Annotated in this window: 51 protein-coding genes (1 of these 51 cut by a window edge); 39 read left to right on the forward strand and 12 right to left on the reverse strand. The window is 68.4% G+C overall.

Going from position 1 to position 51940, the window contains the following annotated elements:
• Positions 1–1185, forward strand: partial view of an MFS transporter gene (locus ACZYY4_RS14070; RefSeq protein WP_463810600.1) — the 3' portion only. Its footprint begins 309 nt before the window's first position; only the last 1185 of its 1494 coding nucleotides appear in the window; its start codon lies off the left edge, out of view; it ends in the stop codon at positions 1183–1185.
• A gap of 60 nt (positions 1186–1245) precedes the next feature.
• The gene (locus tag ACZYY4_RS14075; protein ID WP_463810601.1) at positions 1246–3000 is read left to right on the forward strand and encodes a proline--tRNA ligase; all 1755 of its coding nucleotides are present in this window, start codon (positions 1246–1248) and stop codon (positions 2998–3000) included.
• On the opposite strand, the gene ACZYY4_RS14080 is transcribed toward ACZYY4_RS14075, so the two are convergent.
• Genes ACZYY4_RS14080 through ACZYY4_RS14090 form a run of 3 tightly spaced genes read right to left on the reverse strand, consistent with a single transcriptional unit; the run spans position 2997 to position 4327 of the window.
• Positions 2997–3317: a DUF732 domain-containing protein gene (locus tag ACZYY4_RS14080; RefSeq protein ID WP_463810602.1), complete on the reverse strand. Its 321-nt coding sequence runs from the start codon at positions 3315–3317 to the stop codon at positions 2997–2999. The genes ACZYY4_RS14075 and ACZYY4_RS14080 overlap by 4 nt on opposite strands.
• Before the next feature lie 27 nt (positions 3318–3344).
• Entirely contained in the window at positions 3345–3803 is a 459-nt protein-coding gene (locus tag ACZYY4_RS14085; RefSeq protein WP_463810603.1) for a ferritin-like domain-containing protein, read from the reverse strand.
• Complete coding sequence (locus ACZYY4_RS14090) at positions 3800–4327, reverse strand: hypothetical protein (protein WP_463810604.1); 528 nt, start codon at positions 4325–4327, stop codon at positions 3800–3802. The genes ACZYY4_RS14085 and ACZYY4_RS14090 overlap by 4 nt, the downstream gene beginning before the upstream one ends.
• A gap of 193 nt (positions 4328–4520) precedes the next feature.
• Between ACZYY4_RS14090 and rimP the strand changes: the two genes are divergently transcribed.
• The 6 genes from rimP to ACZYY4_RS14120 all read left to right on the forward strand — a co-directional run bounded on the left by rimP (position 4521) and on the right by ACZYY4_RS14120 (position 10861).
• Positions 4521–5051 (forward strand): ribosome maturation factor RimP, encoded by a 531-nt coding sequence (rimP, locus tag ACZYY4_RS14095; protein ID WP_463810605.1) that lies wholly within the window; start codon positions 4521–4523, stop codon positions 5049–5051.
• Positions 5048–6091, forward strand: coding sequence for a transcription termination factor NusA (nusA, locus tag ACZYY4_RS14100; RefSeq protein WP_463810606.1), 1044 nt, complete (start codon positions 5048–5050; stop codon positions 6089–6091). The genes rimP and nusA overlap by 4 nt, the downstream gene beginning before the upstream one ends.
• Before the next feature lie 214 nt (positions 6092–6305).
• Positions 6306–6548: a YlxR family protein gene (locus ACZYY4_RS14105; RefSeq protein ID WP_463810661.1), complete on the forward strand. Its 243-nt coding sequence runs from the start codon at positions 6306–6308 to the stop codon at positions 6546–6548.
• 77 nt (positions 6549–6625) lie between these two features.
• Complete coding sequence (infB, locus tag ACZYY4_RS14110; RefSeq protein ID WP_463810607.1) at positions 6626–9394, forward strand: translation initiation factor IF-2; 2769 nt, start codon at positions 6626–6628, stop codon at positions 9392–9394.
• Positions 9395–9396: 2 nt separating this feature from the next.
• Entirely contained in the window at positions 9397–9876 is a 480-nt protein-coding gene (rbfA, locus tag ACZYY4_RS14115) for a 30S ribosome-binding factor RbfA (RefSeq protein WP_463810608.1), read from the forward strand.
• Complete coding sequence (locus ACZYY4_RS14120; protein WP_463810609.1) at positions 9857–10861, forward strand: DHH family phosphoesterase; 1005 nt, start codon at positions 9857–9859, stop codon at positions 10859–10861. The genes rbfA and ACZYY4_RS14120 overlap by 20 nt, the downstream gene beginning before the upstream one ends.
• Here the strand turns inward: ACZYY4_RS14120 and ACZYY4_RS14125 are convergent.
• Both ACZYY4_RS14125 and gjpA read right to left on the reverse strand, forming a co-directional pair.
• Complete coding sequence (locus ACZYY4_RS14125; protein WP_463810610.1) at positions 10858–12699, reverse strand: fatty acyl-AMP ligase; 1842 nt, start codon at positions 12697–12699, stop codon at positions 10858–10860. The genes ACZYY4_RS14120 and ACZYY4_RS14125 overlap by 4 nt on opposite strands.
• Positions 12700–12768: 69 nt before the next feature.
• Positions 12769–13923, reverse strand: coding sequence for an outer membrane porin GjpA (gjpA, locus tag ACZYY4_RS14130; protein ID WP_463810611.1), 1155 nt, complete (start codon positions 13921–13923; stop codon positions 12769–12771).
• Between the two features lie 327 nt (positions 13924–14250).
• Between gjpA and ACZYY4_RS14135 the strand changes: the two genes are divergently transcribed.
• The 4 genes from ACZYY4_RS14135 (at position 14251) to ACZYY4_RS14150 (ending at position 21617) form a co-directional block, all read left to right on the forward strand.
• Positions 14251–17688 (forward strand): PGRS repeat-containing protein, encoded by a 3438-nt coding sequence (locus tag ACZYY4_RS14135; protein WP_463810612.1) that lies wholly within the window; start codon positions 14251–14253, stop codon positions 17686–17688.
• Positions 17689–17777: 89 nt separating this feature from the next.
• On the forward strand, positions 17778–19097 hold the full coding sequence (locus ACZYY4_RS14140; RefSeq protein ID WP_463810613.1) for an MATE family efflux transporter: 1320 nt from the start codon (positions 17778–17780) through the stop codon (positions 19095–19097).
• 11 nt (positions 19098–19108) lie between these two features.
• On the forward strand, positions 19109–19684 hold the full coding sequence (locus ACZYY4_RS14145; RefSeq protein WP_463810614.1) for a sugar O-acetyltransferase: 576 nt from the start codon (positions 19109–19111) through the stop codon (positions 19682–19684).
• Between the two features lie 217 nt (positions 19685–19901).
• On the forward strand, positions 19902–21617 hold the full coding sequence (locus ACZYY4_RS14150; protein ID WP_463810615.1) for a hypothetical protein: 1716 nt from the start codon (positions 19902–19904) through the stop codon (positions 21615–21617).
• 60 nt (positions 21618–21677) lie between these two features.
• Here the strand turns inward: ACZYY4_RS14150 and ACZYY4_RS14155 are convergent, their stop codons facing one another.
• Positions 21678–22439, reverse strand: coding sequence for an enoyl-CoA hydratase (locus tag ACZYY4_RS14155; RefSeq protein ID WP_463810616.1), 762 nt, complete (start codon positions 22437–22439; stop codon positions 21678–21680).
• 33 nt (positions 22440–22472) lie between these two features.
• On the opposite strand from ACZYY4_RS14155, the gene ACZYY4_RS14160 reads away from it, so the two are divergent.
• The gene (locus ACZYY4_RS14160; RefSeq protein WP_463810617.1) at positions 22473–23024 is read left to right on the forward strand and encodes a DUF1802 family protein; all 552 of its coding nucleotides are present in this window, start codon (positions 22473–22475) and stop codon (positions 23022–23024) included.
• Positions 23025–23080: 56 nt separating this feature from the next.
• On the opposite strand, the gene ACZYY4_RS14165 is transcribed toward ACZYY4_RS14160, so the two are convergent.
• Both ACZYY4_RS14165 and ACZYY4_RS14170 read right to left on the reverse strand, forming a co-directional pair.
• On the reverse strand, positions 23081–24730 hold the full coding sequence (locus ACZYY4_RS14165; RefSeq protein ID WP_463810618.1) for a CocE/NonD family hydrolase: 1650 nt from the start codon (positions 24728–24730) through the stop codon (positions 23081–23083).
• A gap of 6 nt (positions 24731–24736) precedes the next feature.
• Positions 24737–25327, reverse strand: coding sequence for a DUF3558 domain-containing protein (locus ACZYY4_RS14170; protein ID WP_463810619.1), 591 nt, complete (start codon positions 25325–25327; stop codon positions 24737–24739).
• Between the two features lie 134 nt (positions 25328–25461).
• On the opposite strand from ACZYY4_RS14170, the gene ACZYY4_RS14175 reads away from it, so the two are divergent.
• The 9 genes from ACZYY4_RS14175 to ACZYY4_RS14215 all read left to right on the forward strand — a co-directional run bounded on the left by ACZYY4_RS14175 (position 25462) and on the right by ACZYY4_RS14215 (position 33608).
• A complete protein-coding gene (locus tag ACZYY4_RS14175; protein WP_463810620.1) occupies positions 25462–26427 on the forward strand; it encodes a metallophosphoesterase family protein in 966 nt (321 codons plus the stop codon).
• Positions 26424–27077, forward strand: a complete 654-nt coding sequence (gene pptT, locus ACZYY4_RS14180; protein ID WP_463810621.1) for a 4'-phosphopantetheinyl transferase PptT — start codon at positions 26424–26426, stop codon at positions 27075–27077. Before ACZYY4_RS14175 ends, pptT begins: the two co-directional genes overlap by 4 nt.
• A complete protein-coding gene (gene truB / locus ACZYY4_RS14185) occupies positions 27074–27967 on the forward strand; it encodes a tRNA pseudouridine(55) synthase TruB (RefSeq protein ID WP_463810622.1) in 894 nt (297 codons plus the stop codon). The genes pptT and truB overlap by 4 nt, the downstream gene beginning before the upstream one ends.
• Positions 27968–28118: 151 nt before the next feature.
• A complete protein-coding gene (locus ACZYY4_RS14190) occupies positions 28119–28754 on the forward strand; it encodes a TetR/AcrR family transcriptional regulator (RefSeq protein WP_463810623.1) in 636 nt (211 codons plus the stop codon).
• Positions 28755–28886: 132 nt separating this feature from the next.
• The gene (locus ACZYY4_RS14195) at positions 28887–30092 is read left to right on the forward strand and encodes a lipid-transfer protein (protein WP_463810624.1); all 1206 of its coding nucleotides are present in this window, start codon (positions 28887–28889) and stop codon (positions 30090–30092) included.
• 36 nt (positions 30093–30128) lie between these two features.
• Positions 30129–30581, forward strand: coding sequence for a type II toxin-antitoxin system Rv0910 family toxin (locus ACZYY4_RS14200; protein WP_463810625.1), 453 nt, complete (start codon positions 30129–30131; stop codon positions 30579–30581).
• Between the two features lies 1 nt (position 30582).
• The gene (locus tag ACZYY4_RS14205) at positions 30583–31455 is read left to right on the forward strand and encodes a MaoC/PaaZ C-terminal domain-containing protein (RefSeq protein WP_463810626.1); all 873 of its coding nucleotides are present in this window, start codon (positions 30583–30585) and stop codon (positions 31453–31455) included.
• Entirely contained in the window at positions 31455–32324 is an 870-nt protein-coding gene (locus tag ACZYY4_RS14210) for an SDR family oxidoreductase (RefSeq protein ID WP_463810627.1), read from the forward strand. Before ACZYY4_RS14205 ends, ACZYY4_RS14210 begins: the two co-directional genes overlap by 1 nt.
• Before the next feature lie 15 nt (positions 32325–32339).
• A complete protein-coding gene (locus ACZYY4_RS14215) occupies positions 32340–33608 on the forward strand; it encodes an acyl-CoA dehydrogenase family protein (RefSeq protein ID WP_463810628.1) in 1269 nt (422 codons plus the stop codon).
• Positions 33609–33611: 3 nt separating this feature from the next.
• Here the strand turns inward: ACZYY4_RS14215 and ACZYY4_RS14220 are convergent, their stop codons facing one another.
• Positions 33612–34043 (reverse strand): type II toxin-antitoxin system Rv0910 family toxin, encoded by a 432-nt coding sequence (locus ACZYY4_RS14220; protein ID WP_463810629.1) that lies wholly within the window; start codon positions 34041–34043, stop codon positions 33612–33614.
• A gap of 56 nt (positions 34044–34099) precedes the next feature.
• Between ACZYY4_RS14220 and ACZYY4_RS14225 the strand changes: the two genes are divergently transcribed.
• Both ACZYY4_RS14225 and ACZYY4_RS14230 read left to right on the forward strand, forming a co-directional pair.
• Positions 34100–35176, forward strand: coding sequence for an AraC family transcriptional regulator (locus ACZYY4_RS14225; protein ID WP_463810630.1), 1077 nt, complete (start codon positions 34100–34102; stop codon positions 35174–35176).
• A 29-nt stretch (positions 35177–35205) separates the two neighbouring features.
• Positions 35206–36090 carry a metal-dependent hydrolase gene (locus ACZYY4_RS14230; RefSeq protein ID WP_463810631.1) on the forward strand — a complete coding sequence of 295 codons (885 nt, stop codon included), beginning with the start codon at positions 35206–35208 and terminating at the stop codon, positions 36088–36090.
• A 9-nt stretch (positions 36091–36099) separates the two neighbouring features.
• On the opposite strand, the gene mntR is transcribed toward ACZYY4_RS14230, so the two are convergent.
• The gene (mntR, locus tag ACZYY4_RS14235; RefSeq protein ID WP_463810632.1) at positions 36100–36789 is read right to left on the reverse strand and encodes a manganese-binding transcriptional regulator MntR; all 690 of its coding nucleotides are present in this window, start codon (positions 36787–36789) and stop codon (positions 36100–36102) included.
• A 24-nt stretch (positions 36790–36813) separates the two neighbouring features.
• Here mntR and ACZYY4_RS14240 point away from each other — a divergent pair, with 24 nt between their 5' ends.
• The 13 genes from ACZYY4_RS14240 (at position 36814) to ACZYY4_RS14300 (ending at position 49454) form a co-directional block, all read left to right on the forward strand.
• Positions 36814–37797: a bifunctional riboflavin kinase/FAD synthetase gene (locus ACZYY4_RS14240; protein WP_463810633.1), complete on the forward strand. Its 984-nt coding sequence runs from the start codon at positions 36814–36816 to the stop codon at positions 37795–37797.
• Positions 37798–37926: 129 nt separating this feature from the next.
• Positions 37927–38196: a 30S ribosomal protein S15 gene (gene rpsO, locus ACZYY4_RS14245; RefSeq protein WP_463810634.1), complete on the forward strand. Its 270-nt coding sequence runs from the start codon at positions 37927–37929 to the stop codon at positions 38194–38196.
• Positions 38197–38501: 305 nt separating this feature from the next.
• On the forward strand, positions 38502–40760 hold the full coding sequence (locus tag ACZYY4_RS14250; protein ID WP_463810635.1) for a polyribonucleotide nucleotidyltransferase: 2259 nt from the start codon (positions 38502–38504) through the stop codon (positions 40758–40760).
• Positions 40738–42060 (forward strand): M16 family metallopeptidase, encoded by a 1323-nt coding sequence (locus ACZYY4_RS14255; protein ID WP_463810636.1) that lies wholly within the window; start codon positions 40738–40740, stop codon positions 42058–42060. The genes ACZYY4_RS14250 and ACZYY4_RS14255 overlap by 23 nt, the downstream gene beginning before the upstream one ends.
• Before the next feature lie 15 nt (positions 42061–42075).
• Positions 42076–43098: a nitronate monooxygenase gene (locus ACZYY4_RS14260; protein ID WP_463810637.1), complete on the forward strand. Its 1023-nt coding sequence runs from the start codon at positions 42076–42078 to the stop codon at positions 43096–43098.
• Positions 43099–43131: 33 nt separating this feature from the next.
• On the forward strand, positions 43132–43620 hold the full coding sequence (locus ACZYY4_RS14265; RefSeq protein WP_463810638.1) for an SRPBCC family protein: 489 nt from the start codon (positions 43132–43134) through the stop codon (positions 43618–43620).
• 73 nt (positions 43621–43693) lie between these two features.
• A complete protein-coding gene (locus ACZYY4_RS14270; protein WP_463810639.1) occupies positions 43694–44602 on the forward strand; it encodes a metal-dependent hydrolase in 909 nt (302 codons plus the stop codon).
• Between the two features lie 35 nt (positions 44603–44637).
• Positions 44638–45585, forward strand: coding sequence for an alpha/beta fold hydrolase (locus ACZYY4_RS14275; RefSeq protein ID WP_463810640.1), 948 nt, complete (start codon positions 44638–44640; stop codon positions 45583–45585).
• Positions 45569–46663 (forward strand): PDR/VanB family oxidoreductase, encoded by a 1095-nt coding sequence (locus tag ACZYY4_RS14280; RefSeq protein WP_463810641.1) that lies wholly within the window; start codon positions 45569–45571, stop codon positions 46661–46663. Before ACZYY4_RS14275 ends, ACZYY4_RS14280 begins: the two co-directional genes overlap by 17 nt.
• 91 nt (positions 46664–46754) lie before the next feature.
• On the forward strand, positions 46755–47771 hold the full coding sequence (locus tag ACZYY4_RS14285; protein WP_463810642.1) for an alpha/beta hydrolase: 1017 nt from the start codon (positions 46755–46757) through the stop codon (positions 47769–47771).
• 26 nt (positions 47772–47797) lie between these two features.
• Positions 47798–48535, forward strand: coding sequence for a 4-hydroxy-tetrahydrodipicolinate reductase (dapB, locus tag ACZYY4_RS14290; protein WP_463810643.1), 738 nt, complete (start codon positions 47798–47800; stop codon positions 48533–48535).
• A 29-nt stretch (positions 48536–48564) separates the two neighbouring features.
• On the forward strand, positions 48565–49002 hold the full coding sequence (locus ACZYY4_RS14295) for a tetratricopeptide repeat protein (RefSeq protein ID WP_463810662.1): 438 nt from the start codon (positions 48565–48567) through the stop codon (positions 49000–49002).
• Positions 48999–49454: a flavodoxin family protein gene (locus tag ACZYY4_RS14300; RefSeq protein WP_463810644.1), complete on the forward strand. Its 456-nt coding sequence runs from the start codon at positions 48999–49001 to the stop codon at positions 49452–49454. Before ACZYY4_RS14295 ends, ACZYY4_RS14300 begins: the two co-directional genes overlap by 4 nt.
• Positions 49455–49460: 6 nt before the next feature.
• Here ACZYY4_RS14300 and ACZYY4_RS14305 read toward each other — a convergent pair whose 3' ends face one another.
• On the reverse strand, positions 49461–49766 hold the full coding sequence (locus ACZYY4_RS14305) for a CDGP domain-containing protein (RefSeq protein WP_463810645.1): 306 nt from the start codon (positions 49764–49766) through the stop codon (positions 49461–49463).
• Positions 49767–49888: 122 nt separating this feature from the next.
• On the opposite strand from ACZYY4_RS14305, the gene ACZYY4_RS14310 reads away from it, so the two are divergent.
• A complete protein-coding gene (locus ACZYY4_RS14310; protein WP_463810646.1) occupies positions 49889–50098 on the forward strand; it encodes a hypothetical protein in 210 nt (69 codons plus the stop codon).
• Between the two features lie 18 nt (positions 50099–50116).
• Here ACZYY4_RS14310 and ACZYY4_RS14315 read toward each other — a convergent pair whose 3' ends face one another.
• Entirely contained in the window at positions 50117–51625 is a 1509-nt protein-coding gene (locus ACZYY4_RS14315) for an HNH endonuclease signature motif containing protein (protein WP_463810647.1), read from the reverse strand.
• Between the two features lie 88 nt (positions 51626–51713).
• Between ACZYY4_RS14315 and ACZYY4_RS14320 the strand changes: the two genes are divergently transcribed.
• On the forward strand, positions 51714–51940 hold a 227-nt coding region (locus tag ACZYY4_RS14320), incomplete at its 3' end, for a transposase (protein ID WP_463810648.1).

Here is a 51940-nt window from a genome sequence, read left to right on the forward strand (position 1 = left end):
GGGGTGGCCACCGACTCGGCGACCCTGATCGCCGCCCGCGCCGTGCAGGGCACCGGGGCAGCGGTGGCCGCACCGACCGGGCTGGCGCTGATCGCCACCACCTACGCCGTCGGCCAAGCCCGCAACCGGGCGATGGCGGTGTCGGCGGCCATGCAGGGCATGGGCTCGGTGCTGGGCCTGGTGCTCGGCGGTGCGCTGACCGTCATCTCCTGGCGGCTGGCGTTTTTGATCAACATCCCGATCGGCGTCGTCATCGTCGCGATCGCGGTGACCCGGTTGACGGAAACTCACACCGAGCGGCTCCGACTCGACCTGCCCGGGGCGCTGCTGGCCACCGCCGGCTGCACCGCGGCGGTCCTGGTGTTCACCCAGGGCCCGCCGTACGGCTGGGCCAGCCCGTGGGTGATCGGCGCCGGAGCGGCCGCGGCGGTGTTCCTGCTGGCGTTCCTGTTGGTGGAGCGAGGCGCGGCCAACCCGCTGGTGCCGCAGGCGGCGTTCGACAACCCCAGCCGGGTCGCCACTTTCGTGGCGTACTTCATGGCCGGTGGGGTGATGCTCACCGTCAGTGTGATGATCGGTCTGCTGGTGCAGGACGTGCTGGGTTACTCGGCGTTGCGTGCCGGGGTGTGCTTCATTCCGTTCGCCCTGGCGATGGGTGCGGGCAATGTGCTGACCACCTGGGTGTCCGCGCTGGTCGCGCCGCGCTGGTTGATCATCGGCGCCGGCAGTCTGGTGTGGGCCGCCATGCTGTTCGGTTCCACCCTGGACCGCGACGTGCCGTATCTGCCCGACCTGGTGATGCTGTTCATGGTGGGCGGTTTCGGCATCGGAGTGATCTCGGTGGTGCTGCCGCTGTGCGCACTGGCAGATGTCGGCCCGCGTGAGATCGGACCGGTGTCGGCGATCACGTTGATGGTGTACAACCTGGGCGGACCGGTGGTGCTGGTGATCGTCCAGGCCGTGCAGACCTCCCGGACGCTGTATCTGGGCGGCACCACCGGGCCGGTCAAGAACATGACGCCCGCCCAATTGGATGCGCTCGGGCACGGCTACACCTATTCGCTGCTGTGGGTGGCCGCGATCGCGGTGCTGGTGGGTGCGGCCGCGCTGTTCATCCGGTTCTCCGCAGCCCAGATCGCCCGCGCCCAGCACACCCTGGAGGCCGTGGAGGCCGGGGAGTTGTAGCACCGGTCTCCAAGAGTGCGAGTCCGTGTCTGCCCGCGCCTGAAGATAGGCTCTCCCGCTGTGATCACCCGGATGTCCCAACTTTTCCTGCGTACCCTGCGTGACGACCCCGCCGATGCCGAGGTGCCCAGTCACAAGCTGCTGATCCGGGCCGGCTACATCCGGCCGATCGCGCCGGGGCTGTACAGCTGGCTGCCGCTGGGCCTGCGGGTGCTGCGCAACATCGAACGGGTGGTGCGCGAGGAGATGAACGCGATCGGCGGCCAGGAGATCCTGTTCCCGGCGCTGCTACCGCGCGCCCCGTACGAGACCACCAACCGCTGGACCGAGTACGGCGATGGGCTGTTCCGACTGCAGGATCGGCGGGACAACGATTATCTGCTGGCCCCCACCCACGAAGAGATGTTCACCCTGACGGTCAAGGGGGAGTACAGCTCCTACAAGGACTTCCCGGTGGTGCTGTACCAGATTCAGACCAAGTACCGCGACGAGGCGCGGCCGCGGGCCGGGATCCTGCGCGGCCGCGAGTTCGTGATGAAGGACTCCTACTCCTTCGACGTCGACGAGACCGGGCTGGGTGCGGCCTATGACGCCCATCGGGAGGCCTACCAGAAGATCTTCGACCGGCTGGCGCTGCGCTACGTGATCGTTTCGGCGACGTCTGGGGCGATGGGCGGCTCGGCCTCCGAGGAGTTCCTGGCCGAAAGCGAGGTCGGCGAGGACACCTTCGTGCGATGCCCGGAATCCGGGTATGCCGCCAATGTCGAAGCGGTCATCACCGCCCGCCCGGAACCGCAGCCGATCGAGGGCCTGCCCGAGGCGAAAGTGCACGACACCGGCGACACCCCGACGATCGCCACCTTGGTGGAGTGGGCCAACGGTGCCTTGGACCGCACCGTCACCGCCGCCGACACCCTCAAGAACGTGCTGCTCAAGGTCCGCCGGCCTGCCGGCGAGTGGGAATTGCTGGGTATCGGGGTGCCCGGCGACCGCGAGGTCGACGAGAAGCGGCTGGGCGCGGCGCTGGAACCCGCCGAGTACGCGCTGCTCAGCGACAGTGATTTCGTCAAGCACCCGTTCTTGGTCAAAGGCTATATCGGTCCGAAGGCGCTGGCGGACAACGGGGTTCGCTATCTGGTCGACCCGCGGGTGGTGGACGGCACCAGCTGGATCACCGGCGCCGACCAACCCGGGAAGCATGTCGTCGGGCTCGTGGCCGGACGTGATTTCACCGCCGACGGCACCATCGAGGCCGCCGAGGTACGCGACGGTGACCTGTCACCGGACGGCGCCGGCACGCTGGTCAGCGCCCGCGGGATCGAGATCGGCCACATCTTCTCGCTGGGCCGCAAATACACCGATGCGTTCACCGCCGACGTGCTCGGCGAGGACGGGCGTCCGGTGCGGCTCACAATGGGTTCATACGGCATCGGGGTGTCGCGACTGGTGGCCGTGATCGCCGAGCAGCATCACGACGAGCTGGGGCTGCGCTGGCCGGCGCAGGTTGCGCCGTTCGACGTGCACCTGGTGATCGCCAACAAGGACGACGCCGCCCGCGCCGGTGCGACCGAACTGGCCGCCGAGCTGGACCGGCTCGGTCTGGAAGTGCTGTTCGACGATCGGCACGCCTCGCCGGGGGTGAAGTTCAAGGACGCCGAACTGCTCGGGGTGCCATGGATCGTGGTGCTGGGACGCGGCTGGGCGCAGGGGATCGTCGAACTGCGGGACCGCTTCACCGGTCAGACCCGCGAGCTGGCCGTCGGCGACGGATTGGCCGGGCAGATCCTCGCCGCGGTCCGCGCTGAGGTGCCTTAGCCCGGCGCCTGGGTGCACATCGTGCTGCGGGCCGCGCGCACCACGACGGCGGCCTGCTCGGGACTGGCGCCGTACTGCGCGGCCACCTGGTCGGCCACCGCGGCCGAAGACTGACCGGTGTAGAGCCCCCGGCACACCTGCTTGCCGGCCAGCATCAGCTGATCGTCGTCACCGGGGAAGTTACCGCGGGTCGCGTCGAGGTACCTGACGTCCTCGGCGGTGTAGGGGATCGGCCACGCGGCGGCCGGGCCGGTGCCCAGCATCACTGCGGCCCCCACCGTGGTCGCGATCAGGACAGCACGCTTGTACACCGACATCATCTTGCTCCCTTGGCTCGGTCTCACTCAGTCCTGGCCACCCGGGAACGCCGCGGTGATCGGCCAATTTCCCAGTGCCTGGTTCCAGTGCGCGGCCAGCACCGCACTTTGGCCGAGCGCGGTCGCGGCGAATTCCCGGTCTGCGGGCTCGCGGGCCTGCTCGATGACCGCACGCCAGGCCGTCGCCGTGTCGTTCTCCATTCGGACCGCCAGCCGCAGCGCGTCGTCAGATGTGCTCAGCGGCATGGGCAGCCGATAACCTGCGGCGGCTTGCGGGATCGGAACCGAGCGGGCGGTCAGCATCGCGATGGTTCGATCCCGGCGCTCGCGGTGCTGGCGGATGGTGGGCACCACCAGGTCGTTGAGTTCCGGCAGGGAGTACGCCGACACCAGCCCGTAGCCGTAGACGACCCCGTATTCGGTGGCCAGGGCATCGCACAGGGCCGCATCCGGGCCGCTGAGCGGACTGGGTTCGACCGACGTCACGACGGCGTCACCAATGCGACCGCGTACGAAGCCGTGCAGGCCGCTGCGATGGAGGCCAGCAGCCCGGCCCGGTAGCCCGAGGAGGCGATGGCCAGCTCCCCAGCGCTGTCTGCCGCGGCACGCAATGCGTTGACCACCTGGGACACCGTCGGAACGGGCCCATCCGGCACGCTGGTCGAGGTGGTGGTTTCCGGGGCGTCCGGCGCAGGCTTCCCGGCGGCCCGGGCGATCTCGGCGGCCAGCGCCCTGGCGTGTTCGGCCCGTTCCAGCGACACCTGATCCAGCGCTGCGGCCAGCGCCTTGGAATCGTCGGCATCCGGGGCATCTGCGGCGGCCAGTGCGGCCCCGGCCGCGGCGGCCAGCTCACTGTCGCGGTGCGCCAGTTGCCGTTGCGCTTCCAGGTCGTCGACGGCCGGCGGCCTCGGGGCCGAGCCGCACGCCGGTGCCGCCAGGGCGAGCAGGGCGAGCACCCCGGCTCCGGTCAGCACGCGCCGCCGGTCAATGGTGGTCAGGGGGCCGGGCACCTAAGACATCCTGCCATTGCGGCGCCGCCGGATTGACGCGGCGTGGCCGGTCACGGGGTGAGGCGTGCGTGGCCGGTGCTTTTGCCGCTTTGCTGTGGCTGTGCAGCCCACGGCGTATCGTTAGTGGCTGATTCCCGCCGCGCGTGGCGCGCGGGAACGCGACGACCGGACAACTCAAGATGAGGAGCTCGCCGTGGCCACCGGGCTACCTTCGCAGACACAGGTGATCGAGCTGCTCGATGCTGAGTTCACCCGCGCCGGCTACGAGATCGAAGACGTCGTCGTCGACGAACGTGCGCCGCTGCCGCGAATCACCGTGGTCGCAGATGGTGACACCCCGCTGGACCTCGATGCCGCCGCGGCGCTGGCGCGCTCGGCGTCGGATCTGCTCGACGGTCTCGAATACGACGGTCAATACGTGCTGGAGGTCAGCTCACCCGGCGTGCAACGGCCGCTGAGCACGCCTAAGCATTTTCGCCGCGCTCATGGCCGCAAGGTCGAGTTGACCCTGTCCGACGGGACCAGCGTGACCGGTCGGGTGGGCGCCGTCGACGACGACGTTCTGACGCTGGTGGTGCGCGCCGGGCGGGACTGGAACCGGCGCCGGCTGCCGCTGAGCGAGATCAGCCGAGCGGTGGTGCAAGTCGAATTCTCACCGCCGACCGAACGTGAGTTGGAGTTGACGGGCCGGCAGCGCAGCGACGAGAAGGAGTGGCGCCAATGAACATCGACATGGCCGCGCTGCACGCGATCGAGGCTGACAAGGGCATCCCGGTCGACGTGGTGGTAGACACCATCAAATCGGCATTGCTCACCGCTTATCGGCACACCGAAGGGCACCAGGCCGACGCGGCCATCGACATCGACCGCAAGACCGGCATGGTGCGCGTGCTGGCCCGCGAGACCGACGTTGACGGCAACGTCATCAGCGAATACGACGACACGCCCGAAGGCTTCGGCCGTATCGCTGCGACCACCGCCCGCCAGGTGATCCTGCAGCGGTTGCGGGATGCCGAGAACGAGAAGGCCTACGGCGAGTTCTCGGCGCGGGAAGGCGACATCGTGGCCGGCGTCGTCCAGCGCGACGCCCGGGAAAACGCCCGCGGTGTCGTCGTGGTGCGGTTGGGTACCGAAGCCAAGGGCTTCGACGGCGTCATCCGGCCCGCCGAGCAGGCGCCCGGCGAAGGTTACGAGCACGGCGACCGGCTGCGCTGCTACGTGATCGGGGTGACCCGCGGGTTGCGCGAACCGCGCATCGAACTGTCGCGCACCCACCCGAACCTGGTGCGCAAACTGTTCGCCTTGGAGGTGCCCGAGATCGCCGACGGGTCGGTGGAGATCGTCGCGGTCGCCCGCGAAGCCGGTCACCGGTCCAAGATCGCGGTGGCCTCGCAGGTCCCCGGGCTCAACGCCAAGGGCGCCTGCATCGGTCCGATGGGCCAGCGGGTGCGCAACGTGATGAGTGAGCTGGCCGGCGAGAAGATCGACATCATCGACTACGACGAGGACCCGGCCCGTTTCGTCGGCAACGCGTTGTCGCCGGCAAAGGTGATGTCGGTGACGGTGATCGACCAGACGACACGTGCCGCGCGGGTGGTGGTTCCGGATTTTCAGCTGTCACTGGCCATCGGCAAGGAGGGCCAGAACGCCCGATTGGCGGCCCGGCTCACCGGCTGGCGCATCGATATCCGCAGCGATATCCCGGAGCCCGCGGCGAACGGCGCCGAGCATGAGGCCGGCCGCGGTGTGGCCCACGAGCACTGAGCGGAACGCGGCCAGGGCGCACTGAGCGGGACGTGAGCGGGCTCGAATTCGGGTGGTTCGGGCGATCGCCGGCGTATGGGTAGACTGAGCCGTGATCCAGCGCGAGACTTCGACAGCCGACTCGCGGACGCACCGCTCCCCGAAGGGACCGGTGCGCACGTGTGTCGGATGCCGGAAACGCGAGTTGGCCGTCGAATTGCTTCGGGTGGTCGCTGTGTCAGGGAACGGCAACGAGGCCGTGACCATTGACCGGGCGGGCAACCAGCCGGGACGGGGTGCGTGGTTGCATCCCGCATCGGAGTGCCTGCAAGCGGCGATCCGGCGACGAGCTTTCGCGCACGCGTTGCGGATCAGCGGTTCCCCGGATGTGTCCGGGGTGGAGGAGTACTTCGATCAACAGATCGGCTCACCGCCCCGGCCAACAGAACAGGTAGCGAAGAACATGAGCACACCGTGAAGTCCCGATGACCATGCGTCATAGCTAAACCCGAGGCGCGGCCCACCACCGCTGTCGCCTCATAGACAGGAGATGTAGTGGCAAAGGCCCGCGTACACGAGTTGGCCAAGGAACTCGGTGTCACCAGCAAGGAAGTCCTCGCTCGTCTGAGCGAGCAGGGCGAATTCGTCAAGTCGGCGTCCTCGACCGTGGAAGCCCCCGTCGCGCGCCGGTTACGCGAGGCGTTCGGCGGCGGCAAACCAGCCCCGAAGAGCGAAGAGCCCGCCGCCAAGGCGCCCGCCAAGGCCCCGGCTCCGGCCCCGGCGGCGACTCCCGCCCCGGTCCCGCCGGCGCCTGCCGCGGTCGCCGACAGCGAGGTCGTCAAGGCCGCCGCGCCCGCCGCGGCGAAGCCGTCGGCTCCGGCTGCGCCCGCCGCCGAGGCCCCCGCGCCCGCGGCGCCGCCACCCGCCTCGACGCAACCCGGCCCTCCGCCTGCTGCTCCCGGCCCGCGGCCCGCAGCGCCGGGTCCCAAGCCCGGCGCCCGCACACCGCGCGTCGGCAACAACCCCTTCTCGTCGGCGCAGCCGGTGGAGCGCGCCATCCCGCGTCCGCACCCGCAGGCCCCCCGGCCGGGCGCACCCCGGCCCGGCATGCCGCGTCCCGGCGGCGCATCTCCGGGCAACATGCCCGCGCGGCCCAGTAATTTCGGGGCACAGGGCCGTCCGGCGCGCCCCGGCGGCCCACCCCGCCCCGGCGGCGGTGGCCCGGGTGGTCGTCCCGGTGGCCCGGGTGGCCGTCCCGGCGGTCCCGGCGGCGGTCCCGGCGGTAACTACCGCGGCGGCGGTGCCGGCGGTCCCGGCGGTGGAGGTGCCCCCGCAGGCGCCGGCGCCGGAGGTTTTCGGGGCCGCCCCGGTGGTGGGGGTGGTGGCCGTCCCGGCCAGCGCGGCGGCGCGGCCGGCGCATTCGGCCGTCCGGGCGGCGCACCCAAGCGGGGACGCAAGTCGAAGCGGGCGAAACGCGCCGAATACGAGAACATGCAGGCTCCGGTCGTCGGCGGCGTGCGGTTGCCGCACGGCAACGGCGAGACCATCCGGCTGGCCCGCGGCGCATCGCTGTCCGACTTCGCCGAGAAGATCGACGCCAACCCGGCCGCGCTGGTGCAGGCACTGTTCAACCTCGGTGAGATGGTCACCGCCACGCAGTCGGTCGGCGACGAGACGCTGGAGCTGCTCGGCGGCGAGATGAACTTCGTCGTGCAGGTCGTCTCGCCCGAGGACGAGGACCGTGAGCTGCTGGAGTCGTTCGACCTGACTTACGGCGAGGATGAAGGCGGCGAGGAAGATCTGCAGAGCCGCCCGCCGGTGGTGACCGTGATGGGCCACGTCGACCACGGTAAGACCCGCCTGCTGGACACCATCCGCAAGGCCAACGTTCGCGAGGGCGAAGCCGGTGGCATCACCCAGCACATCGGCGCCTACCAGGTGGGCGTCGACTTCGACGGCTCCGAGCGGCTGATCACCTTCATCGACACCCCGGGTCACGAGGCGTTCACCGCCATGCGTGCCCGCGGCGCCAAGGCCACCGACATCGCGATCCTGGTGGTCGCCGCCGATGACGGCGTGATGCCGCAGACGGTGGAGGCGATCAACCACGCCCAGGCCGCCGATGTGCCGATCGTGGTGGCGGTCAACAAGATCGACAAGGAGGGCGCCGACCCGGCCAAGATCCGGGCGCAGCTCACCGAGTACGGGCTTGTCGCCGAGGACTTCGGTGGCGACACCATGTTCGTCGACATCTCGGCCAAACAGGGCACCAACATCGCGGCCCTGGAAGAGGCGGTGCTGCTGACCGCCGACGCTGCCCTGGACCTGCGGGCCAATCCCGACATGGAGGCCCAGGGTGTGGCGATCGAGGCGCACTTGGACCGCGGTCGCGGACCGGTGGCCACCGTGCTGATCCAGCGCGGCACGCTGCGGGTCGGCGACTCGATCGTCGCCGGCGACGCCTACGGCCGGGTGCGGCGCATGGTCGACGAGCACGGCGACGACATCGATGAGGCGCTGCCGTCGCGGCCCGTTCAGGTCATCGGCTTCACGTCGGTGCCCGGTGCCGGTGACAACCTGCTGGTCGTCGACGAGGACCGGATCGCCCGTCAGATCGCCGACAAGCGCAATGCCCGCAAGCGCAACGCGCTGGCCGCACGGTCGCGCAAGCGGATCTCGCTGGAGGACCTGGACTCGGCACTGAAGGAGACCAGCCAGCTCAACCTGATCCTCAAGGGCGACAACGCCGGTACCGTCGAGGCGCTGGAGGAGGCCCTGATGGGCATCCAGATCGACGACGAGGTGCAGTTGCGGGTGATCGACCGCGGTGTCGGTGGCATCACCGAGACCAACGTCAACCTGGCGTCGGCGTCGGACGCGATCATCATCGGGTTCAACGTGCGTGCCGAGGGCAAGGCCACCGAGCTGGCCAACCGTGACGGTGTGGAGATCCGCTACTACTCGGTGATCTACCAGGCCATCGACGAGATCGAGAAGGCCCTCAAGGGCATGCTCAAGCCCATCTTCGAGGAGAAGGAGCTGGGGCGCGCCGAGATCCGTGCGCTGTTCCGGTCCTCGAAGGTCGGCAACATCGCGGGCTGCCTGGTCACCTCGGGCATCATGCGCCGCAACGCCAAGGCACGACTGCTGCGCGATTCGGTGGTGGTTGCCGAGAACATCACGGTCTCCTCGCTGCGCCGCGAGAAGGAGGATGTCACCGAGGTCCGTGACGGCTACGAATGTGGTCTGACGCTGACTTACAACGACATCAAGGAAGGCGACGTCGTCGAGACCTACGAACTCGTAGAGAAGGCGCGGACGTAGTCGTGGTCGACGTGGGCCGAGCTCGCCGGCTTTCCAAGCGCATCGGGACCATCGTCGCGTCGGCGATCGAGTTCGAGATCAAGGATCCTCCGTTGGCCTTCGTGACCGTTACGGACACGAAGGTGACGGGCGACCTGCACGACGCGACCGTCTACTACACGGTGCGGGGGCAGACCCTGCAGGACGCGCCCGACTATGCCGGCGCTGCCGCGGCACTGGAACGTGCGAAGGGAACCCTGCGGACCAAGGTGGGCGCCGGCACCGGCGTGCGGTTCACTCCCACGTTGTCATTTGTTCTGGATCAGGTGCCGGACACCGCTGCCCACATGGAGGAGCTGCTGGCTGCCGCGCGGGCCGCCGATGCCGACCTGGCCCGGATTCGGGAGGGTAAGCAGCCGGTGGGGGAGGCCAACCCGTACCGGGAGGTCCCCGGGGTACCGGGCGCCGAAGACAGCGGTGACGGTGAGCGATCTGGCGACTGATCCGCTGCCTCCGGGTCGGTGCGTCGATGCCGCCGGAGCCGTGGAGCTGCTGGCGGGCGCAGACACGCTGGCGGTGATCTGCCATGTGCATCCCGACGCCGACACGATCGGCGCCGGGCTGGCGCTCGCGATGGTGCTGCGACGGCGCGGCAAGGCTGTCCAGGTCAGTTTCGCCCGCCCGGCTTGTCCTGCCGAGCTACCGCGGTCCCTGCGATCGCTGCCGGGCGGCGAGTTGCTGGTCAGCCCGGATGCGGTACGTCGCGACGCCGATCTGGTGGTGACGGTGGACGCCTCGAGTGCAGATCGGCTCGGTGCCCTCCGGGAGCTGGCAGCCGCCGGTCCCGAGCTGCTGGTGATCGACCACCATGCCTCGAATCAGCTGTTCGGGACGGCGAATTTCGTTGACTCGTCTGCGGATTCGACGACGATGATGGTGGCTGAGCTGATCGACGCCTGGGGCGAACCGATGGACGTCGATGTGGCGCATTGCCTGTATGCGGGACTGGCGGCCGATACCGGCTCGTTTCGGTGGGCCAGTGCCCGCGCCTTCCGGCTGGCTGCACGGCTGGTGGACGTCGGAGTGGACAACGCGGCGGTCACCCGCACCGTGATGGACACCCATGCGTTCGACTGGCTGACGATGCTGTCGCGGGTGCTGAGCCAGGCGCGACTGCTGCCCGACGCGGTGTGCGGGCGCGGGCTGGTCTACGCCGTGGTCAATCACGCCGAGTGGAGCGCTGCGCGCCCCGAGGAGGTGGAGAGCATCGTCGACATCGTGCGCACCACCGAACAGGCCGAGGTGGCGGCGGTGTTCAAGGAGGTTGAGCCGGGCTGTTGGGCGGTGTCGATGCGTGCCAAGTCGGCGGTGGACCTGAGCGCCGTGGCCGTCTCGTTCGGCGGCGGGGGACATCGGCTGGCCGCCGGCTACACCGCCGCCGGCGAGGCGCAGGACGTGGTCGGCGCGCTGGTTGCCGCGCTGAATTAGTCTGCGCGCGAGCCGGAACCCCGGCGGCGCATCGCCATCGACGTCTGCAATTGCGCGACCACCTCGGCGACCGCTGCCGTGTTGTCCATGGACGGGGGCTCGGGCAGTGGGCCCTGCCATTGGGCGATCACCGGCAGCTCGGCGTCGATGAACAGTTGCCGGCAATGGCCGCGCTGGATCTTGCCGCTGGAGGTGGTGGGAATCGACAGGTGCTTGACCAGCACCACGGCGTGCGTCTGGAGGCCGTGCTGTCGCGCGATCGACGTTCGGATTGCGTCGATGATGCCGCCCAGCTCGACCTCACCGGCGTGATCGGGGTCGAGTTCCTGAACGACCGCGAGTTGCTCGACGGCGCCCGGCACCGGGGTTGTAGCGAACACCGCGCCGCGGCCCGACACCAAGGCCGGGTGGGTGTCCTGCACGGTGACCTCAATGTTGTTGGGGTAGTAGTGGTGTCCGTCGATCACGACGAGATCTTTCACCCGTCCGGTGATGAATAGCTCGTCGGCGCACAGGAATCCGAGGTCGCCGGTGCGCATATACGGGCCGTCACCGGTGTCGGCGACCATGCCGGCGAAGGCCTGCTCGGTCTCCTCCGGCCGCTGCCAGTAGCCCTGGGCGATGCTGGGTCCGGCGAGCCAGATCTCGCCGACCTCGTCGGCGCCGCGCAACCGGCGGGTCACCGGATCGACGACGACTAGGTCCTGGCCGCCCCGGGGCTGTCCGCAGCCGACGATCGGCACCGCGCCGGGATGCTCGGGCGCGATGTCGCGGACCCGGTCGGTGCTCAGCACCTCGCGGTCGATATAGCGCACCCCGGGCATGCCGGAGTCTGATCCGCCCGAGACCAACAGGGTGGCCTCGGCCAGCCCGTAGACCGGCATGAACGACTCCAGCCGGAACCCGGCTGGGGCGAAGGCGTCGGCGAATGCCGCCAGGGTGGAGGCACGGACCGGTTCGGCGCCGTTCATGGTGGCGGTCAGGCTGGACAGGTCCAGGGCGGCCCGCTCTTCTGGAGTACTGCGCTCGACACATCGTTGGTAGGCGAAGTTCGGAGCAGCCGTGATCACACCGCGGTAGCGGGAAATGGCTTCCAACCAGCGCATCGGGCGCTTGATGAATGCGGCCGGCGACATCAGCGCGGTACTGAATCCGAGGTAGAGCGTCTCCAGGAGTGCCCCGAGGCCCATGTCGTGCTGCGGAGGCAGCCAGTACACCCCGACCGCGTCGGCGTCGCCGTTCCAGGCCTGACGGGTGGCCTCTGCATTGTGCAGCAGATTGCGATGGCTCAGCAGCACTCCTTTGGGCGTGCGGGTGGAGCCGGAGGTGTACTGGATCATGGCGGTCGAACCGGCGTCGATGTCCGGTGCCACCCACCGGTCGGCGTCGAGCGCGGCCGCATCCTCGATCAGCAACCACCGCAGGTCTCGTCCGTCGGCGAGATCGTCGACCGAGGCCTTGGTGTTGGCTTGGGTATCGGCGGTGGCCAGCGCGAAGCCGGCCTGTGCGTCGGGGACGACTGCCACCAGGCGCGGTGCCAGCCGTTGATGGACCGGCACCGCAACGGCACCGGCGTAGAGGCAGCCGAAGAAGCCGGCGATGAACTCCAGGCCGGGACGGGCCACCACCAGTACCCGGTCACCGGCGGCACCCTGTTGCTGCAGGGTCGCCGCGATTGCCCGGGCCTGGTGGTCGAGTTGGCGATAGGTCAGCTCGCTGACGCCGTCGTCGTCGCCGTTGTAGGAGAATCGAAACGCCAGTTTGTCCGAATGCTGTTCGGCGCGTCGCCGCAGCATGTCCACCAGGGTGGCGTTACCGGGCAGGCTGCTGTCCGGCATGTCGTTCGCCGCCTAACCTGTCGTGCTGATCATCCTCGCTGCGCACCTTAGCGGAGACTTGGCCAGCCGTCAGAAGACGTCGCTCCATTGGAAGTTGGTGATCGCGTCGGAAAGCTCGGTCCACAGGTCCGCACCGGCGGCGCCGCTGCCCGCGTCGTCGCTGCCGAAGATGTCGTCGGGGATGGTGGGGAACTGGATGCCGGTCCCGGGCGGGAAAGCCGGGAACGTTGGTGCGTTTTTGCCATCGGAGGTCGCCTCGTTCCACTGCGAACCGAGTTGCAGGCCGATCAGCTCCGAGAGGCTCTGCCAGGCGGCCAGCGGGCCGACGCCGTGGCCGTCGAAGGCGATGCTGCCCAGCACGGGCACCCCGCCGATGTTGATGCCCAGGCTGTTGAAGATGGACCCGCCGACCGCAGGGATATCGGCGGTCGGGTCGCCCGCGGAGTCGTACAGGTGCCATGGTCCGGTGTTGACAACCCCGGGACTGAGCAGCCCACCGAACGCGAATTCCAGGTGATCGACGCTCATGCCTGCGGGTAGCAGTCCCGCGCCGTTGATCGCCGGCAGCAGCGCGTCGAGGTCGAGCGTGGCTCCGTTGAAGTACGCGCCGGTCATGTTGGCCAGGATCTCGTTGATGCCGTCACCGTCGGTCATGCTGTTCATCAGCGCGATCCACGGGCTGATCGAGGGACCCAGCGCGCCGAGCCAGATGGCGCTCATCGGTGAGCCCAGGAAGTGGATGATCGGGTCCAGCAGGGGGGCCTGGTCGGCCGGCAGGAAGCCGGGGAGCTGCCCCCAGAGCAGGCCGTGGTCGCCGGCGATGGTGAACTTCTCCACAGCGGTCGCGGTGTCGGCGTCCGCGTTGGTCAGCGTGAGCCCGGAGAATACGTCCTTATAGTGGTCGCGCATCTCCTCGGTCACCGCGGTGAGGTTCGACGGGTCCGTGAAGATCTGCTGGGCGTAGCCGGACAGGTTGCTCCAGAGCTGCTGCATCGCCACGCCGGGGGCGAGGTAGTAATTGTTGGCCAATACCGACGCGTTGGTGGCGGCGATGTTGTACTGCTCGATCCACGGCGCCATCGCATCGCCGAGCGCGTTGGTGAGCGTGACCTCCGGCATCGGGCGCAGCCTGGGCGCCGGCGCCGCTGTCGGGGTGATGGCGATCAGGGCCGCCCCAACGATCGCGACACCGGCGGTGGCGTAGGGCCGAAGTACTTGCTGCATCGGTATCACCTCGTACTCGTTGGGCAGACGAAACAACCGCGTACGCGATTGAAACTACTTAACTAATGCCTGAGAAGCAAGCAATATGAACGCGCGTATTTCATGGCCGTAGCACACGCTCGACGCGGCCGGAGGAGTTACGCGCAATAGTTACCGGGAAAATCACTGCAGCGTGTGGGCCTATCCAGGCGTCAGTCGGCGGAACTCGACAGAGAATGAGGCGATACCAAGCATTGCGGTACCCCAGCAAGTACATTACGGTCTACTGAGAAACATCGATTTGTCTGACAGGCTTGGCAGGCCGGTTCACAGGAGAGGTGTTCGCACATGACTCATCGTCACCCCAGCAGCCACCGGGACCGTCACGGCAAGGGCGCTGCGCGGCGTCGTCATCGGGTCATCGGCACGGGCAGCGCGGCGGCCGCCTTCCTGGCCTTCGGTATGACACCGCTGACCGCGGCGCCCAATGCCCACGCCGACATCGATGATCTGTTCAACCTCGACTGGCTGTCCGAGATCTTCGGCCAGGCAGACGTGGCGTCGCCTGCCGACTTCGGTGACATCGGCTCGGCCGCGGCCCTGGACCCGACGCAGTTCATCGACCAGTTCTTCTACACCCCGCTGCATGACATGTCGCAGCTCTGGATCACCAGCTCGTTCGGTGAGATGGTCGACAACGCCATCAACGACATGGCCGGCATCCACCTGATCGGCAATGGTCTGGATGGAACCGCACTCGACGTGAACGGCGGTGACGGCGGACTGTGGTTCGGCGACGGCGGCGCCGGCTGGGACAGTGACGCGGCCGGCGTGGCCGGCGGTAACGGTGGCGACGCCCTCGGATTCGGTGACGGCGGCGCCGGTGGCGACGGCGGCGCGGGCGCGATCGGCGGCAACGGTGGTGCCGGTGGCAGCCTGATGGGCAATGGCGGTGACGGCGGCGCCGGTGGTTCCGGCATCGCGACCGCCGGTGGCAACGGCGGTAACGCCGGCGACGCGATCGGCTGGCTGTTCGGCAACGGCGGCAACGGTGGCGCCGGTGGCAACGGCGTCAACGGCAACTGGGTCAACGGCAACGGCAACGGGACCAACGGCGGCAACGGCGGCAACGGCGGCGCGGGCGGCACCCAATGGGGCAACGGCGGCAATGCCGGCCAGGCCGGAACCGGCGGTAACGGCGCCGACGGCGACGCCACGAATGTCAACGGCGGGAACGGCGGTAACGGCGGTGTGGGCGGTGCGGCCGGCGCCAATTTCTGGCAGAGCGGTCAGACCGGAACCGGTGCCGCCGGCGGCGCGGGCGGTGACGGTGGTACCGCAGCCAAAGACGCCAACGGCGTCTTCCTCGGCAACGGCGGCAAGGGCGGCACCGGCGGCGCCGGCGGCCCATCCGGGGCAGCTAACACCACCAGCACCGGCGGAACACCCGGCGACGGCGGTGCCGGCGGCAATGGTGGCGCAGGCTTGACCGGCGGTAACGGCGGTACCGGTGGTGCGGGCGCTAAGGCCGGTGACGGTGTGGGCGGCGCCGGCGGCCAGGGCGGTCTCGGCGGCGACGGGGTCGGCAACGGCGGCTCCGGTGGTGTCGGCGGTGCCGGCGGCGACTCCACCGGAGCCAACCAGGGCGCCGCGGGTGGGGCCGGCGGCAAGGGTGGCGGCGCCAGTGGTGGCGCCGGTATCCAGGGTGTTGCCGGTAACGGGGGTGTCGGCGGTAAGGGCGGTGCCAGCGTCGGCGGCCTGGGCGGTAACGGTGGCGCCGGCGGCAGCGGTGGCGACGGTGCCACCGCTGACAACACCGTGCAGACCTTCGGCGGCAGCGGCGGTAACGGCGGTGCCGGTGGCGGCACCACCGGTGGGATCGGTGGCACCGGCGGCGACGGCGGCGACGGCGGCACAGGCACGGTCGGCGCCGGCGGCGGAATCCTCGCGGGCTCGCACGCCGCGGGCGGCAACGGCGGGGCTGCTGGCGGTCCATCGCTGCTCGGCAGCGGCTCCGGTGGCGCCGGCGGCAACGGCGGTGACGGCGGAGCCGGCACCGGCTGGAAAGACGACGGTTCGGTCACCGGCGATGCGGGCACCCTCTACAGCGCCGGGGGCAACGGCGGTAACGGCGGCGCCCCGGGCGGCGGCAGTCTCGCCGGCGGCCTGCCCGGAACGGTTGGCGGCGCGGGCGGCGCCGGCGGCAGCGGCGCGGCCACCGGCATCAGCCTGGGCGGCAACGGCGGCAACAGCGGCGCCGGCGCCGCTGGCGGCAACGGCGGCTCCGGCAGCTACACCGGTGGCAACGGCGGCAATGGTGGTGTCGGGGCCAACGGTGGCAACGGTGGCGACAGCACCGGCGCTACATCCACCGGGCTCATCGACGCGCACGGCGGTAACGGCGGCAATGGCGGTTCCGGCGGCGGCAACGGCGGCAGCGGCGGCAACGGCACTAACGGCGCCGACGGCGGCAACGGCGGAAACGGCGGCGTCGGCACTGCCGGATCGGCCGGGACGGCAGGCACCCACAGCGCTTCGGCCGCCGGCGGTGACGGCGGCGACGGTAGTGCCGGGTCTGCCGCGGGCAACGGCGGGGCCGGCGGCACCTCCGACTCCGGCGCCGGCGGTAAGGGCGGCAACGGCGGAACCGGTGGAACCGGTGGCGCCGGCGGTGCCGGCGGTGCGGGCGGCACCGACGCGTCCGGCAAGGGCCTGGCCGGTGGAGACGGCGGTAGCGGCGCTGCGGGCGGCGCCGGTGGTAGTGCCGGCGCGGGCGGTGCCAGCACCACTGGTACCGACGGTGCGGCCGGCACGGGCGGCCTCGATGGCAATGGCGGCGCCGGCGGGGCCGGTGGCGCAGGTGGTGCCGGCGTCGCAGGCACGGCCGGTTCGAACTCCGCGACCGCGGCCGGTGGTGACGGCACCGACGGCGGCAACGGCGGGGCCGGTGGCACCGGCGGCAATGGCGGCACCTCGGGAACCGGCACCGGCGGCGTGGGCGGCACGGCCGGCACCGGCGGGGCCGGTGGCGGTGGTGGCGTCGGCGGAAACGGCGGCGTGTCCAGCGCCGGTGTGGGCCAAGACGCCGGCAGCGGCGGTGACGGCGGAGTCGGGGGTGCGGCCGGGAGTGCCGGCACCGGCGGCACCAGCACCAGTGGAACCGCGGGAGCAGCCGGTGCCAACGCCAACGGCGGCGTCGGCGGCGCGGGCGGTGCCGGTGGTACCGGCGGCGATGGCACCGACGGCACCAGCCCGCCCAACGCGGCCGGTGGCAACGGAAACGTCGGCGGCAACGGCGGTAACGGCGGCCTCGGCGGGGCCGGTGGCACCTCAACCGACGGTGATGGCGGTACCGGCGGAGCCGGCGGTGTCGGTGGCGCGGCCGGTAGCGGCGGTGACGGCGGTAGTGGTGGCACGAACGCCACCGGCATCGGATTCGGCGGCGGCGACGGCGCAGTCGGCGGCAACGGTGGCGCTGGCGGCGCGGCCGGAGCGGGCGGAACCAGCACCAACGGCAGCGCAGGCAACGCAGGGTCGGACGGTGCCGGCGGCGCAGGCGGTGCCGGTGGCTCGGGCGGCACCGGCGGAACGACGCAGGGCATCGACAAGGTCGGCGGTGCCGGCGGCGACGGCGCGAACGGTGGCAACGGTGGTGACGGCGCAGGCGCGGCCGCCGGCGGCAGCGGCGGTACTGGTGGCGGGGCCGGCGCGGGCGGCGGCGGCATCGGCGGCGCCACGGCCGGCGCGCCCGGTACTGCGGGCATCGACGGTCAGCCCGGCACCTAGGAGCGCTCTTCTAGCGCGAGCGTGCGTGTCTCCGGCCGACACACCGGGCCGGGAACCGTTTCTTCGCACGCTCGCCGAAGATGGTCTCTATGACCGACAGCGCCGCGGCGGCCGGCGGACGCCAGATCGCGGCGCTGGCGTTCCCGGCGCTGGTGGTGCTGGCCGCCGAACCGCTGTATCTGCTCTTCGACACCGCGGTCATCGGCCGGCTCGGCGCCCTGGGGCTGGCGGGGCTGGCCGTCGGTGGCCTGATCCTGGGACTGGTGGCCTCGCAGGGCACCTTCTTGTCCTACGGAACCACGACGCGGTCAGCGCGCCATTTCGGCGCCGGCGACCGCCCGGCAGCGGTCGCTGAGGGGGTGCAGGCGACCTGGCTGGCGCTGGGCTTGGGTGTGCTGATCGTGGTCGTGGTGCAGGTCGCGGCGGTACCGCTGGTGTCGGCCGTCGCCGGCCGTGGCGATATCGCCCAGGAGGCGCTGGGGTGGTTGCGGATCGCCATCTTCGGCGCTCCGGCGATCCTGGTGTCGCTGGCCGGCAACGGATGGCTTCGCGGAGTGCAGGACACCTCGCGGCCTCCGCGCTATGTCGTTGCGGGGTTTGCGCTTTCGACGTTGCTGTGTCCACTGCTGGTGTTCGGGATGCTGGGCATGCCGCGCTGGGGACTGCCCGGGTCGGCGGTGGCCAACTGTGTCGGCCAATGGCTTGCCGCGCTGCTGTTTCTGCGGGCACTTCGCTGCGAGGGGGCCCCGCTGCGTTTCGACGTCGCGGTACTGCGTGCGCAACTGGCGATGGGGCGTGATCTGATCGTGCGCTCGCTGGCCTTCCAAGCGTGCTTCGTGTCGGCGGCGGCGGTCGCGGCGCGATTCGGGGCCGCAGCTCTGGGCGCCCACCAGATCGTGCTGCAGCTGTGGACATTTTTGGCGTTGGTGCTCGATTCGCTGGCGATCGCTGCTCAGGCACTGGTCGGGGCGGCCCTGGGTGCCGGTGATGTCGGCCATGCCAAATCGGTGGCCGCCCGGGTGACGCTGTTCTCAGCGGCCGCCGCCGCGGTGCTGGCCGCGTTGCTCGCCGCCGGGTCCATGGTTCTCCCGGGACTGTTCACCGGTGATGCGGCGGTGCTGGCGGCGGCCGTGGTGCCGTGGTGGTTCCTGGTCGCCCAGTTGCCTATCGCCGGAATCGTTTTCGCCCTTGACGGGGTGCTGCTGGGAGCCGGCGACGCGGCGTTCATGCGCACGGCCACCGTGATCAGCGCCCTGGCCGGCTTCCTGCCGTTGACCTGGCTGTCGCTGATGCTGGACTGGGGGTTGGCCGGGATCTGGTCGGGACTGACCACGTTCATCGTGCTGCGATTGGTGTTCGTCGGGTGGCGGGCGCTTTCCGGGCGCTGGGTGCAGGCCGGTCGGCCGTAGGATCGGCTGGCATGAGCACCCAGCGGGATCTGATGCTCAGCGGGGCGCTGTATCGCCCCGACGACCCCGGCCTGGTCGCCGACCGACAGGCATGTCAGCGCCTGGTGGCTGCGTTCAACGACACCGGCCCCGACGAGGAAGACCGCCGCCGAGGCCTGCTGCGCGAACTGCTCGGATCATTCGGGGACGATTCGGAGATTCTGCCCCGATTCTGTTGCGACTACGGCAAATACATCCACATCGGTGCTCGATGCTTCGTCAACTATGACGTGATCCTGCTGGACGCGGCGCCCATCACCGTCGGCGACGACGTGTTGATCGGCCCTCGCGCCCAGTTGGTCACGGCACTGCATCCGGTCGATGACATCGCCGCCCGGCGCGGCGGTTGGGAGTCGGCGGCACCGATAACTATCGGCGACAACGTCTGGCTGGCGGCTGGCGTGATCGTCTGTCCGGGCGTGTCGATCGGGGCCGACACGGTCGTCGGGGCCGGCAGCGTGGTGACCGGGGATATACCGGCGGGTGTGCTTGCTGCCGGGAACCCCTGCCGGATCATCCGCCCGATCAGCCAGGCCAACGCCTACTGACGCGGATTGCGCTCCGGACTGGGAGACCGTTTTCTACCCCGACATTACAGTCGGCGCTGCGACTGTCAAAAGTTTGAAAAATATCTGCATGGCCTATCTATACATTCAGGTTACTCATGAGTAGTGTTCTGCTCGTTGTTACCGGTGGCACACCCTCAGGACGGAGAGATCTGGGCCACCATCCCCTCGAAAACGCAGTAGATAGGAACACACGCAGATGATGCATTATCGGTTGATAGCCGCAGGTCTGACCGCTGGCGGGGGGCTGCTGACGGCGGCGTTCCTGCAGGCGGCCGTGGCGGTCGCCGGCCCCGAAACGGACGCCGCCGCTCCTAGTGCCACCGGAGCCGACGCCTTCACGATCGGTGGCTACACCTTCGACCCGTTCAGCAACTCCACAGGTACCGACGTGGAGGGTTTCTCCCTGGTTCACCCGCTCACCGGGTCTGCGCCGCTGCTGACCCTGGGCGGCGGCAGCCCAGGGGGCCTGCTGCCCACCGCTCCCCAGAATTTCGAGGTGTACGGCGCTGACGGCACCAGTGTGGGCAGCATCAACTCCAGCGTGGTCGTGACGAACCTGGTCGGCTTCACCAACACCGAGTTCACCGTCACCGACGTCACGGCGGCAGACGGCGGATCGGCGGCGGATCTGCCCGTGGCGGGCTCGGTCTACGACGTGTTCAACTTCGGTGGCGGCTTCGCGAACATCTATGTCGCCACCCCGGGCGAGGACGGAACCGTCACCGACACGTTCGTGACGCCCTGGGGCAGCACGGACCTGAGTTCGATGTTCGCCGGGATCAACGCGGCGGACCCGCTGCAGCCCGGCGACGCGTTCGCCGCACTGCAGGCCGGGGCTTCCGGCGGCGGCGAGGACGCCTTCGCCATCGGCGGTCTCACCCTGGACCCGTTCACCGGAACCGGTGACTCGGCTCAGGAGGGCTTCGCCTCGATCGCCGCCCTCGGCGGTGCGGGGCCCTTCCTGACCATCGGCGGCGCATCGCTGGGTGACCCCAGCCACCAAGGAAACGGCCTCGCCTCACAGGACTTCAACGTCTACAGCGGTACCGGCGATGGCGCCACCCAGATCGGCACCATCAACACCGCGGTGGATGTCACCAACCTGTTGGGCATGACCAACACCCAGCTCGTCGTCACCGACGGCTCGGACACCGGCGACGGGCTGCCGGCGACGGGAACCATCTACGACGCGTTCAACTTCGGCGGCGGGTTCACCAACGTCTACGTCGCGACCCCGGGTGCGGACGGCACCATTACCGACACCTTCGTGACGCCGTTCGGGAGCATGGACCTGAGCTCGCTGTTCAGTGGCATGGGCGGCGGGATCTCACTGGATCCGGGTGCGGCGTTCGGCGCACTGAGTGACAGCACCGTGGGTGAGGACGCCTTCACCATCGGCGGCACCACCTTCGACCCGTTCACCGGGTCCGGAGCCGACACCACTCCGGGCTTCGCGCCGGTCTTCCAGACCGTCGGTGCGCTGCCGCTGCTCAACATCGGCGGTGGCACGCCGGGCCTCGATCTGGGCGGCACGTTCTTCCCGCTCCCGATCACGTCGCAGGACTTCAACATCTACGACGGGACCGACCTGCTCGGCACCGCTCACGCCCAGGAGACCGTCACGCAGCTGTTGGGGTTGACCACCACGCAGTTCGTCATCGACGGTGTTACGCCCGGCGATGGTGACGCCGCGGACCTTCCGGTGCTGGGCTCGGTGTACAGCGTGCTGAACCTCGGTGGTGGCTTCGCCAATGTCTACTCCGCCATCCCGGGCCTGGACGGCGCCGACGCCACCGTCACGGACACTTTCGTGACGCCGTTCGGGGACATGGATCTGAGCTCGTTGTTCGGCGGCTTCGATGGGTCCTCGCTGCTCGACCCGGGCGACGCGTTCCTGGGGCTCGACTTCTAAAGATTCAGTCAGCAGACACGGCCCGGGCGGTGCACCAGCACCTCCCGGGCCGTGTTCTTGTCACTGCACCTGGGCGCGCCCGCGTTCCAGTACGGCTTCCCGGTTGGCGGCGACGTCGGCACTGCTGATCCGGTTCAGCCACTGTTTGGCCGCCATCGCCTCCATCCACAACCCGGTGGCGGTCTGCGACTCGTCGATGCGGTGATAGGAATCCAGCAGCGCACGCACCGCGGCCTGGTTGTTGCCGACGATCGACGCAGCGACGGCGCGCGCTGTGGCCAGCAATTCGGCGTGCGGCACCACCTGGGTGACCAGTCCGGCCCGCAGTGCGTCGGCCGCCGATAGGTAATCGCCGGTCAGGCTCATCCGGCGGGCCAGTCCCACCCCGACTGTTTGTGGCAGCCGCACGCTCAGCCCCCAGCTGGGCATCAGCCCTACCCGGGCATGGGTGTCGGCGAAGCGGGCCTGATCCGAGGCGATCAGGATGTCGCAGTACAGCGCCAACTCCAGCCCACCCGTCACCGCGGCGCCGTTGATGGCGCCGATCACCGGCTTTGTCAACGGCGGCCACTGCGGTGAGATGTCCGGCAGCGCAGGCGATTCAGAATCGCCGAACTCCTTGAGGTCCAGTCCGGCGCAGAACACCGGATCGGCGCCGGTCAGGATCATCACGTCCACGTCGGTGTCGGCATCGGCGTCGGCCAGCGCACCGAAAATGGCGTCACGCAACGCGCGTGACAGCGCATTGCGCGCCTGCGGACGGTTGAGGGTCAGGGTCCGGACGCGGTCCTCGTTCTGGATCAGCAGGATGTCGTCGCTCATCGATTCACCGTAGCCCCGACTACGCTGAGAGGAATGCGCGGTATGGCGTTGAAGGAGTGGAGTGCCGTCGTCGCGGCGCTGCTCGTCGGCCGGCAACGAATCCTGCTGCGCAAGGGCGGCATTCACGAGAAGCGCTTCGACGTCACCGCCGACGAATTCCTGTTGTTCCCGACGGCGGTGCACAGCCACGCCGAGCGGGTCCGCCCCGAACACCATGACGTGCTCGCGGCGGCGGCCGCCGATTCCACCGCTGACCAGGTACTGGTGCGGGCTGCGGCGAAAGTCGTTGCGGCGCTGCCCGTCGAGCGACCCGACAAGCTGGAGGACATCGCGGACCTGCATATCTGGACCGCCGACTCGGTTCGCGCCGACCGGCTGGACTTTCGGCCCAAACACCGGCTGACGGCGCTGGTGGTTCAGCTGATCCCGCTGTGCACGCCGGTGCGGCTGCTTCGGAGTCCCGAGTATGGCGGCTGTTCGAGTTGGGTTCAGCTGCCGATCGAAGACCCTGAGTTGGGAGCCGCGGTGTACACCGCCGAGCAGCTCGCGGCGGTCGCCACCCGAGTCCGGGAAACCGTCGGCTGAGGGCAGACCTGCCGGGGGTGGCGCTATGAGCGGATCTCGAGCGGTTGATGTCGGAGCTATTGGCCAAGGCCGTCGGCGCGGTCCGCGGGCAGCAATAGCCGTGATTCGCCGAACCGCACCGTATGCACGGCCGATTGGACCCTGGTTCCGCTGATCGGTGCTTCGCCGCTACCGAGGTTCGCCGCGTACCGGGGGTGGTTGCCGCCGGCGATCAGTACCCGGATCCGGGAGCCCGCAGCGAAACGGCGTGCGATGGCGTCCAACTCGATGCGCACTGCTCCGGTGTGGTGCCGCAACCGCCGGTAGCCGTCGGTGACGTTGATAGAGCGGCCTCGCGCGTCGACCTCGCTTACCCGGACGAACAGGTCGACGTCGGGGATGTCGGAGCTGTGGTCCAACTCCAGCACCGGAACGCCGCACACGTCCAGATCTTGGGTCAAGGGCGCGCCGATGAAGCTGAGCACGTCGCCGCGACGGTGAAGCCGGTTGTCGTTGCGATACCCGCCGGCCGGGGAAAGCAGTCGGCCCCCGATCGTGGGCGGCGGGTCGGTGGGATCGAACCGGAACGAGACCTCCGCCGCTGCCGGGTCGGGTGCGCTGGTGGCGAGCGTGCCGCCGGGCTGCAGGTACCACGGGGCCGCGGCCTGTGCGGGGGCCCAATCCGGTCGGTCTTCCCAGCCCTGGCCGGCGGAGAAGATCCGCACGGGGCTGCGCCGCTCGGTGGTGGCCGCGCCGCGCAGATGGGCGTCCAGCCACTGCAATGATTCGGCGGTGATCTGGCCCAGGCCGGTGGTCATCATCTGGGTGTGCGTCCAGGGGCCGATGGTCATCGCCACGTCGACGTTCCGGTCGCGCAGCGCGCGGTATTGGGCCAGCGTCTGATCCAAGAACAGGTCCTGCCAGCCGCCGATCAACAGCACCGGAACCTGCGACCGTTGCAACGCCGCCGGGTGGCGCAGCCGGTCCCAGAACGGGTCGTCCGCCTCGGGGTGCTCGACCCATGATTCATACCAGGGTGACCCGCCGCCCAGCAGTGACCGGCCCGCCGCGCCCAGCGGGCGGCCGGCTGCGGCGCGCTTGACCTTGCGTTGCGCGGTCAGCTGGTGGATCCCGGCCCGGATCCGCGGCCGGTCCTCCTGGTGGGCCATCAAATGGCTCCAGCCCAGGAAGTCGTTGAGCGCGAAAGACCCGGCGCCCCAGGTCGACTCGTATAGATCGTGCGGTCCAACGGTGATGACGGCGGCAGCCAACTCCGGCGGCGGGTCGGCCAGCAGTGCCCATTGGGTGAAGCCGAGATACGACAGCCCGATGGTGCCGAATGTGCCGGTGAACCACGGCTGGATGCGCAGCCAGGCCACGGTGTCGGCGCCGTCGGCGGCCTCGTTGACCATCGGCTCGAACACGCCACCCGAACCGAAGGTGCCGCGGACACTCTGCAGGATCACCCGATAGCCGCGGGCGGCATACATCCGGCCGAACACCGTCGCGAACGGGAAGCCCCGCCCGTAGGGGCAGCGGACCAGCAGGGTGCCGACCACCTCACGCTTCGGCTGGTAATGGTCGGCGACCAAGTTGACGCCGTCGCGCATCGGGATGCGTTCGCGGTGCACGGTGTAGGCGGTGGTGGGTGCGGGCAGCCGCCCCAGCGCCCGGTTCAGGACGAGGTCGGTTAGGCGTGGGCCGGTACGACGTGGAGCGGTGTTCACCCCGGCTCAGTATTTGTAGTGCGGCGCCAGCTGGTGGGCGCGCATCAGGTTCTCGGTGGGGCAGTCCACGTCCGGGTTCGAGTACACCGGTGAGTAGTACAGCGACTGCTGGATCACCCCGTAGCTGGTCTTGAACGCCACCATGCAGGAGTACCACCACCGGTTGTTCCACTCGGTGGGCTTCATCACCCAATACTGCGCAGCACGGTGGCCGTTGATGTCCATCTCGACGGCATCGCGGGGGACGGTTTCGTCATAGCTGCGCCACACGAACGTTTCGACGGCCATCTGGTAATTGCCGGCGTCGAACTCGCAGCGCACGCCTTCCACCGGCTTGGGTGGGGTGAAGGCCAGCCCGAGCTGGGCGATGACGTCAAAGGGGATGTCCTCGCAGGCGTCGAACGGGCGAGGGTTGGTGATGTTGACCGGGTTGCTCGAGGTGGGCGGCGGCGCCAGCGGCGCGGCGGTGGAGCGCAACTGCACCCCGTGCGTCCCGGCGCCGGCAGAACTGCCGCCGGGGGGCGCCTGCTGCCAGACCATGACGACGGCCATCGACAGCGCGCCGAACGCTGCGGCCAGACGCAGTTTGGTGAGCATGCCACTCCTCGCTTCCGGCCGGACTTTCTCCGGGAGTGTACAAGTTGTGGCGGCGGCCGCCGCAGCAAAGACGAGAACACGTTCCAATTCGTCCTCCGCGAACGGAGTCACCGGGGTCGCTAGGCTGGACCACCGTGACCATCCACGAGCCGAGGGCCTCGCACGGCCCGACCCTGTGGGCGATCTCCGACCTGCACACCGGCCACATGGGCAACAAGCCGGTCACCGAGTCGCTGCACCCGGCGTCCCCCGATGATTGGCTGATCGTCGCCGGTGACGTGGCAGAACGCACCGACGAGATCCGTTGGTCGCTGGACCTGCTGCGGAAACGGTTCGCCAAGGTGATCTGGGTGCCCGGCAACCACGAGTTGTGGACCACCACCAAGGACCCGATGCAGGTGTTCGGTCGGTCGCGCTACGACTACCTGGTCGACATGTGCGACCAAATGGGGGTCATCACCCCCGAGCACCCGTACCCGGTCTGGACCGAGGAGGGCGGCCCGGCCACCATCGTCTCGATGTTTCTGCTCTACGACTACACGTTCCTGCCGGCCGGCGCGACGACGAAGGCCGAAGGCCTGGCCATCGCGCGGGAGAACAACGTCGTGGCCACCGATGAGTTCCTGCTGTCTCCGGAGCCGTACGGCACCCGAGACGCCTGGTGTCGCGACCGGGTCGCCGTCACCCGCAAGCGGCTCGAAGACCTGGACTGGATGACTCCGACGGTGCAGGTCAACCATTTCCCGATGGTCCGGCAACCCTGCGATGCGCTGTTCTACCCGGAGTTCTCGCTGTGGTGCGGCACCGTCGAAACCGCCGACTGGCACACCCGCTACAACGCGACCTGCTCGGTCTACGGCCACCTGCACATCCCACGCACCACCTACTACGACGACGTGCGCTTCGAAGAGGTCTCGGTGGGCTACCCGCGGGAGTGGCGGGTCCGCAAGCCACACCGGTGGCTGCGGCAGGTCTTGCCGGACCCACAGTATCCGCCGGGATACCTCAACGAGTTCGGCGGCCACTTCGCCATCACCGACGAGATGCGCGCGGCCAGGGCGAAGTTCGCCGAACGGCTGCGGCAGCGGCAGTCGCGATGAGCGGACTGCTGGACACGGTGCTGGATCCCGCGCCGTCGCTGGCCTGGGCCGAACGCTACGACGACCCGCCCGGCCTGGTCCCGCTGCCCGAGGAAGAACCGCTGGTGGCGCGTTCGGTGGCCAAGCGCCGCAACGAATTCGTCACGGTGCGCTACTGCGCCCGGTTGGCGCTTGAAGAGCTCGGTCAGCCGGCGGTGCCGATCCTCAAAGGGGAGAAGGGCGAGCCGTGCTGGCCCGACGGTGTCGTCGGCAGCCTGACGCACTGCGCGGGCTTTCGCGGCGCGGTGGTGGGCCGCGGTGGCGATGTGCGGTCGGTGGGCATCGACGCCGAACCGCACGACGTGCTGCCCGACGGCGTGCTGGGCGCGGTCAGCCTGCCCGCCGAACGTGCCGAGCTGGAAGCCCTGCCGAATGACCGGCACTGGGACCGAATCCTGTTCTGCGCCAAGGAAGCTACCTACAAGGCGTGGTTTCCGCTGACCAAGCGGTGGCTGGGCTTCGAGGACGCCCACATCACGTTCGATTCCGGCGGCGCCTTCGTCTCACGCATCCTCATCGACCCCGCGGCGCTGTCCGGCCCACCGCTGACCGAGCTGCGCGGGCGGTGGTCGGTCACCGGCGGTCTGGTGCTGACCGCGATCGTGCTGTGAGCTCGGCGCCGCCTGAGCCCGGCCTGGTGATCGTCGACAAGCCGGCCGGAATCACCAGCCACGACGTGGTTTCGCGCTGCCGTAGATTCTTCGGAACCCGCAAGGTCGGTCACGCCGGCACCCTGGACCCGATGGCCACCGGGGTGCTGGTGATCGGTATCGAACGGGCCACCAAGATCCTGGGGCTGCTCACCACGTCGGCGAAGTCATACGCGGCCACCATCCGGCTGGGGCAGACCACTTCCACCGAGGACGCCGAAGGTGAGGTGCTGCAGACGATTTCAGCCGCACACGTCACCGATTCGCGGATCGCCGCGGCGATCGCGGAACTGCGCGGCGATATCTTGCAGGTGCCCTCGACGGTCAGCGCCATCAAAGTCGCGGGCAAGCGGTCCTACCAACTGGCCCGGGAGGGCCGCGCGGTCGAACTGCCCGCCCGGCCGGTGCGCATCGATCGCTTCGAGCTCATGGCTACCCGGCGCGCAGGCGAATTCGTCGATCTGGACGTCGAGGTGGACTGTTCGGCGGGCACCTACATCCGGGCGCTGGCCCGCGATATCGGCGCACAGCTGGAGGTGGGCGGGCATCTGAGCGCCCTGCGCCGCACCCGAGCGGGCAGCTTCGGCCTGGATCAGGCCCGCACCCTCGACGAGCTGGGGGAGACCCCGCGGCTGAGCTACAGCCTGGATGAGGCCTGCCTGCAGACATTTCCGCGCCGAGACCTGACCGCCGACGAGGCACTCGACGTCAGCCACGGCCGGCCGCTGCCGCCGGCGGGCATCGATGGGATCTACGCGGCTGCCGACGCCGACGAGCGGGTGATCGCCCTGCTGGAGGACTCCGGTCGGCGGACGAAGTCGGTGGTGGTGATCCGGCCGGCGACGCTGTAGGGCGGGCGATGGTCACCCACGAGCGTGAGGTCACCGCGATTGCCGACCGGTACCGCAGAAGTTACCTGCGTACAAGAACGTATGTAACCGCCTTGGGAAAGGTATGCTGACGCTCGGAGTCGCGGAGCGCGACCGGAATGCGAGGGGTCGGATGGCTGCGAGCGCCAGTGCACCACCGGGGCGGCGTACTCAGGCCGAGCGCAGTGCCGCGATGCGGGCTCGGCTGCTCGATGCCACCATCGACTGCCTGGTGACCTATGGCTACGCCGGTACCACCACGCCGCGCATCGCCGAGATTGCCGGTGTCACCCGGGGGGCCCAAGTCCATCATTTCCGGTCGAAAGAAGACCTCGTCGTCGCCGCCGTGGAGCACCTGGCTCAGCAGCGCACCCAGGCCGCCATCCGCGAACTCGGCCAGGTCGACTCGCTTCCCGACCCTGTGGCGACTGCCCTGGACTTTCTCTGGGAGTCCCACCAGGGGCCGATGTTTATTGCGACAGTGGAACTTTGGGTCGCCGCCCGTACCGATCGGGTGCTGGCTCAGCACATCGAAAGAGTCGAACCCGTCGTCAACGGCACCCTGATCGCGGCGATTGCCCAGCTGATGCCCGGGCATCCCGCGCAGAAGGAGATCCGCAACGTCGTCTACACCGCGATGGATGCGCTGCGCGGCATCCTGGTGTCGAGCTTCATCGACGACGATCCCAACCGCGCCCGACGGCGCTGGGACCGGGCGTGTGTGCACCTGCGCCAGGTAGCCGCCGGCGTTCTCCCGCAGTCCGACTGACCTCGCCTCGCCGTCGGGCCGCCAATCCTCGTTGTGCCGTATGCGCGGTTTACGGAGCCCCGCTGACCATCTTGTAAAGATGCAATCAGGGCTGTATGTTTCTACCTACTGGTTGGCTGGCGAAGGAGAATGATGGCGAACAAGGTGTATGTGATCGGCGTTGGGATGACGAAGTTCGAGAAGCCGGGCCGGCGGCTCAACGAGGACGGGTCGGCGTGGGACTACCCCGACATGGCTCGCGAGTCCGGAACCAAGGCGCTGGCTGACGCCGGCATCGACTACTCGGAGATCGAGCAGGGCTACGTCGGCTACGTCTACGGCGAATCCACCTCCGGTCAGCGGGCGCTGTATGAACTGGGACTGACCGGCATCCCGGTGGTCAATGTCAACAACAACTGTTCGACCGGTTCCACCGCGCTCTACCTTGCCGCCCAGGCGATCCGGGGTGGACTGGCGGACTGCACCATCGCGCTGGGCTTCGAGAAGATGAAGCCCGGCTCGCTGGAATCCACCTACGACGACCGCGCCCAACCGATGGAGAAGCACGTGCTGGCGCTCGCCGAGATCTCGGAGGTGCTGTTCCCCGTGGCGCCGTGGATGTTCGGGGCCGCAGGTCGCGAGCACATCAAGGAACACGGCTCCACCGCGGAGCATTTCGCCAAGATCGGCTACAAGAACCACAAGCATTCGGTCAACAACCCCTACGCCCAGTTCCAAGACGAGTACACCCTCGACGACATTCTGGGTTCGCGGATGATCTACGACCCGCTGACCAAGCTTCAGTGCTCACCGACCTCCGACGGTTCGGGGGCCGCGATCCTGGCCAGCGAGGCATTTGTCGACAAGCACGGACTGGCCGGCCGGGCCGTCGAGATCGTCGGACAGGCAATGACCACCGACTTCGGCTCAACCTTCGACGGCAGCGCCAAAAATCTGATCGGCTATGACATGAATGTCCAAGCCGCACAACGTGTCTACCAGGAATCCGGCCTGGGGCCGGAAGACTTCCAGGTGATAGAGCTGCACGACTGCTTCTCGGCCAACGAGCTGCTGCTCTACGAGGCGCTGGGGCTGTGCGCCGAGGGGGACGCGCCCAGGCTGATCGACGACGGCGACACCACCTACGGCGGGCGCTGGGTGGTCAACCCGTCTGGCGGCCTGATCTCCAAGGGACATCCGCTGGGGGCCACCGGGTTGGCGCAGTGCTCCGAAATGACCTGGCAGCTCCGTGGTGACGCCGACAAGCGCCAGGTACCGGGTGTCACTGCGGCACTGCAGCACAACATCGGGCTCGGCGGCGCCGCCGTCGTCACCGCTTACCAGCGCGCCGAGCGCTGAAATTCAACTAGCCACCACCGAATTAGGGAGAGAACAATGGGACACATCGAAGCCACCAAGCAGCTGGCGGTCAGCCCGGAAGCGCTGTGGAACACCGTCACCGACTTGGCGAGCTGGGACAAGTGGTTCACCATCCACGAGAAGTGGCTGCAGGAGCCTCCGGCCACCCTGACACCTGGTTCGACGCTGACCGCCAAGATCGTCATGCTCGGCATGGCCAACAAGATCGAATGGACGATCGATAAGGTGGTTGACAAGGCCGGGTCCCCTCTCAGCCTGACCATGTCCGGGACCGGGATGGCCGGCGTCAAATGCCAATTCGAGTTCTCGGTGACACCCTCCGGGGACGGCTCGCAGTTCAGCGTGGCCGGTGACTTCGAGGGTGCGCTGATCAAGGGCGCGCTGGGCAAGGCTGTGGAGAAGGACGGGGCCAAGCAACTCGACAAGACCCTCGAGCAGCTCGAGGCCCTGGCGTCGACGGCGGCCTGAGGTGGCAGACGATCTGGCGTTCGACGATGCCGGGCTGCACAAGTGGAGCGACGAGGATCGCTTCGAGGTCACCCGGGAGCGCATCGTCGAGTACGCCGAGGCGACCAACGATCCGATTGCCGCGCACCGCAGCGGCGGCCTCGCACCGCCGGTGTTTGCGATCGTGCCGGTGTTCGAGTCACTGCTGGTGCCGGCCGTCGAGGTGGCACCCGTCGAGCTGATCCCGCGGGTGGTGCACGGCGAGCAGGACTTCCACTTCCACCGACCCACCCGACCGGGAGACAAGCTGGTCTCCCGCGGCAAGATGATCGGCTACGAAGGACTGGAGAAAGGTACCCGCGCGGCGATTCTGCTCGAATGCCGCACCGAGGAAGGCGAACTGGTCAACGAGCAATACGTGACCTGTTTCTTCCGTGGACACAACGCGGGCAAGCGGATCGGCGAACTCAGCCCCGGACACAAGTTCGATGACGCACTACGCCAGCAGGCGCCGGTGGCCAAAGTCGTCCAACACGTCGATGCCGACCAGACCTTCCGCTACGGGCCGGCCGCCGGCGATCCGATGCCGATTCACCTCGACGAGGAGGTCGCCCGCGACGCCGGACTACCCGGGATCATCGCGCACGGCCTGTGCACCATGGCGTTCACGTCCTGGGCGGTGCTCACCGAGGTGGCCGGATCGGATGTGAGTCGGCTCAAGCGGCTTGCCGTGCGGTTCTCCAAGATGGTGCTGCCCGGCGACGACCTGGAAACCCGCATCTGGAAAGCGGGATCCGATGGCGGAGTTACCCGGTATGCGTTCGAGACGGCGCGCATGGGCACTGACGAGTTCGCCATTACCGACGGATTAGCTGTGATTGCAGAGGAGAACTGATGGGTGCATTGGAAGGCCGTGTCGCCGTCATCACCGGCGCCGGACGCGGGATCGGGCGTGAACACGCCCTGCTCTTCGCGGCTGAAGGCGCTGCCGTGGTGGTCAACGACCTGGGTGGGAGCAACGCCGGCGAGGGCGCCGACACCACCACCGCTGCGCAGGTTGTCGACGAGATCGTGGCAGCCGGCGGGCGGGCGGTGGCCAACACCGACAGCGTCAGCGATTGGAACGCCGCCGAAGGGCTTGTGCAGCAGGCCATCGACGAGTTCGGCCGGTTGGACGTGCTGGTCAACAATGCCGGCATTCTGCGGGACGCGTTCATTCCCGGCATGGAGGAGTCGCAGTGGGACGCGGTCATCGCCGTGCACCTCAAGGGCCACTTCGCGATGCTGCATCACGCGGCGGCGTATTGGAAGACCCAGTCCAAAGCCGGGGATCAGCCCAACGCGGCGGTGATCAACACCGCCTCGGGGTCCGGAGTCACGCTGCCCAACGCGGGCCAGGCCAACTACGGTGCGGCCAAGGCCGGGATCGCCGCGTTGACCCTGATCGCCGCCGAAGAGCTGGACCGTTACGGGGTGCGGGTCAACGCGATCGCACCGATCGCGCGCACCCGGCTCACCTTGGCCACCCCCGGGATGGGCGCCTTGATGGCCGAACCGGAGGACGGCGAGGTGGACCTGTTCGCACCCGCCAACATCTCACCGCTGGTCGCCTACCTGGCAACCGACAAATGTCCGATCACCGGCGCGGTGTATGCGGTGCAGGGCGGTGCGATCTCGCGGCTGGCTGGCTGGCACGACACCGACACCATTGAGAACGACGGCATCTGGCAGATCGACGACATCGCGGCACGGCTGCCGCACTGACCAGGGGAGAGCAGCATGTTTGAGTGGTCCGACACCGATGTGATCATGCGGGACACGGTGCGCGATTTCATCAACGCTGAAATCCGGCCGCATCTGGACGCATTGGAAAGCGGTGAGATGCCGCCCTATCCGATCGCGCGAAAGCTGTTCAGCGAGTTCGGCTTGGACGTGGTGGCCGGCGAAGCGGTCAAGACGATGTTGGACAAGCAGCGCGCCAGGCAGGACGGCGCAACAGCGGAGGCGGGTGAGAAGGGCAGCTCGGGCGGGGGAGGACTAGGCGACCTGGGCGGCCAGTTGTCTATGGCCGCGATCATGGTCTCTGAGCTGTCAGGGGTCAGCATCGGACTGCTGTCCACCGTGGGTGTCAGCCTCGGGCTCGGTGCCGCCACGATCTTGAGCCGTGGCACGCTGGCGCAGAAGGAGCGCTGGCTGCCCGACCTGATGACGCTGGACAAGATCGCGGCGTGGGCCATCACCGAACCCGACGCCGGCTCGGATGCCTTCGGCGGGATGAAGACCTACGTGCGCCGTGATGGCGCCGGGGATGGGGCCTACATCCTCAACGGGCAGAAGACGTTCATCACCAACGGGCCGTACGCCGATGTGCTGATCGTCTACGCCAAGCTGGACGACGCATCGGGCGTCGATCGGCGCAACCGGCCGGTGCTGACGTTCGTGCTCGACGCCGGGATGCCGGGGCTGACTCAGGGCAAACCGTTCAAGAAGATGGGCATGATGTCCTCACCGACAGGTGAGTTGTTCTTCGACAACGTGCGGCTCACCCCGGACCGGTTGCTCGGGGAGACCGAACAGCACAGCAGTGGTGATGGGCGAGAGAGCGCCCGGGCCAATTTCGTCGCCGAACGAGCGGGCGTTGCGCTGATGTCGCTGGGCATCATCAACGAATGCCATCGGCTGTGCCTCGACTATGCCAAGACTCGCACGCTGTGGGGCCAGAACATCGGCCAGTTTCAGCTGATCCAACTCAAGTTGGCCAAGATGGAGGTCGCCCGGATCAACGTGCAGAACATGGTGTTTCAGACGCTGGAGAAGGTCCAGGTCGGCAAGGTGCCGTCGCTTGCCGAGGCGTCGGCAATGAAGCTGTACTCGTCGGAGGCCGCCACCGAGGTCGCGATGGACGCCGTGCAGCTGTTCGGCGGCAACGGCTACATGGCCGAATATCGAGTCGAGCAGTTGGCCCGCGACGCCAAGTCGCTGATGATCTACGCCGGGAGTAACGAGGTTCAGGTCACCCACATCGCCAAGGGCCTGCTGGGCGCCTGACCGTTAGGCGTACAGCGTTTCGAATTGCTCGATGGATCGCTCGATGTCGCCTTTGACGGCTCGGGCGGCGGCGGTGCCGATCGGGCCGAACAGCGGCCGGCCGCCGAGGTCCAACCGCAGGGTGAACTTCGACCCCGTTGCCGCGGAGCTGATCGCCAATGTCAGTGCATACTTGGTTCCGCCCACTCCGTCGCCGGTGAGTTCCAGCAGGGCGGGCGGGTCGATCTTCCGGACCGTCCAGGTGACGCGATTGCGCATACCCTTGGCTCCGGCGACCCCGACCAACGTAGTTCCAGCCGTGAGTTCAGCCGGGATCTCACAGCGCCACCCCTGGTGCAGGGACAGCCAGTCGCCCAGTTCGGCCAGGTTGGACGCGTGGGTCCAGGCTTCGTTGGGAGGCAGTGACAGTTCACGGGACAGCTCGAGCTTCGCCATCGGCAAATCGTAGAGCGCAACATGCTTGCCGACACAAATTTGATAGATTCGGACATGTGGCGATCGGCAGTGTAGCGCAGGCGGATTGGGATATTCCGCGCCCGCCGGCGACCTGCAGGCATCTGCTGGAGGCCGCCCGGCTGCAGGGCATCGATGCGGCGGATTGCCTGGCGGGAACCGGGTTGAGTGTTGCTGACATCGAGGACCCTGCAACCGAAGTCCAAGCCGGCCAGGAGCTGCGCATCGTGCGTAACGTCCTCGAGTGCGTCGGCGATCCGCATGAGTTCGCCTGCGATGTCGGCCTCCAGTACAACTTCGCGAACATGGGAGTGTTCGGGTACGCCCTGTTGGCGAGTCCGACGTTGGGTGATGCGGTCAACATCGCCTGCCGGTACGCGACGCTGTCCTCGACTTTTCTACGGCTAAGCCGGCATGACACCGCCGACGGTGTAGTCGTCGAGTTCGACGACAGCGCGGTTCCGGCCGACGTCCGGAGCTTCATGCTGGAACGGGACCTGTTCGCACTGACCACGATGGTGCCGCTCCTGCTGAGTCAGCTGGAATCCGACATCAAGATCATGGTCGAGCTGCCTGGCATCGAATTTCCCACGGAGCGAATCGATCTCCCCAGGGTGACGGTCGAATTCGACACGTCGTCGACGCGCAGCGCCGTGAGTATCCCGGCCGATGTGCTGGCCCTGGCAATGCCAGCAGCAGACCCGGCCGCTGCACAGGTGTGTGTGCGGCAGTGCGAGGACCTGCTACAGACACGCCGCCAGCGCCGGGGGATCGCCGCCCAGGTCCGGGGCCGGTTGGTTCGCGATCCCGGCGCGTTGCCGTCGATGGCCGCGATCGCCGCCGAGTTGTGCATCACCGAACGCACCCTGCATCGGCGCCTGGCCACCGAACACACCAGTTATCGCGCCTTGGTTGACGAGGTCCGCGCGACCCTCGCGGCGACACTGCTCGGATCCGGTCTCACCGTCGAGGAGACCGCGCGACGGTTGGGATACTCCGAAACCGCCGCATTCACCCGGGCATTCCTTCGATGGAGCGGCGGCACGCCCCCCAGTAGGCACCGTCGCCTACTGTCCGAATCGATCAAATCGGTGTCCGGTTCGCTCATTCCCTAGCTCAGGCCCACCGGCTTAGCGTTGCCGGCATGGTGAATATCGCAACTGTCCCGGCGGTGCGGCGGATGAAGTTCGGCTTTGGAGCTCAGCTCGATGCGAACAGGTATTTCGCCGACGGCAGTGTGGTGTTCAGCCACCTGGTCGCGATCCTCTCGGCGATCTTCCCTCCGGGTGAAGACATCTTCGTCCGCTCGGTGCGCCGTTACAAGGATCAACTCACCGACCCAGATCTGCGCAGGCGTGTCGCCGGCTTCATCGGGCAGGAGAAGACGCACGGCCTGCAGCACCGTGAGCTCAATGAGCAACTCACTGCCATGGGCTACCCGACGGCGTGGTTCGAGTACCTGCTGGAGAGTACCGAGCGAATGGAGAAGTTCCTCGACAGGCAGTACCCCAGCCCAGACCGGCTGCCCCGACTCCGTCATTTCTTTCTCGGATTCACCGTGGCCGCAGAGCATTTCACCGCGGTGTGGGCAGAGAACATCCTAAAACGGCCCGAGGTCCAGGAGTTGATGTACGACCCCGAGATCCGCAATCTGCTGAACTGGCATGCGTTGGAAGAACTTGAGCACAAGTCCGTTGCGTTCGACGTCTACCGGGCCATGGATATCCCGGAGTCGACGCGCATCCGTTGGATGCGGTTCGCGCAGAACTGCGGAATCCCGATTCTGGTGCTGTTCACCTGGTTGTCGATTGCGGTCACCGACGTCGAAGGGCGCCGCCAACCGCTGCGGATACTCAAGGAGACGGTGCAGATGCTCCGGAATCCGATGTGGAAAGGGTTCTACTCCGACATGCGGCCGTTCAAGCGGCGGGATTTCCACCCCGACCAGATCGACACCACCGAACTCGTCACCCGCTGGCAGCAAGAACTCTTCGGTACCGAAGGCCAACTCGCCGGCCATCTGAGGTGACGGTGCTGATCACACCACCCAGATCGCCTGGGCTGCAGGGCTTCCCAAGTCGATAGTGGCCTGCTCGCCGGCCAACGACTCGATGGCCACCGAGATGATCCCGGCGAACTCCCGGCGGGTCAGCACCTGGACCCGGGCGTCGAGGCTGATGCCGACCCCGTCGAAGTAGCGCAGCATCTCCGGGTCGTGATCGGAGATACGGGCGACCGTCCCGGAGTCGCCGTCGGCGCACTCCCACAACTGGCGTGCCGGGGGAGTGGGCACCTGCCCGTTGGATGCCGGGATGGGGTCGCCGTGCGGGTCACGCTGCGGGAATCCCAACTTGGCGTCGATGCGGTCCACCAGCGCATCAGAGACCGCGTGCTCGAGCACCTCTGCTTCGTCGTGCACCTCGTCCCAGCCGTAGCCCAGTTCGCGCACCAGGAACGTCTCGATCAACCGGTGCCGACGCACCATGCCCAGCGCAGCGCGGCGTCCCTCGTCGGTCAGCGTCACCGCCCCGTACTTCTCGTGGTCCACCAGGCCCGCTTCGGCGAGTTTGCGGATCGACTCCGAGGCGGTACTGGCCGACACGCCGATCTTCTCCGCCAGCATCTTGGTGCTGACCTTGTCGGGTGACCATTCCTGCGCCGTCCAGATGACCTTCAGATAGTCCTGCGCGACGCTAGTCAGCCCATCCGACTGCTCCCAAGGGCTCACGGCACACAGTTTAGGCTTGCGGTTGTGCAACGGTGGCGGGGGCAGGACGAGATCCCCACAGACTGGGGCCGGTGCGTGCTCACCATCGGGGTGTTCGACGGTGTGCACCGCGGCCATGCCGAACTGATCGCGCATGCGGTGAAGGCCGGAAAGGCACGCGGCGTGCCGACGGTACTGATGACCTTCGACCCGCACCCGATGGAAGTCGTCTACCCCGGTAACCACCCGGCGCAGCTCACCACGTTGGCGCGCCGCGCCGAGTTGGTCGAGCAGGCCGGCGTGGACGTGTTCCTGGTGATTCCGTTCACCTCCGACTTCATGAAGCTCACCCCGGACCGCTACGTCCACGAACTGCTGGTCGAGCATCTGCACGTGGTGGAAGTCGTGGTGGGGGAGAACTTCACCTTCGGGCGCAAGGCGGCGGGCAACGTCGAGACGCTGCGCCGCGCCGGCGAGCAGTTCGGGTTCGGCGTGGAGTCGGTGTCGCTGGTGGCCGAGCACCCCGGCGCGGAGGTGGCCCAGGCGGTCACCTTCTCCTCGACCTACATCCGGTCGTGCGTCGACGCCGGCGACGTCGTCGCGGCGGCCGAAGCGCTGGGCCGGCCGCACCGGGTCGAGGGCCTGGTGGTCCGTGGTGACGGCCGCGGGCGGGACCTGGGCTTCCCGACGGCCAACGTGGCGCCCTCGGCGTACGCGGCCATCCCGGCCGACGGGGTGTACGCCGCGTGGTTCACCGTCCTGGGACACGGCCCGGTGCCCGGCACCGTCGTCGCCGGTCAGCGTTGCCGGGCGGCGGTGTCCGTCGGCACCAACCCGACCTTCTCCGGACGGGCCCGCACCGTCGAGGCGTTCGTGCTCGATCAGACCGCGGACCTGTACGGCCAGCGGGTTGCCGTCGACTTCGTCAGCCGGATCCGGGGACAGGAGAAGTTCGACTCGGTGCCGGAGCTGGTGGCGGTGATAAACACCGATGTCGAGAAGACCCGCGGCCTGCTGTCCGAGGACTGACCCGGATGCTCGGTCGGGTCCGGATTGGGCTCGCGCGCCGCGGCGCTGCTAGACTCCCCGCTCGGCGCGCTGCAGTCCGCGGTGGCCGCCGTCATTTCATTCGCGGGACCTATTGATGGAGATGTGTTCGTGGCTCTGACAACCGAGCAGAAAAAAGAGATTCTGGGCAGCTACGGCCTGCACGAGACCGACACCGGTTCGCCGGAGGCGCAGGTCGCGATGCTGACCAAGCGGATCGTCGACCTCACCGAGCACCTCAAGACCCACAAGCACGACCACCACTCCCGGCGCGGGTTGCTGCTGCTGGTCGGTCGTCGCCGCCGTCTGCTCAAATACCTCGCCCAGATCGATGTGGCGCGTTACCGCTCGCTCATCGAGCGCCTGGGTCTGCGTCGCTGACAACGAACCGGCCGGCGACGACCGCCGCCATGTAGAGTGAGACCGTCCCGGGCCGTCCAGGTCCGGACACCGGTGTGGTCCGCGCAGGCAGCGCGCGCCACTCCGGCACGTCACGACGGGACACGTTCCCGCGATCGGCCAGACCTGAGTCGGGCGGTCTTCGGTAGTGGCAGCCGGGTCTGAAGGTTCGTCTTCGCAGATCCGGCCGCTTCGATCGACGACCGTAGCCGCATCCAGGTTCTTCGCTGATCCACGTCTGACGTTGCGAAACAGCTGAACGAATCAGGAAGGCCGAACGGGCGTCCATGTCTGCAACTGAAATTGAAGAAGGCGTTTTCGAGTCCACCGCCACCATCGACAACGGGAGCTTCGGCACCCGCACCATCCGCTTCGAGACCGGTCGGCTCGCCCAGCAAGCCGCCGGTTCCGTCGTCGCCTACCTCGACGACGAGACCATGCTGCTGTCGGCGACCACCGCCAGCAAGGCTCCCAAGGAGCACTTCGACTTCTTCCCGCTCACCGTCGACGTCGAGGAGCGGATGTATGCCGCCGGGCGGATCCCGGGCTCGTTCTTCCGCCGTGAGGGCCGGCCGTCCACCGACGCGATCCTGACCTGCCGGCTCACCGACCGTCCGCTGCGCCCGTCGTTCGTCGATGGCCTGCGCAACGAGATTCAGGTCGTGGTGACCGTGCTGAGCCTGGACCCCAAGGACCTCTACGACGTGGTGGCGATCAATGCCGCGTCGGCTTCCACGCAGCTGGCCGGCCTGCCGTTCTCCGGCCCCGTCGGCGCTGCGCGGGTGGCGCTGATCGACGGGACCTGGGTGGCGTTCCCGACGGTGGAGCAGCTGGAAGGCGCCGTGTTCGACATGGTGTTGGCCGGCCGGGTGGTCGAGGGCGGTGACGTCGCGATCATGATGGTCGAGGCCGAGGCCACCGACAACGTCATCGAGCTCATCGAGGGCGGTGCCCAGGCGCCGACCGAGACCGTGGTGGCCGAGGGCCTGGAAGCCGCCAAGCCGTTCATCGCGGCGCTGTGCAAGGCCCAGCAGGAGCTGGCCGACGCGGCCGCCCGACCGACCGCCGACTACCCGCTCTTCCCCGCCTACGGCGAGGACGTGTACTACTCGGTGGCCTCGGTGGCCACCGACGAGCTGGCCAAGGCGCTGACCATCGCGGGCAAGGCCGAGCGCGACGCGCGTACCGAGGAGATCAAGGCCGAGGTCGCCCAGCGTCTTGCCGAGACTTACGAGGGCCGCGAGAAGGAGATCAGCGCCGCCTACCGCAGCCTGACCAAAAAGTTGGTGCGCCAACGCATCCTGACCGACCACTTCCGCATCGACGGCCGCGGCATCACCGACATCCGGGCACTTTCGGCCGAGGTCGCGGTGGTGCCCCGGGCGCACGGCAGCGCACTGTTCGAGCGTGGCGAGACCCAGATCATGGGCGTGACCACGTTGGACATGGTGAAGATGGCTCAGCAGATCGACTCGCTGGGACCGGAGAAGTCCAAGCGCTACATGCACCACTACAACTTCCCGCCGTACTCCACCGGTGAGACCGGCCGGGTCGGTTCGCCCAAGCGCCGCGAGATCGGCCACGGCGCGCTGGCCGAGCGGGCACTGGTCCCCGTGCTGCCCAGCATCGAGGAGTTCCCCTACGCCATCCGGCAGGTGTCGGAAGCCCTGAGCTCCAACGGATCCACCTCGATGGGGTCGGTCTGCGCGTCCACACTGTCGTTGCTCAACGCCGGGGTGCCGCTGAAGGCGCCGGTGGCCGGCATCGCGATGGGCCTGGTCTCCGACGACGTGGAAGTCGACGGCAAGACCGAGCGCCGGTTCGTTGCGCTCACCGACATCCTGGGTGCCGAGGACGCGTTCGGCGACATGGACTTCAAGGTCGCCGGCACCAAGGACTTCGTCACCGCCCTGCAGTTGGACACCAAGCTGGACGGGATTCCGTCGGCGGTGCTGGCCGGTGCGCTGAGCCAGGCCAAGGACGCCCGGACGACCATCCTGGAGGTGATGGCCGAGGCCATCGACGCCCCCGACGAGATGAGCCCCTACGCACCGCGGGTCACCACCATCAAGGTTCCGGTGGACAAGATCGGCGAGGTGATCGGGCCCAAGGGCAAGATGATCAACTCGATCACCGAGCAGACCGGCGCGCAGATCTCCATCGAGGACGACGGCACGGTGTTCGTCGGCGCCACCGACGGCCCGTCGGCGCAGGCGGCGATCGACCTGATCAACGCGATCGCCAACCCGCAGCTGCCGAAGATCGGCGAGCGGTTCCTGGGCACCGTGGTCAAGACCACCGACTTCGGCGCGTTCGTGTCGTTGCTGCCGGGCCGGGACGGGCTGGTGCACATCTCCAAGCTCGGTAAGGGCAAGCGCGTCAACAAGGTCGAGGACGTGGTCAAGGTCGGCGACAAGCTGCGGGTCGAGATCGGCGACATCGACAACCGCGGCAAGATCTCACTGGTGCCCGTTGAGGACGCGGCGGACTCGGCCCAGAACTCTGGGTCCGCTGAGCCTGCCGATGCCGCCGCAGCCGAAAGCTGACACCGCGGCGCCGTCGGGCGCCACACTGCGACGCACCACCCTGCCGGGCGGATTGCGGGTGGTCACCGAGTACCTCCCCGCGGTCCGTTCGGCGTCGGTGGGCGTCTGGGTCGGCGTGGGGTCGCGTGACGAGGGCGCCACGGTAGCCGGGGCGGCACACTTCCTGGAACACCTGCTGTTCAAGGCCACTCCGACCCGCACCGCGGCCGGCATAGCCCAGGCGATGGACGCCGTCGGAGGTGAGCTCAACGCCTTCACCGGCAAAGAGCACACCTGCTACTACGCCCACGTGCTCGACACCGACCTGGAGCTGGCCGTCGCGTTGGTCAGCGATGTGGTGCTCAACGGTTCCTGCGCGGCCGCCGACGTCGACCTCGAGCGCGACGTGGTGCTGGAAGAACTCGCGATGCGCGACGACGATCCCGAGGACGCGCTGGGCGACGTGTTCTTGTCGACGCTGTTCGGCGACCACCCGATCGGACGTCCGGTGATCGGCAATGTCGAGTCGGTGACGACGATGACCCGCGCACAGCTGCGCTCGTTTCATCAGCGCCGCTACACGCCGGAGCGCATGGTGGTGGCGGTGGCCGGCAATGTCGACCACGACACGGTGGTGGCACTCGTGCGAGAACACTTCGGCCACCGGCTGATTCGCGGTCAGCGGCCCACCGAACCGCGGCGTGGCGCCGCCCGGCTCTCGGGTTCTCCCGGGCTGACCGTGGTCAATCGGGACGCCGACCAGACCCACATGTCGCTGGGCGTACGGGCCCCGGGACGATACTGGCAGCACCGCCAGGCGCTGGCGGTGCTGAACACCGCACTCGGCGGTGGATTGAGTTCCCGGCTCTTCCAACAGGTTCGGGAGTCGCGCGGGCTGGCGTACTCGATCTACTCGTCGGTGGACACCTTCGCCGACGCGGGCGCGCTGTCGGTGTACACCGCCTGCCAGCCGGAGCGGTTCGCCGAAGTGGCGGCCGTGACCGCCGAGGTGCTCGACTCGGTTGCGCGCGACGGCATCACCGCCGACGAGTGCCGGATCGCGAAGGGATCGCTGCGCGGCGGATTGGTGCTGGGTCTGGAGGATTCCGGTTCGCGGATGAACCGGTTGGGCCGCACCGAACTGAACTACGGCCGGCACCGGCCCATCGCCCGCACCCTGCGGGAGCTGTCTGCGGTCACTCTCGAGGAAGTCAACGCAGTGGCGCACCGAGTGTTGCGCAGGCCCTACGGGGTCGCGGTTCTCGGTCCCTACCGGTCGAAAGGGGCATTGCCCAGGCGGCTGCGGGCGCTGGCCGGTTGATGGCAGGCTAGGGGGATGGCTTTCAGCTTCTCCGAACTCGCAGTCCCGTTGGTCGGTGCGCCGATGGCCGGCGGTCCCAGTACACCGGCGCTCGCGGCCGCGGTGTCGCAGGCGGGTGGACTGGGATTCGTCGCCGGCGGCTACCGCACCCCGCAACAGATGGCCGACGACATCACCGCCGCGCGCGGCGCGACCACCGGTCCGATCGGGGTCAATCTGTTTGTGCCGCAACCCAGCGACGCCGACCTGGTGCTGCTCGACGAATATGCCGACCTGCTGGAACCACTGGCTGAGCACTACGGCGTCGAACTTGGCAGGCCGCGCTTCGGCGACGACGACTGCTGGCCGGAGAAGCTCGGCGTGATCGCCGACCTGCGGCCCACCGTGGTGTCGTTCACCTTCGGGACACCGCAGCCCGAGGACCTGGAGAAACTGCGCGCGCTGCGCATCCTGACCGTGGTCACGGTGACATCGGCCTACGAGGCCGGGATCGCGTTGGCGCACGGTGCCGAGGCCCTGGTGGTGCAGGGTCCCGGCGCCGGCGGGCACCGCGGCACTTTCGCACCCGACGTGCAGCCGGGCAGCGAAACCCTCGACGACCTGCTGGCCGAGATCGGCCATGCCCACGGCGATGTCCCGCTGGTGGCGGCCGGCGGCCTGGGCACCGCGGCCGATGTGGCCGGGGTGCTGGGACGTGGGGCGGTGGCCGCCCAGGTCGGTACCGCACTGCTGTTGGCCGACGAGGCGGGTACCAACCCGACGCACCGTGCGGCGCTGACGCACCCGGAATTCGGCAACACCACGGTGACGTGTGCGTTCTCCGGCCGCTACGCGCGCGGCCTGGAGAACGACTTCACCCGGACCTTCGACGGCGTCGCGCCGGTGGGATACCCGGAGATCAACCACATGACCAGGCCGATCCGGGCGGCCGCAGTGGCGGTGGATGACCCGCACGGGACCAGCCTGTGGGCCGGGACCGCCTACCGCACCGCCCGCTCGGGGCCGGCCGCCGACATCCTCGCGGCTTTGGCGGGCTGACCCGGTACCGCCGGTACCGCTATGATCGGTCGGATGAGCCAAGCCGCTGCGCCGACGAAGCCCTCAGCTACCGGCACCGTCCAGATCGAGGCCAGCCCCGAGAAGGTCTACGCGCTGATCACCGACCTGTCAGCGCTCGGGGAATGTGCCGAGGAGACTGTCGCGATGCAGTGGCGCAAGGGGGACGCGGCCAGGCCGGGCGCGGTGTTCTCCGGCGACAACCGCAACGGTTCCAAGAAATGGACTACCACCTGCACCGTCACCGCCGCTGAGCCGGGCCGGGCCTTCGCCTTCAAGGTCCGCTCGGCGATCATCCCGGTGGCCTACTGGGCCTACCAGATCACGCCCGTCGACGGAGGCTGCCAGGTCACCGAGAGCACCTGGGATCACCGGCCGCGCTGGATCCTCGGGATCACTCGGCTGACTACCGGCGTCGAGGACCGGACTGCCGCCAATGCCGAGCACATCCGGCTCACCCTGAATCGACTCAAGCAGCGGGCCGAGGCCCCTCAACCCGCTTAGACGTTTATACGGGTCTTGTCGACACCAACGACATCGAATATGGTTTTGTAAAACTCTCGGCGAAGGAGTTGCCATGCTTTCGGTTGATGACAATGCCGCCGGCCCGCATGACGGGTCGTTGGACCACGAACGCATCGTCCTGCAGGCCCGTGACGTCGGCTTCGACTGGTCGGACCTGCCGGTGCACTATGTACCCGGCGAGCCCTTCGCCACCCACTTCTGCGATGTGCTGCACCTGCTGTTGCCCGCCGGCGAGGAGTTCTTCGTCGAGCTGTTCAAGCAGGTGTTGCCGCTGATCAAGGACGACCAGCTGCGCCTTGACGTCCAGGGCTTCATCGGGCAGGAGGCCACCCATTCCCAGGCACATGCCGGCGTCGTCGAGCACCTGGCCGCCCGCGGCATCGATATGGCGCCGTTCACCGGCCAGATGAAGTGGCTGTTCGAGAAGCTGCTCGGCGACCGGCCGCACTGGAGCGAGCGCCGTCAGCAGCGCTGGCTGCTGGAACGGGTGGCACTGGTCGCCGCCGTCGAGCACTACACGGCGATTCTGGGGGAGTGGATCCTCGACAGCCCGGCGTTGGATGAGGCCGGAACGCATCCGGTGATGCTGGATATGCTGCGCTGGCACGGCGCCGAAGAGGTCGAGCACAAGGCCGTCGCCTTCGACGTGATGAAGCACCTGCGTGCCGGATACTTCCGGCAGGTCCGGACCCAGCTGATTGTCACGCCCCTGATGCTGTGGCTGTGGGTGCGCGGGCTGCGGTTCATGTACAAGGTGGACCCCGAACTGCCGGCGGGAACCAAGCCGCGCTGGCGGGACTGGTTCACGGTGGCGCGCCGCGGGCTGGTTCCCGCTCCGTTCGAATTCATGCCCGCGATCGCCTCCTACTACCGGCCCGGGTTCCACCCGGCGCAACTCGGCGGGGTGGAGAAGGCGGTCAACTACCTGGCGGTGTCGCCTGCCGCCCGGGCCACGCACTGACGGGTATTTCAGCCGAACACGAGGAGTGCAGCGGAATGAGCAGCCAGACCACTGTGACGTCAACGGACGGCGTGAGCTTGGAGGTGCACGCCTACACCGACCTGGATCCGCAGCGACAGACCATCCTGGCCATCCACGGCTACCCCGACAACCACCACGTCTGGGATCCGGTGGCCGAGCAGTTGGTGGAGCTGGGTCGATACAACGTCGTGGCCTACGACGTGCGCGGCGCAGGTGCGTCGTCGGCACCGGCGGACAGGTCCGGCTACCGCCTTCCCCAGCTGATCGCCGACGTCGGTGCGGTGATCGATCACCTGGGTCGCTCCGGTGTGGCCCAGGTCCACCTGCTGGGCCATGACTGGGGTTCGATCCAGGGCTGGTCGGCGGTGACCGACCCCGTCGTTTCCGCCAAAGTTGCTTCTTACACCTCGATTTCGGGTCCGCAGCTGGATTACGCCGGTAAGTTCTTGCGATCGGGACGCAACCTTCGCACCTTCCTCGACGTCGCCCGGCAATTCCTGGAGTCCAGCTACATCTGGCTGTTTCTGACCCCGCGGCTGCCGGAAGCGCTGTTCCGGTCCCGGCTCGGCGGCAAACTGTTCGGAGCGTTCGAAAGCATCGGCCGCTCAGGTGTTCCCGGGCGAACGCTGCCCCGCGCCGACAATGACTTCATCAATGGACTGAACCTGTATCGGGCGAATATGCCGCGGCCGCTGCTGAAACCGGCCTCGCCGCTCCCTGCCACCGACGTTCCCGTACAGGTGCTCGCGCCGCGCCTGGACCTGTTCGTCAGCCCCGCCCTGCAACGCTTCACCGGTGCCATCCCGTCCCGCCACCGGGTGCTCGACATCGACGGTGGGCATTGGGTGGTGGCCGACCGTCCCGACGTCATCGCCCGGCTCACCGCCGAATGGGCGGATCAACATGTGGTGGGCAGTGCGGCCGCCCCCGGCCGAAACATCCCTGATGTTCAGCAAAGCTGATATGCGGCAGGAGATCTGGGGCTCCCGGCCGCCCGACCTCTACGGGCGGCGTAAGCACGACCGGTTCTTCAACCTGCTCTGGGCGGCGGTGACGGTCTTCAGCCGGGTATCCGGAGTGTCGCGGTGGAAGCCGTCGCGGGTGGCGCCCGTCTCACGGACCATTGCGGCGGTGGTCACCAAGCGGGAGATGCTGACCCCGGACGTCGTGGCGTTGACGATCGCAGACCCGAACGGCGGGCTGCTGCCGTCCTGGACGCCGGGCGGTCACATCGATGTGCAGCTGCCATCGGGCCGTCGCCGGCAGTATTCGCTGTCCGGAGTGCCCGGGCGGCGCACCGACTACCGCATCGCGGTGCGCCGCCTCGACGACGGCGGCGGCGGGTCGGTCGAGATGCACGAGTCCTACGCCGTGGGCGACACACTGGTTTTCGAGGGTCCGCGTAACGCGTTCTATCTGGGCACCGATGAGAGTGACGTGCTGTTCGTCATCGGCGGTATCGGGGTGACCCCGATGCTGCCGATGCTGCGCGAGGCCACGCAGCGCGGAATCAATTGGCGCGCAGTGTATGCGGGCCGCAGCCGGACCGATATGCCGCTGCTCGACGAGGTGCTGGCGACCGATCCCGAGCGGGTCACGGTGTGGGCCGACGACGAGCACGGGCGGTTCGCCGGCACCGACGAACTGCTCGCCGGTGCGGGCCCGCAGACCGCGGTGTACGTGTGCGGGCCGACCGCGATGCTCGAAGCGGTGCGCACCACCCGAGACGAGCACGCCGATGCTCCGCTGCACTACGAGCGGTTCAGCCCACCGCCGGTGGTCGACGGTGTGCCCTTCGAGCTGGAGTTGGCCCGGTCGCGGCGCCTGCTGCTGATACCTGCGGACCGCTCGGCGCTGGACGTGATGCTCGACGCCGACCCGACTACTGCATGCTCCTGCCGGCAGGGGTTCTGCGGCACCTGCAAGGTCAAGGTGGTCTCCGGTGCAGTCGACCGGCGCGGCCGCACCGCGGAGTCGGACGACGAGATGCTGGTCTGCGTATCGCGGGCCCATGGCGGCCGGATCGTCATCGACGCTTGACGGGTCGAGCCGCGCAGCCCTGGTACCCAGGCGGTTTACCGAAATCGCGGAGCTCGCTGTTGATCTGGCCCTAAACTGCCCGGATGCCCGGATGCCCGGAGCCGGTTTGATCCATCCCGCCAGTCTGCCCGCCAAGCTCATCTACGCGGTCGCGAATGCCGTCACGCCGCGGCTGGTGCGGCGCCTGGTGCTGCACGCCGGTAGCGGGACGGTCGCCGGCCGGCTGACGAAGATGGGCCGGCGGATCAACACCGTCGCCAAGCTGCAACGGGTGCGGCCGTTCCTGCGCGTCAGCTTCACCCGCGGCGACGGCGCGGACGTCCCGGTCGAGGTCGTCCGGAGAGTCGATCGCACCCGACCGCTGGATCAAGCGTTCGGCGGCGGGGCAATCCTGTATTTCCATGGCGGCGGCTTTGTCACCGGAGGCCTGAACACCCATCTGCACGTGGTGGCCAACCTCGCCCGCCGCACCCGGCTGCCGGTCGTACACGTCGACTACCGGCAATACCCGCAGGTGACGGTGGACGGGTCGCTCGATGACTGCATCGGCGCCTATCGCTGGCTGCTCGATCTCGGCGCCGACCCGGCCAAAACCGTGCTCGCCGGAGACTCCGCCGGCGGATTCCTGGCGTTCGCGACCGCGCTGACCGGCCAAGAGCGCGGCCTGCCCGCCCCGGCCGGGGTGATCGGGATCTCGGCGCTGCTGGAGCTGGACGGAGTCGCGCGCAACACGCACTCGAACCTGGGCGCCGACGCGTTCGGGATACCGGCGGTGCTGCCCGAGATCATCGATTTGGTGTGCCCCTCGGCGAAGCTGCGCCACGAGCTGTCGCCGATCACCGGCCGGCTGGAGACCATGCCACCGGCCCTGCTGATCGCGGCCGAGTCGGAGATCCTGCGCTGCGATGCAGAACGGCTGCACACCGCGCTGCAGCAGCTGGGCCGGTCCAGCCGGCTCGAGGTGTGGGCCCGTGAACTGCACGCGTTCCCGGCGCTGTTTCCGTTCCTGCCCGACAGCCGGGCGGCCTTCGAACTCATGTGCCGCTTCGTGACCGAACGCCTCGCCGATGCCGGCCGGCCGGGCCAGACCCGCCGCGAGGTGTCCTGAAGCCCACAACCACTAGGGTGGCAGCCATGCGAGTAGCAGTGCTGGGCGCCAAGGGCAAAGTCGGCGCCACGATGGTTGCGGCGGTGCGCGCCGCCGGTGATCTGACCCTGTCCGCCGAGGTCGACGCCGGCGACGAGCTGAGTCTGCTGACCGAGGGCGACACCGAGGTAGTGATCGACTTCACCCACCCCGACGTCGTGATGGACAACCTGAAGTTCTTGATCGACAACGGGATTCACGCGGTCGTCGGCACCACAGGATTCACCGCGGAACGGCTCGCGCAGGTCCGCTCCTGGCTGGAAGCCAAACCCGGTGCGGCGGTGCTGATCGCGCCCAACTTCGCCATCGGTGCGGTGCTGTCGATGCATTTCGCGGTCCAGGCCGCCAAGTTCTTCGAATCGGTGGAGGTCATCGAGCTGCACCATCCGCAGAAGGCCGATGCGCCGTCAGGCACCGCGACCCGCACCGCGGCGTTGATCGCCGAAGCACGAAAAGGGCTGCCGCCCAACCCCGATGCCACCAGCACGGGCCTTCCGGGAGCGCGCGGCGCTGACGTGGACGGTGTTCCGGTGCATTCGGTACGGCTGGCCGGGCTGGTCGCCCACCAGGAGGTGCTGTTCGGCACCATGGGCGAGACGCTGACCATCCGACATGACAGCATCGACCGGACGTCGTTCGTTCCCGGGGTGCTGCTGGCGGTGCGCCGCATCGCCGAATTCCCGGGGCTGACGATCGGCATCGAGCCCCTCCTCGATCTGACATAGCCGTGGTCAAGCTGTCGGCGGCCACCCGAATGAAGGCACTCATCGCCTTCATGTGCTTGGCGCTACTGATGTACCTGGTGTTTTTGGGCCGGGTCGCGGTGCTGCTGATCGCTTCCGGATCGGTGTCGGCGATCGGGATGGGGTTGGCGTTGCTGATCATGCCGTTCATCGGGCTCTGGGCGATGATCGCCACCCTGCGCGACGGCTTCGCCCACCAGCGGCTCTCGCGGCTCATCGCCGAGGACGGAATGGAACTTGACGCCGGCGCATTGCCGCGGCGGCCATCCGGACGCATCGAACGCGACGCCGCTGATGCCCTGTTTCAGACGGTTCGCGCCGAACTCGATGCCGACCCGGACAACTGGCGGCGCTGGTACCGGCTGGCCCGTGCCTACGAGTTCGCCGGCGACCGCCGTCGCGCCCGGGAGGCGATGAAAACCGCGGTCCAGTTGCAGGAGAGTCGATGAGCAAGACGCTGCTGGTGGTTCACCACACGCCGTCGCCGTACTGCCAGGCGATGTTCGAGGCGGTGTTGTCCGGGGCGACCGATCCCGAGATCGAGGGAGTTGAGGTGGTGCGTCGGGCGGCGCTGTCGGTGTCGCCGTCCGACATGCTGGAAGCCGACGGCTACCTGCTGGGCAGCCCGGCCAACCTGGGTTATCTGTCCGGGGCGCTCAAGCACGCCTTCGACGTGTGCTATTACCCGATCCTGGATTCGACGCGCGGCCGCCCGTTCGGCCTCTACCTGCACGGCAACGAAGGCACCGAGGGAGCCGAACGCGCCGTCGACTCCATCACGACGGGGCTGGAATGGGTGAAAGCCGCCGACTACGTCGTGGTCTCCGGCAAGCCGGCCAAGGCCGAACTGGAAGCGTGCTGGGAGCTCGGTGCGACGGTGGCCGCGACGCTGATGGGCTGAGCACCGCTACGGGTCGATGTGGGTATCCGGCTGGTAGAACGAGTGCAACGGGTAATCCCGGCCCGGCCCCATCGAGTGGCAATCCTGCTGCGACGGCGGTGATTTCGGCGGTTCGTAGTAGTAGATGACGCAGCGCTGCCAGCTGCCGTCGGGCGCAACCGGCCCATCGCACTTCTGGGCGGTGGAGAAGAACAGCAGCGGATTGTCCTGACAACCGGCATGGGCGGCCGGCGCCGAGGCGATCAGCGACCCGGCCGTCAGCCCGGCGGCCACCAGCGCGGTGGCCAGGGTCCCGGTGAGGTAGCGCGTCACGGCCGTCTCCTTCCTACCCCGGCGTGCTGCCGAGAGACTACGCCGGATGCCGCCGGCGTTTGCCGGGATCGTGGTCGTGGTTTCCACGCAGTTTCGCCGGTGAGGCGATAGGCTGCGATGCCGTGACCCAAGCAAACGACACTGCGTCTACTACGGATCTGCTTGCGCGCACCCTGGAGTCGGTGCGTGCCGCCTACGCGGACATCTCGGAGCTGGCGCAGCACCAGAACGGCATCAACGCCGTGGCGCAGACCGCCAGAGGCACCGCGCTGATCCACGACCTGCGCAAGGAACTCGACCAGCTCAACAAGATCCTGCCTTTCAAGAGCTGACGCCGCTTCGGGCCGTCGCTAGGGCGGCGGCGTATCGCGTTGGGCGAGGTTGTAGGCGCGTTCGGCCCGGATACAACCGAGGCGGTCCCGGGCCCGGGTGCGCCGGCGGATCGGCATCATGACCTCACGCCCCCGATCGGAAGGTGACTCGGGCGGGTTGGCGGGTGGCGCGGCGGCGGGCAGACACAGGCTGGGGAACAGCAGTCGACTGCCCGGCCGGGTGGTGTAGGTGTGGCCGGTGGGGGAGATCCAGTCGATGGTGCCGTCCGGATGCTGGTGATCACGCCAGCCGGTCGCGCCGGTCCAGAATGTCTTGAGCAAGTGATGTTTTCGGCATAAACAGCGCAGGTTGCCCGGGTGGGTGGGTCCGGCCGGGTAGGCAATGGCATGGTCGATGTCGCACGACGTGGCCGGGCGGTCACACCCCGGGAACCGGCAGGTCATATCGCGAGCCCGGATGAATGCCGCCAGCGCCGCCGATGGCCGGTAGCCCGCTTGAGCTGCCGGTTCGGCGGGCTGCGACAGGGGCTTGACGGTGGCGCCGCGGGTGATCAGCTCGGCCAGTAGACCCGACGGCACGCTCCCGCCGCCGATGATGCGCCCCGACGGCGCACCACGCCGTGTGGCAGCCGGCCGTGGGCGAGCGCCCGGCGAGTCGAGTTCGATCTCCCCGGACAGTTGCGGGTCGGCTGGGGCACCGACGGTGGTCGCTTCGGCGACGACGTGCACAACGACATTGGTCGCCCGTGCATCGGCACCTCCCGCGGCAGGGCAGTCGGTGCTTCCACAGGAGCAGGCCAAGGAATCCGCCCCGGCGGCCAGGGCGCCGAGCGCGTCGGCGCGGCGCTGGGCCAGGTTGCGGGGATCGTCGTCGCAGACGCAATGGGCCAGCTGCATCAGACGCCGATCCAGGGCGGCGGCGTCCACGGCGAACAGCCGGCCCCACACCGCGGTGGTCCCGCCTTCGGTCTGGTTGGTGTCGACGACCAGCTCACGCCCGCGGGCCCGGTCTCGCATCCGGCGCACCGCCGCCGGATCGTGGCGCTCGATCAGCGCATCGATGGCGGCTGCGGTTTTGGCAACCGAGAGCGGACCGAGCGAGGTGGCCAGATCGGCCAGGTCGGCGTCGATGAGGGCCAGCACGCCCGGGTCGGTGATCAAGGTGGTGTGCCACGCGATCGCCGAGGCCAGCCGAGCACTGATCCGGCCGGAGAGGAACAGCGCCGCCACCCGGGGGATCCGGTCGCGCAGGGCGCTGGCCAGATACATCTGCGAGGACGCCAAGCCGTGGCTGATCTGCTCGGCGGCGGCCACCTCGGCGGCCGCGCCGTCCCAGTTGTCGCACGACCAGCGGGACCGGTCGAACCCATCACCACTGGTACGACGCGCGACCAGCTCCCCGATCGCGGCCAGCCGATGGGCCGCCGCAGCGGCCTCCACCCGCGACCAGCCGGTGATCGTCGCCACCAGTGCGCGGTCGTCGGCATCGGCCAGCGCCTCCGGCCCCGACAACGTCGTATCGAACATACGTTCGAGTGTACACCGTTCCACTGACTCAAACTTTTTGTCAGGGTCGCGTTATTCACAACGTGGCCGTGAGGAGGTTGGGTGGGTCATGGTCCGATCGCGACGAACGAAGATCCCGGCCGAGGAGAAAACCCGGCTGGTGCTAGCGGTATTGGCCGGGGAGATGACCGGCGCTGAGGCTGCCAGACGGTGCGGCGTGTCCTCGACTCAAGTGACGAAGTGGAAGCACCAGTTCCTTGAGGCCGGCGCTCAACGGATGCAGGAAGTACCGAGTGGATCTGCAGGACAGGCCGGCACCCCTGAGCAGCGCCGACT

This window comes from Mycobacterium sp. IDUB_21 (assembly GCF_055419425.1).

Excerpts from the sequence above, each read along its gene's own strand:
- ACZYY4_RS14080 (WP_463810602.1), bottom strand. The coding sequence starts at position 3,317 with ATGTCGGTGTACAAGCGTGCTGTCCTGATCGCGACCACGGTGGGGGCC.
- nusA (WP_463810606.1), top strand. The coding sequence starts at position 5,048 with ATGAACATCGACATGGCCGCGCTGCACGCGATCGAGGCTGACAAGGGC.
- ACZYY4_RS14125 (WP_463810610.1), bottom strand. The coding sequence starts at position 12,699 with ATGCCGGACAGCAGCCTGCCCGGTAACGCCACCCTGGTGGACATGCTG.
- gjpA (WP_463810611.1), bottom strand. The coding sequence starts at position 13,923 with ATGCAGCAAGTACTTCGGCCCTACGCCACCGCCGGTGTCGCGATCGTT.
- ACZYY4_RS14135 (WP_463810612.1), top strand. The coding sequence starts at position 14,251 with ATGACTCATCGTCACCCCAGCAGCCACCGGGACCGTCACGGCAAGGGC.
- ACZYY4_RS14140 (WP_463810613.1), top strand. The coding sequence starts at position 17,778 with ATGACCGACAGCGCCGCGGCGGCCGGCGGACGCCAGATCGCGGCGCTG.
- ACZYY4_RS14145 (WP_463810614.1), top strand. The coding sequence starts at position 19,109 with ATGAGCACCCAGCGGGATCTGATGCTCAGCGGGGCGCTGTATCGCCCC.
- ACZYY4_RS14150 (WP_463810615.1), top strand. The coding sequence starts at position 19,902 with ATGATGCATTATCGGTTGATAGCCGCAGGTCTGACCGCTGGCGGGGGG.
- ACZYY4_RS14155 (WP_463810616.1), bottom strand. The coding sequence starts at position 22,439 with ATGAGCGACGACATCCTGCTGATCCAGAACGAGGACCGCGTCCGGACC.
- ACZYY4_RS14160 (WP_463810617.1), top strand. The coding sequence starts at position 22,473 with ATGCGCGGTATGGCGTTGAAGGAGTGGAGTGCCGTCGTCGCGGCGCTG.
- ACZYY4_RS14170 (WP_463810619.1), bottom strand. The coding sequence starts at position 25,327 with ATGCTCACCAAACTGCGTCTGGCCGCAGCGTTCGGCGCGCTGTCGATG.
- pptT (WP_463810621.1), top strand. The coding sequence starts at position 26,424 with ATGAGCGGACTGCTGGACACGGTGCTGGATCCCGCGCCGTCGCTGGCC.
- ACZYY4_RS14190 (WP_463810623.1), top strand. The coding sequence starts at position 28,119 with ATGGCTGCGAGCGCCAGTGCACCACCGGGGCGGCGTACTCAGGCCGAG.
- ACZYY4_RS14195 (WP_463810624.1), top strand. The coding sequence starts at position 28,887 with ATGGCGAACAAGGTGTATGTGATCGGCGTTGGGATGACGAAGTTCGAG.
- ACZYY4_RS14200 (WP_463810625.1), top strand. The coding sequence starts at position 30,129 with ATGGGACACATCGAAGCCACCAAGCAGCTGGCGGTCAGCCCGGAAGCG.
- ACZYY4_RS14210 (WP_463810627.1), top strand. The coding sequence starts at position 31,455 with ATGGGTGCATTGGAAGGCCGTGTCGCCGTCATCACCGGCGCCGGACGC.
- ACZYY4_RS14215 (WP_463810628.1), top strand. The coding sequence starts at position 32,340 with ATGTTTGAGTGGTCCGACACCGATGTGATCATGCGGGACACGGTGCGC.
- ACZYY4_RS14220 (WP_463810629.1), bottom strand. The coding sequence starts at position 34,043 with ATGGCGAAGCTCGAGCTGTCCCGTGAACTGTCACTGCCTCCCAACGAA.
- ACZYY4_RS14230 (WP_463810631.1), top strand. The coding sequence starts at position 35,206 with ATGGTGAATATCGCAACTGTCCCGGCGGTGCGGCGGATGAAGTTCGGC.
- ACZYY4_RS14250 (WP_463810635.1), top strand. The coding sequence starts at position 38,502 with ATGTCTGCAACTGAAATTGAAGAAGGCGTTTTCGAGTCCACCGCCACC.
- ACZYY4_RS14255 (WP_463810636.1), top strand. The coding sequence starts at position 40,738 with ATGCCGCCGCAGCCGAAAGCTGACACCGCGGCGCCGTCGGGCGCCACA.
- ACZYY4_RS14260 (WP_463810637.1), top strand. The coding sequence starts at position 42,076 with ATGGCTTTCAGCTTCTCCGAACTCGCAGTCCCGTTGGTCGGTGCGCCG.
- ACZYY4_RS14265 (WP_463810638.1), top strand. The coding sequence starts at position 43,132 with ATGAGCCAAGCCGCTGCGCCGACGAAGCCCTCAGCTACCGGCACCGTC.
- ACZYY4_RS14270 (WP_463810639.1), top strand. The coding sequence starts at position 43,694 with ATGCTTTCGGTTGATGACAATGCCGCCGGCCCGCATGACGGGTCGTTG.
- ACZYY4_RS14275 (WP_463810640.1), top strand. The coding sequence starts at position 44,638 with ATGAGCAGCCAGACCACTGTGACGTCAACGGACGGCGTGAGCTTGGAG.
- ACZYY4_RS14280 (WP_463810641.1), top strand. The coding sequence starts at position 45,569 with ATGTTCAGCAAAGCTGATATGCGGCAGGAGATCTGGGGCTCCCGGCCG.
- ACZYY4_RS14285 (WP_463810642.1), top strand. The coding sequence starts at position 46,755 with ATGCCCGGAGCCGGTTTGATCCATCCCGCCAGTCTGCCCGCCAAGCTC.
- dapB (WP_463810643.1), top strand. The coding sequence starts at position 47,798 with ATGCGAGTAGCAGTGCTGGGCGCCAAGGGCAAAGTCGGCGCCACGATG.
- ACZYY4_RS14295 (WP_463810662.1), top strand. The coding sequence starts at position 48,565 with ATGAAGGCACTCATCGCCTTCATGTGCTTGGCGCTACTGATGTACCTG.
- ACZYY4_RS14300 (WP_463810644.1), top strand. The coding sequence starts at position 48,999 with ATGAGCAAGACGCTGCTGGTGGTTCACCACACGCCGTCGCCGTACTGC.
- ACZYY4_RS14315 (WP_463810647.1), bottom strand. The coding sequence starts at position 51,625 with ATGTTCGATACGACGTTGTCGGGGCCGGAGGCGCTGGCCGATGCCGAC.